This is a genomic window from Bifidobacteriaceae bacterium (assembly GCA_031281585.1).
GTDB lineage: Bacteria > Actinomycetota > Actinomycetes > Actinomycetales > WQXJ01 > JAIRTF01.
On sequence record JAITFE010000051.1, the window covers coordinates 1 to 53,853 of the forward strand.

Genomic DNA, 53,853 nt, shown 5'->3' on the forward strand with positions numbered 1-53,853 from the left:
CCCAAATCATCGTAAACCGTCAAGTAATACGGCCCGACGACCTTCTTAGACGGAACAACAGTCAACTCCACATACGGATCATTCGCGTCCACCTCAGAACGATCCGCGGACAACGTCAATTCTTGTGCGTTGTCTGCAGGTGAAGGTGCGGGTTTCGCCACTTAGGGCAGCCTCAGCGCGAAAGTCGATATCAGCGCCGTCCTTGTCAACCCCGCCAGCACCGCCATCGCCTGGTCGCGCATTTTCATTGTGGCCTCCAAATCCGTCAAAGCGCCTGCGCGCCGCAACCGAAAACGTCAATCTGGACTCTAGCCGAAGTCAGCCGCAAGTCAAAAGCACGACATGCGGTATCGGCACTGGCCTGTGGCGCGGAGCCACACCCTTTGGGACTACTTGCGGGCGTCCCCCAAAACCTCCCCTTTCACAATCCATGACGCGTGTTCAGTTCTCGACTGGCTACGGCTGACGAATCCGAGGCTGTTCCCACCCAGGGTGAGCGCAAAGTCGGTGGTTGTCGGCGTGTCGCGCGTGGATGCGGGGCGTGACCTGCCTCCCCCGGTGCACAAGCCTGAAGCGATCACGGCCACGATCGCGCTACAGTTCCTCAACACCGATTTCCCCAAATCCTCTCTTTGCTCGGAAACGCACTCGGAAACGCTCTTCATATGGGTCCACATGCTGGCAAGAACCTCGCCATTGACACTTCGGCCATTGAACACACCGTGAGGGTTTGCGTGTTCGGCACCAGCTTCGCCGGGCTCGAGAATGGCGGCTCGGCTCAAGCCGAGTTGACTGCGGCCCGGACCAGTTTGGTCGCCGCCACCAGGTTGGCCAGGGCGGCCTCGACCTCCTCGGGGCGGCGGGTTTTCAGGCCGCAGTCCGGGTTGACCCAGGCGCGGGCGCCGAACGCCGCGCGCAGAGCCCGCACCTTGCCCGCCAACTCCTCCACCGGGGGAATGCGCGGCGAGTGGATGTCCCACACGCCCGGACCGACCGCCCCTGCCAGTCCCGAACCGGCCAACTCCCGGATCACGCCGGCCCCGGACCGGGCCGCCTCCAGCGAGATCACGTCCGGGTCCATGGCGACGATCGCCTCCATAATGTCCCCGAACTCCGCGTAGCACATGTGCGTGTGAATCTGCGTCGCGTCCGCCACGCCCGCTGTGGCCAGCCAGAACGCGCCGACCGCCCACTCCAGATAGGCCGGCCGGTCCGCACGGCGAAGGGGCAGCAGTTCCCGCAAGGCCGGCTCGTCCACCTGGATCACAGCCGTGCCCGCCCGTTCCAAGTCCAAGACCTCGTCCCGCAACGCCAGCGCCACCTGCGCGGCCGTCTCCCCCAGCGGCTGGTCGTCCCGCACGAACGACCACGCCAGCATGGTCACCGGCCCCGTCAGCATCCCCTTGACCGGCCGGTCCGTCAGGCTCTGCGCGTACGTGATCCACGGCACCGTGATGGGCGCCGGCCGCGACACGTCCCCGAACAAGATGGGCGGCCGCACGTAACGACTGCCGTACGACTGCACCCACCCGAACTCGCTGGCCCAGTACCCGTCCAATTGCTCCGCGAAGTACTGGACCATGTCGTTGCGCTCCGGCTCGCCGTGCACCAGCACGTCCAGGCCCGCCCGCTCCTGCTCCGCGACCACGGCCGCGATCTCAGCCCGCATTGCCGCCTCGTAGTCTGCCTGCGACAGCGCGCCCCGCCGCCACGCCGCCCGCGCCGCCCGCAGTTCCCGAGTCTGCGGGAACGACCCGATCGTGGTGGTCGGCAACTCCGGCAACCCCAGCGCGCAGGCCTGCTCCCGCGCCCGCTCCGCGTATGGCGTCGCCCTGGGCGCCCCGCGCTCTCCCACCCGGTCGCGCACCGCCGCCACGTGTGTCAACGGCGAGTTCGCCCGCCGTTCCAGCGCCGCCCGGCTTCGTTCCAATTCTCGCCCGATGCCGTCCCGGCCGTCCGCCAATCCCCGCGCCACGGTCACAGCCTCCGCCAGCTTTTGCCGCGCGAACGCCAGCCAGCCGTCCAGTTGCGGCGGCACCGTTTCCATTTCCACGTCCAGCGGCACATGCAACAAGGAGCACGATGCCGCCACGTCCACCCGGCCGGCCAACGGCGCCAACCGCTCGGCCAGGGCCAGAGCCTTACCCAGGTCCGCCGCCCAGACGTTGCGCCCGTCGATCAGTCCGGCGACCAGCCGCTTGCCGGGCAGGCCGCCAAGTCGTTCCAGTTGCTCCAGGTTGGCCGCGGCCGGGCCGGTGAAGTCGACTGCCAGGCCTTCGACGGGCGCCGAGGCGAGCACCGGCCAGGCCTCGCCAAGCCGGTCGAAGTAGGTGGCGACCAAAATGGACGGCCTGTTCGCGGCGCCACCCAGCACGGCGTAGGCGTGGTCGACCCGCTCAAGCACCTCGCCGGGCTGGTCGAGCACCAAACAGGGCTCGTCCAATTGGACCCATTCGGCGCCATGCTCGCGCAACTGCGCCAGCAGAGACACGTAGAGCGGCAGGATCCGGTCCAGCAACTCAAGCGGCCGGAAACCGGCCTCGACGCTTTTCGCCAGCAAAAGGAAGCTGACGGGGCCAGGCACCACGGGGCGGGTCACCACCCCCGCCGCCGTCGCCTCGTCGAACTCGCCCAGCACCTTGGCCGGGTCCAAAGCGAACTCCGTGTCGGGGCCGAGTTCCGGAACCAGATAGTGGTAGTTCGTGTCGAACCACTTCGTCATTTCGAGCGGCTCCAACCCCTCCGTGCCGCGGGCGAGCGCGAAGTAGAGGTCCAGGCGAGACACGGCATGGTCGAACCGCTCGGGGATGGCGCCGAGCAGCATGACGGCGTCCAACACGTGGTCATACAGCGAGAAGTCGTTGCCGGGGATCTCCCCCAGGCCGGCGGCGGCCAACTCGGCCAGGCGGGCGAGCCTGAGTTCGCGGGCGGCCGCCAGAAGCTGGTCGGCCGAGCTCCGCCCGGCCCAGTAGGCCTCGACTGCGGTCTTGAGTTCGCGGCGCGGCCCCTGTCGGGGGTAGCCGAGCACGGTTGCGATCGTTTGAGTGGTCACGGGGCTCTCCTTCGCGAGTCCGGATCTGCCGGCCCATCGGCGACGGGCCGCACGTTTGGCAGGTCTTCGGACTCGGAGGCGTTTTGCGGTCCCTACTGGCCGTCGCTTCCCAGGTGTTTCACCCAGTGCTGAATGACGGCGGTCGTTCCTCCTCACCGCTGCGGGGCAGTCCCGGATTCGCACCGGGTTCCCTCTTGCCTCGCGCCCGCCCAAAAACCGCGCGGGCGCGAACCAAACGCGGACACAGCCTAAACGCCGCCGGTGGCGACGGCAAACCTCAGGCACGTCCGCGCGTTGGCCGACTGGCGTGACAGCGCCTCCCAAGGGCGGCCTGGGCCATTCACCATATCCTGCGGAATCACCCCTGGTCCCCATGATTCCGCTGGTTATAAGCGCAAATCTGGACACTTTACCTGGGCATTTGCGATCTATGTGCTGCGGAATCTGCCTCAATAGCTTGGATTCCGCACGATATAGCGGTAGTTTAGAGCCGTGGCAGACCTCCTGATTGGACGTGAGCGCGAGCAGAAGGTCCTCGAGAGGGCTCTGGCGTCTCCCGAGTCCGAGTTCGTTGCCGTCTACGGGCGGCGGCGGGTCGGCAAGACCTTCCTCATCCGTCATTTCTTCCGGGGCTCGTTCACGTTCTACGCCTCCGGGCTCGAGCGCGGCGGGACATCCGCGCAATTGGAGGCTTTCCACGAGGGGCTCATGACCTACGGCAGCCCCGAGACGAAACCACCGGCCACGTGGATGGAAGCGTTCCGCCGCTTGACCGCGCTGATCGACCGGTCCCCTGGGCCTGGCAAGAAGATCATCTTCTTGGACGAGCTGCCTTGGTTTCAGACCCCCCGGTCGGGGTTCCTGACCGCGTTGGAGCACTTCTGGAACGCGCGCGCTTCCGCCCGTGGCGACGTCATCCTGATCGCGTGCGGATCTGCCACAAGCTGGATGGTCAAGAACCTTTTGCGAAACAAGGGCGGCCTGCACAACCGAGTCGCGTTGCGTCTGCCGCTGCGCCCCTTCTCCCTGGCCGAATCGGAGGCCTTCTACGTGAGCCGAGGGATCGTGTTGACCCGCTACCAGATGGCTGAGGCCCACATGGTATTCGGCGGGGTGCCGTACTACCTCAGACAGTTCGACCGCACCGAAGGGCTGGCCCAAAACATCGACCGTTTGTGCTTCGCGCCCGACGCGCCCCTCAAAGGCGAGTACGGCGTTCTCCTCGCGTCGCTGTTCGGGGAGTCAGGCCGCCACCGGCAAGTCATTGAAGCCCTCGCCAAGCAGACGCGCGGCCTGACGCGCGAGGAACTCGGCCGGGTGCCCGGCGTGGCGAACGGTGGTGGTTTGACGGCCGTCTTGGAGGAACTGGAGCTCGCCGGATTCGTGCGCCGCTCGGCGCCGTTCGGCGCCGCCAAGAAGGGAGCCGTCTTCAAGTTGGCTGACTTCTTCAGCCTGTTCCACCTCGCGTTCATGACGGGTGCTCCCGACGAGGCATTCTGGAGCCGGTTCATTGTCACTCCCCGCCACAGCGCCTGGGCCGGATACGCCTTCGAGCAGGTGACTGCCGCCCACATCCAGCAGCTCAAACACGCCCTGGGCATTCCGGCGGTCCGCACCGTCCAGTCAGGCTGGCGCGTGGCGGCGACAGCGGATGGACCGGGCGCCCAGATCGACCTCGTGATCGACCGCGACGACGGCGTCATCAACCTGTGCGAATTCAAATACGCATCGGCCGAATACGCGCTCACAGCCGCATATGCCGCCCAGCTCCGGCGCCGTCGGGAACTGTTCCGGGAACACACCGGCACAAGAAAGGCTCTCCACCTGACGATGTGCACCCCCTATGGGCTGGTCCGCAACCAGTACGCCGAGACGGTTCAGCAGGACCTGTCGATCGACGCGCTGTTCACTTTGCCGTAGACCCACGCCCATCGCCGGCGCCGTCAGCGGCTGACGCCCACTCCGGCTTGTTGGGCCCTGGTGTCGCGAGGCGCCGGGCCTTGCTGCCGGCCGACCCGCTTGGGGATCACCTGGTTGGGGGCGACGAACTCGACGTAAATCGGCGAGCCCGCTTTCAGATACCGCCGCGAGATCGCCCAGTCGTCCCGGCCCCGGCTTTGGAGCGCCTGGCGGACCACGCAGGACGAGCCGATGGCCTGGTCCTTCTCGTCGTCCTCGTCCGTCAGCGAATACCTTGACTTGACCAAACGGTAGAACCACGGTCCGGCGGCTGTCACCATGAGGCCCAGCACAATGATCCCGCCTGAGATGCGGTCGTCCGAATCGGCCGCCAGGACCTCCGGCGCCGCCATCCCGGCGCTCGCCAGACCCGCGAACACCACGGCAGCCGCCAAGAGCACGCGCCTGAGCATCAGAACCCCGCCAACATGGCGGCCAGTCCCGCGAGCACCACCAGCCCGCCGGCCGCCGAGATCAGGAACGCGTCCCGTTTCAGCTTGCCCTCGTTGATCGGCAGCCGGCCCGCCGCCTCGCCAGTTTGGCCGTTGATCCCGAAGTAATACAACTCGCCGCCGGGGGCGGTGTAAAAGAGCACCCAGGCCGGCAGCAGGGTGTAGCGGTGGCGCCAGCGCCGAATCTTGGTCACACCCCACAGTTTCATGTCCCTCAGGCGCTTGTCGCCCTGGAACACGTCCGTCGCCATGAGGCGGCGGCTGGCCAAGTCGAGATGATGGCCAACCTCCACCGCCACCTGCCCGAAGTCCAAGTCGCGGCGCTCGGTTTGGAACCCGGCCAGGTATTGCGGGGCGAAGGGCACCTGTTTGGTCATGTCCCAGGGCAGGAGGCGATTGATCATCTTGTCGGCCCGATTGGCGCGGAGCGCCTCCTGCGGCAGATTCTCAATCTGGACCTCGCCCTCCCGCAGGACGTGGAAATAGTGGTCGCGCTGGTACTTGCCGGCGCCAGTCGTGAAATGGGCTGTGCCCTCCACTTGGACGTCGGCTTGGGCGTCCACCGCGAAATACGGGAAATACACGCCGTCCAGCTTGTCTATCCGGCGCCGCGAGTAGAACCCGGCTTGCACGTAGCGCTTCTTCGAGATCCAGCGGTCGAAGATCTCCCGCGCCTGGTCAGCGCGGATCGAGAAAGGCACCACCGTGTCCGGCGCCAGGCCCCCCGACAACTGCCCCACCAGCACCACCGGGCTGTGGCAGTAGGCGCAGGTGGTGGAGGCCTCCGTCTGGGTGGCCACCACGATCTGCGCGCCGCAAGAACGGCATTCGACCTGCGACAGGCCGGTGGGCGCCGCCGCCTCAGCCGCGCGGGCCGCGACCGCCGCCTTGGCCCCGCCGGAGATGGCCGGGCCCAAGGGTTCGACCGGCGCGGCGGGCGGGTCGAACGTCGAGCCGCACCCCTGACAGCGCACGCGGCCCAGCCCCGGGTCGAAGACCAGCGCCGACCCGCAGTTGGGACACTTGTAGTCGACCGCCTGGCTCATGAACTAGTACAGCTGGCGTCCGCAGTTGCCGCAGAACTTGGTTCCCGTGGTGGGGGTCCCGCAGTCGGGGCAGAACCGTGGTCCCGATGCCGTCTGGGCGCCCGCCGCCGCAGGGGCCGCCGCCGCAGGGGCCACAGGCGCCACAGGTGCCACCGGAGTGCCGGGCGGCGGCTGGTTTGGCGGCACGGCCGGAGCCCCGGGCGCCGGCGGCACAATGGGGCCCCCGAACAGTCCGCCGGCCGCCCCGCCCGCGAAGCCGATGCCGAGCATTCCGCCAGCCCCGCCCTCCGGGTTGGCACCCGCCTCATGCAGGGCGTCCGCCACCGTCCCGGCCACGTAGCCGCGCTGGATGGCCGGATCCGAGAGCATGGCGCCCCGGTTGCGCAGGTTGATCAACTCGCGCGACTCGTCGGTGTAGCTGATCGACTCAACGGCGACCTGCAGGATCTCAATACCCCGGCCCTGCGTCCAATCCGCGTCCAGCAACTGCGACATGACCTGCGAGAGCAGGCCCTGGTGTTGTTGAACTGAGCTGACCCGCACGCCCTGACCGCTCAATTGCGCTATCGCGGTGGTCAGCTTGGCCATGAATTCGGTCAGGAACTGTTCGTGGATGTCGGAGAAATTGACTCTGGGCGACGCCTTGTCGTAAACGTTGGCGAAGAACAGCACGGGGTTGTTGATCAGGATGGTGAAGGAGCCGAAAGTACGCAGGAACAATTCGGAGTTGTAGAAGGTGTCGAAGTACTGGATCGCCTGCTTTGTGCCGAACTTGATGTCCCTGATCTCGCGCTGCGTGATGAACAGCGCCACCTGCTGTTGCGGGGTAGTCCCGCCGAATTTGAAACGCTCCCAGGCTTGGCGCACCGAGTCGCCCCATTGGCCCACGAACACCGACGGCTGCGCCGCGTTGTCCACGGTGTAATAACCCGGCTCGGTGCTCACGTCCACCACCTGGCCGCCGTCCACCAGCAGCAGCGCGGTGTTGGTTGGGACCACGATCCGCGATCCGTTCGTGATCACGTCCGCCGTGCCCTTGACGTTGGAGCTCCGCCCGTCTTGCCTCAGCGCCTGGCCCCGGATCAGCAACGTGTCTTGCTTGACCAGGTCCCCCGGCACGCCGATCGCGTCTATCCACTGATCAGCCAGTGCCCCGCCCACGGCGCCCATGGCCGCCCGGATCAATCCCATTGTCTTCGCCCTTCTCGAATTCGGGTTTTGCCGCCTAAAAGCCTATCCGCCCAGCCATTCGGCCAGCCAGGCTTTCAGCATGGCGGCGTCGTTCGGCAGGTCCCAGACATGGCGGGGGGCGTCCAGCAGGCCGGCGAACCGCGCCGGGACCGGCGGCGGCTCTCCGATCGCCTCCTCGATGGTCTGGGCGAATTTCACCGGCAACGCCGTCTCGGTCACAATGACGGGCCCCGGGACCCGGAGGGCCAAGGCGACGTGCACGGCATCGGCGGTGTGGGGGTCCACCAAAACCTGGTGTTCGCGCCACAGCCGGCGGATGGCGGCCAGGCGGTCGGCGTGGCCGGACGTGCCGGAGACGAATCCGAAGCGCTCCCCGGCGGCCGCGAACTCCGGCGTGCCCGCCAGGTCGAAGAAGCCCTGCGCGGGCAGGACCTGGCCAAACAGGTGGGCTAGGCGCGCGCCGTCGCGCCCGAGCAAATCCGCGACGAAGCGCTCGAAGTTGGACGCCTTGGAGATGTCCATCGAGGGGCTGGAGGTTTCGAAGGAGGCGCGCGGGCGGTACACCCCGGTGGCGAAGAAGTCGTGGAGGACGTTGTTCTCGTTGGTGGCCAGGATCAGGCGGTCGACCGGCAGACCCATTTCCCGGGCCACATGGCCCGCCAGGATGTTCCCGAAGTTGCCCGTGGGAACGGCGAAGGAGACCCGCTCCTGGCCGCTCCTGAAATAGGCCGCGAAGTAGTAGACCACCTGGGCCGCGACCCGCGCCCAGTTGATCGAGTTGACCGCGCCGATCCGCCACCGGGCCTTGAAGCCCGCGTCCAGGTTGACCGCTTTGACCAGGTCCTGGCAGTCGTCGAAGGCGCCGTCGATCGCCAGGTTGGCCACCGCCGGGTCGTTGATGGAGAACATTTGCGCTTGTTGGAACGGGGTCATCCGCCCGCGTGGGGTGAGCATGGCGACGCGGATGCGCTCGCGGCCCAGGAGGGCGTGTTCGGCGGCGCTGCCCGTGTCCCCGGAAGTCGCCCCGAGCACGGTCATCCAGGTGTCGCGCCGCTCCAGTTCGCACTCGAACAACTGCCCGATCAACTGCATGGCCATGTCTTTGAAGGCGGCGGTGGGGCCGTTCGAGAGGTGGGCCAGCCAGAGCGGCGTTCCCCCCAAGTGGGTTACGGGAACGATCTCCGGGTCCCCGAACGCCTCTGGCGTGTACGCGGCTTTAGTCAGCCGCGCGATCTCCTCCGGCTGGTAATCCGGCGCGAACAACGCCAGGATTTCGGCGGCCAGCGCGGCGTAGCCTTGGGCGTCCAACACCTCCCGCCACCGGTCCAGCGTCTGGTCGCCAACCCGCGGGTAGCGCTCCGGCAGGTAAAGGCCGCCGTCCGGCGCCAGGCCGGAGAGCAGAATGTCGCGAAAGCCCAGGCCGTCGCCTGCGGCAGAGCGGGTGGAGACGTAGCGCACGGTCCCAAGGCTAGTAGAATCGACGCCTACCTTGGGGAGGGATGACAATGGCCAGGATCACAGTCTTGGGCGGGACGGGTTACGCCGGCGCGGCGGTGGTCGCGGAGGCGGCCCGCCGGGGCCACCAGGTCCGCTCGATTTCGCGCAAGGTGCCCGATGCCGTCCGCCACGTCCCCGAAGTCGCCTACCTTGCCGGTTCGGTCACGGATCCGGTTTTCCTGGAGTCGGTGGCCGGGGAAAGCGATGTGGTGATCTCCGCGTTGTCGCCGCGCGGCCCCATGCTGGGCCAGGTGCGCCTGGTGGACGGCGACCTGATCGCGCTGGCCGACACACTCGGCTTCCGCCTCGGCGTCATCTTGGGCGCGGGCTCCTTGTTCACCGAGCCGGGCGGCCCCCGCCTGGCCGACCTGCCCGGCTTCCCGCCGGCGTTCAAGGCGGAGGCGGATGAGATGGCCCAGGTCCTGGCCGATCTTGAGGCCTCCCCGGTGGGCGTGGACTGGTTCGGGGTGTCCCCCGCGCCGGGCTTCGGCTCGTCCGCCCCCGGCGAGCGGACGGGCCGCTACCGCACCGGCGGCGACGTGGTCCTGGCCGACGAGTCCGGCAACAGCAACATCTCCGCGGACGACCTGGCGATCGCGATTTTGGACGAGGTCGACCGCCCGGCGCACCGCCGCCAGCGCTTCACGGTGGCCCACTGACCGCCAAACCGGCGGTTTGGCCAGGATTCCCCAAACGCGAATGAAGGGGCAAACCCCATGAGCGGCGAGGTTCCCGAGGGCAAGAAGACCGGCTGGGCGAAGGTAACCCCCTTCCTGACGGATCCGCCTACGTCGGCGACTGGGTAGACGGCAAGCGTCAAAGCTGGGAACGGCTACGCCAGGGCCGACCTGACCAGGGCGGCGGCAAGCGGGAGCGCTTGGCCGAGCTCAATAAGCTGCGCGCTGAACTGCAAAAGCAAATCGATTGGTGCATGCAACAAGTCAGCCGCAACAACGACCTTGCGAATGACGCGCGCTCAAATTCGCCGTCTCGTTACGCCAACGAAGCGGCGAGGCCCTACGAGGCAGAAATACGGCGCCTCAAGGAGCAGGCTCAGAGCTACGCGAACCGCCTCAATGACTGCATGATCGAGATACGAAGCCTCGAATAGGGGAGGCCGGGCCGCTGCTATCTCTGCCAATAGCCGCCATGGCCGGGGCAGACCAGTCCTGCGTTCTTGCAGTTCGAGCACGACAAGCTGCCGCGATGCCCCTTGCAGATTTCGCAGGTGAACAGACTGCGGTGGCACCTCTAGCAGGTCATCGGGACGCCGCCTTCTTCCGTCGACAAGAACCGGACCATTCGAGTGTATGGCGTCCAACCGGCCAGTTCGGACCAGGCCGCGCCCAAGCCCTCACGGTGTACGATTTGAGTGACACCAAGCCCGGTGTCGCATGATTCGTACTTCTTCGGAGGGCACCGTGTGGGCGTATCGACCGGCTGACTGGGGGAATCTGGCACGCGACCGCCGCGCGCAACGGGGCTGGACACAGGCGCAACTGGGGGCCAAGGCGGGCGTCACCCGCCAGTGGGTTAACCGCTTCGAGAACGGCAAGGGCACGGGCGCGGCCCGGTTGGACGCCGCGCTCAGGGTGATGGACTTGCTGGGATTCGTGATCGACCTGCGCCCCGAAGACACCGAGGCCGCTCGGTGAGGCGGCTGACCGCCTACCTCGACGGGATCCGGACCGGCTGGTTCACCCAGTTGGACACCGGTCGAGTCATATTCGAGGTCGACATGCAGTGGGCCGAGGGTAGCGGCGCGATGGAACTGTCGCTCAGCCTGCCGAAGTCCAAAGGACGCCATGACGGCCCCGCCCCCGTCAACTACTTGGCCGGTCTGCTGCCGGACGACCCGGACGTGGTGCGCCGTTGGGCGGGGCGATTTGGGGTCAGCGCGGCCAGTCCGATGGCGCTGCTGGAGAACGTCGGCTTGGACGCGGCCGGCGGCGTTCAACTCAGCACCGAAGACGGCGCCGTCCTTGACGCACCCCGGGATTGGGCGCCCTTGACTGAGGAAGAGATCGGCCGGCATCTGGCGGAATTGCGCGGTGACCGGACCGGTTGGATGTTCCCGCGGCAACAGCCCCAGAGCTTCTCGTTGGCGGGCGCGCAAGGCAAGTTCGCGCTCACCGACGCTCATGGCGGCTGGGCGCTGCCACTGGGCGCCGAGCCGACCACCCACATCCTCAAACCGGGCGCGACCGGATTTTCCAGCCAGGCGCTCACCGAGCACCTGACAATGCGGGCGGCTGGCCTTATGGGCCTGCGGGTGGCTGATACCCGGATGGCTTGGTTCGCCGGAGAGCCGGCGATCGTGGCCGCACGGTACGACCGCGCGCAAGCAAACGGCATGGTGCGGCGCCTGCATCAGGAGGACTTCGTGCAAGCGTTCGGCCTGCCGCCCGATTTGAAGTACCAGAGCGACGGCGGCCCTGGCATGACCCGGGTCGTCGACATCTTGCGCGCGAGCCTTCGCGCGGGCGACGCCGACGCCGCCGTCTGGGAGTTCACGCTCCTGTGCGCGTTCAACTGGGTTGCGCTCGCGACCGATGGCCACGCCAAGAACTTCTCTCTTCTGCACTCGCCCGATGGACCCTCGCTCGCCCCGGGATACGACATGGCTTCGGCGCTGCCATACCCGGACCTGGCCGACCAGTGGACGGCCCGTCTGGCGATGAGCGTTGGCGGCAACTACCGCGACCGGGATATCGCGGCCCGCCATTGGCGGCGCGAAGCAACCGCCGCCGGAATCGATCCCGACAGTTTCGCGGAACGGCTGCGGGGGCTGGTAGCCACCTTCCCGGACGCCGCGTCGCAGGCGGCCAGGGAGACCGGTCTTGCGGGCGGGGAGGCGTTGTTCGCGGGCGAGTTTGTAGACCTCGCCGCCCGGCGAAGCCGGACGCTCCAGGACCGCTTGTCGGTGCCCTGACGCCGCGTCAGACGAGCCGAAACGTGAAGATTGACGCGCATTATTTTTCTGGCTATTGGGTTCACAGGGCAACGGTTGTATGATTGGTTTATGAACCCGGACAACCCCCGACAAGAGATCCGGGCGCTGCTTCGACAAGCGGCGGAGCAGACCCGCCTGGCGCGGATCGCGGAGGCCCGGGCGGCACGGTCGTTGGCCCAGGCGGCCCGGGTCGCGGACCAGTCCGGGCTGGCCGGGTGGGCGGTCGTCGAAGAGCACGCCCTTTCGAACGCCATGACCCGGGCGGAGGCCAGACAACTCGCCGCCGCCGGGGAGTCAGGCCTGGACCACCCCGCCTTCCTTGCCGCCCAAGAGCGCGGCCAGCTGACGACCAGGGCCTGCGCGGCCATCCGAACCGCCGCCGGCCGCAGCCAGAACCCCGAAGTCCGCTCCCAGGTGGCGTCGTTCGGGCTGGCCCTCGCGAAAAGCTTCCCCGCCGGGAAGGTCCGGGCCGGGGCCGAAAAGCTCGCCGCCCTGCTCGACCCGGCCGCGTTCGCCAACGGCCACGAACAACAAGCCGCCAAACGCGGCGTCCGGCTGATCCCCCGCCCCTACGGGATGGCCGAACTGCGCGCCTACGGGCCCGCCCACGACCTCGCCGCGGTCGTCGCCGGCGTCGAAGCGGCCGCCCGCAAGACCCAGGCCTTCTGTCGGCAGGCCGGCGTGACGTGCGACGCCCGCCAGGCCGGATTCGACGCGTTCTGCGCCATCTGGAAACCCTGCGACGACCCGGCCGACCGCGCCAAGTCCGTCAACCAGGTCATGGCCCGCCCCCACCTGCTCATCCACGTCAACGCCACCGCCCTGCTCGGCGCCATCGACACACCCGCCCTGCTCGGCGGGCAAACCCCAATTCCCGCCGGCATCGCCCGCCAAATCGCCGAAGACGCCACTTGGCAGGCCCTGGTCGAAGACGCCGGCAGGATCATCGGGCTCGGCGACCGCGTCCACCCGCCCGGGACAATCCCCCGCCCTGGGGACTGGCCCGCCAACACCTTGGCGGACAACACCTACCAGGCCGGCCCCAAGCTCCGGGCGTTGCTAGAGGCCCGCGACCAAGGCTGTTGCGTCCCGAACTGCTCCGCCCCGCCCGGACGATGCGAAACCGACCACCGCGTCCCCTTCGACCCGGCCAGACCCGCCAACACCCAAACCACCGGCGCCAACACCCAACTCCTCTGCAAGGCCCACCACCAATTGAAAACCCACCACGGCTGGCGCCACCAACACGACCCCAACACCGGTCAAGCCACCATCACCACACCGCACACCTGATTGATTTCGCGCACTCTGCCGTGGCGCCAGAGGCGGCCGGTCTCTAGCTGCGGGTCGGCAAGAAGGGGTTGATCGACGCGGCGAAGGTTTCCAGGTTGAGGCTCTGGATCAGGATCTTGCCCGTGCCCCGGAACACGTTGACCAGGCCCTCGCCCGTGCCGATCGACCCGAAGAAGCCGCTCTGCAACTCGATGTGGTAATCGAGGTTCCGGTCCCACGCCACCACATGGCGGTTGTCCACCACGAAGCCGTTCGCGTTGTTCAGTGGAATCTCGGTGATCGACCCGAACGCGTTGACCAGCAGCGCCCCCTGGCCGTCCGTCGCCATCACGAAGAAACCGCCCTGGCCGCCGAACAGCGCCTTTCCGACGCTTTGGCGCTCCATGGTGTACGCGACTGTGGAATCCATCGCCAAGAACGCGCTGTCGTTCAGCCGGTACTGGTTCGCGCCCACGTCAAGCTGGGCGATGGTCCCGGGATAAGTCGGCGCGATGGCGACCTCGCCCATCGGCGCCTGGCAGACCGCCTCCGTTATGAACGTCGACTCGCCGGAGACCGCGCTGCGGGCAACCGCCCGCACGAATTTCCCGATGCCGTCACCGGACGCGTTCAACCGGGCGTTCAGCTCCACGCCGGGCGACCGGTAGATCATGGAGCCGCGCTGAATGCGCGCCACCTCTCCCTGGTTCATCAAGACGCGGGCCATTGGGAACTGCATGTGGGTTTCAATCTGGAATCGCATGGGTGCTCTCCAATCGGGGTTTTGGCTAACCCTATCCTGCCTCACCGGGTCTGGCCGGGAGCGCGTGTCGGGAAGGCGCGCAGAACGAAAGTGGGCCCAGAGGGACTCGAACCCCCGGCCCCCACGGTGTAAACGTGGTGCTCTAACCAACTGAGCTATGGGCCCCTAGCGAACGGCGCCCAAGTTTACCCGAGCCCGGCTTTACTGGCAGTCCCAGCAGTAGAGGACGCGCGAGAAGTCGAGGGCCGCGAGCCTTTCCGGCTCGATGAAGAAACCGCAGGTCCCGCCGTCGCCCCAAACAAGGCCGGCGGATTCGTCGGAGTCGAGTTGGAGCAGCAGGGTGGAAAAGCCGGCCAGGTCGCCCCGCATCCTGCGGTCGGTGTGCGCGAAGCGGGGGTAGCCGCCAAGGCGGTGCCCGGCGGAGGAGAAGGCCCGTTTGAGGTCGAATGACTCCGCCCGCCGCAGCCGTTCGGCCAACCCCAGATTCGCCGGGGCCGCCAGGAACTCCGCGAAGGCGGCTTCGAACCGGAAGTCGTCCGGCGGCATGGGCCGGTTCGCCAGCCTGCCCGCCAGGCAAACCCCGTCCGCGTTCGTGAAGGGAACGTCCATGTACTCGACCGCGCGCTCCACGTCCGGGCCCACGCTGCCCGCCTCCCAGCCGCCGGCCGGCGGGTCGGGATGGAAAACGACCCGGTGCCCGATGCCGTGTGCCGGCTCCCGGTAGTCCATCCCGTGGGTGTCGTCCCCGGCGATGAAGAACTGGAGCAGGCCCCGCGCCGGGAAGCCCGGCAAAGCCGGCAATTGGGCCAGATTGATTTGGGCCAGCAAGAACAGCGCCGGGCCGCCGTCAGTGGCGCGGGGCCACGATTGACCCGGCGCCAGATACGGCTGGCCGCCGATCTTCGAGTCCACCGGGCCGGGCCGGCCGGGTACCGGCGCCAGCTCAATCGACGCTTTGGCGGTCGCGGCCACCCAAGCGGCCCGCAAATCGACGCTCAGTTCCCGCGCTGATTCGGGGGCTGGCAACACTGTGGCCGAAACCGTCACGCTTGGCGCCTCAGCCGGTTGGGTTGTGAAGCTGGAAGTGGCGCTGCCCTCAACGGGCAGGCCTCTCACGGGCGAGGGCGTCCCGCCCGCGCCGAACAACCGGTCAAGAAAACTCACTCTGCCGTTCCTTCGGTCCCGTCCTGGTCCCCGCCGGGCTCGCGGTCCAGCCATTTGTGCTCCGGCAAGGCTAGTCCGGCCCCCGTGCTCACGGCTACTCGATTTCGAAGTTATTAACGTGTCAACACCCACGTGCGGTCAGCGAGTGATCAGCTCGCGGGTGACCAGATCCGCCAGGAGGCGGCCCCGCCTGGTCAGCGCCAACCGGTCAGGCGGGACCACTTGGATCAAACCGTCCGCCTCCAAGGTGGGAACCGCCAAGCGGGCCGCGTGTGAAAGGGAGGCCAGCTCCAGGCCGCGAGCCGTTCTGAGCCGCAGCATCACCCGTTCCAGCGCCTCAGCGGCCTGATCAAGGCGTTCCCCGCCGGCTTTGGGCGGTTGGCCGGCCGCCAGCGCGCGGCCGTAGGCCGAAGGGGCTTTCAGGTTCCACCATCGTTCGCCGCCCACGCTCGAATGCGCGCCCGGCCCAACGCCCCACCAGTCCGCGCCCGTCCAGTAGCCCAGATTGTGCCGGGATTCGTGGCCGGGGCGGCTCCAGTTCGAAATCTCATACCAGCGCAGGCCAGCGGCCTCGAAAAGACCGTCTGCCAGTTCGTACTTGTCGGCCTGCTCATCCGGGTCGACTCCCGCCATTTGGCCGGCGCGGATCCGCCGGGCCATGGGTGTGTGCGGTTCCAGGGTCAGCGCGTAGGCGCTGATGTGGTCCACGCCCAGGTCCAAAGCGGCCCGCACGGAGGCCTCCCAGTCCGCGAGGCTTTCGCCGGGCGTGCCGTAGATCAAGTCCACGGAGGGGTCCAGCCCCGCCCGCCGGGCCGCCGCGACGGCCAGGGCCACTCCGGCCGGGTCATGGGTTCGGTCCAAGGTCGCCAGGATCCCCGGCACCGCCGACTGCATACCCAACGACAAGCGCGTGAACCCGGCCGCCGCCAACCGGTCCAGGTAGGCCGGGCCAACCGTGTCCGGGTTCGCCTCGGCGGTGATTTCGGCGCCGGGCGCCACTCCAAAAGCCTCCCGCACCGCGCCCAGCAGTTCGGCCAGTTCGGCGGCCGGCAGCAAAGTCGGCGTGCCGCCGCCAAAGAACACCGCCGCCGCCTCTCGCGCCGCCGGGCCTAGTTCCCTCCGGGCGAACTCCAACTCCGCCATGGCCTGCCGGACAAAAGCCCGTTGCGCCTCCGGCCCGGCCACATAGGTGTTGAAGTCGCAATAGCCGCAGCGCCGGGCGCAAAACGGCACGTGGATGTAAACGTGGAAAGGCGGGGCGCCGGTCACTTCGGCGAATCGGAGTCAGAGGCGAGCGCCGCGATGAAGGCCTCCTGCGGGATTTCGACCCGCCCGACCATCTTCATCCGCTTCTTGCCCTCCTTTTGCTTCTCCAGCAGTTTCCGCTTGCGGGTGATGTCGCCACCGTAGCATTTGGCCAGCACGTCTTTGCGCAACGCGCGGACGTTCTCCCGCGCTATCACTCTGGCCCCGATCGCCGCCTGGATGGGCACTTCGAATTGCTGGCGGGGAATCAGCTTGCGCAGCCGGCCCACCATCATCACGCCGTAGGCGTAGGCCTTGTCCTTGTGGACAATCGCCGAGAACGCGTCCACCTGCTCGCCTTGAAGCAGGATGTCCACCTTGACCAGGTCCGCCTCCGCGGTGCCGTCCGGCTCGTAGTCAAGCGAGGCGTAACCTTTGGTGCGGGACTTCAATTGGTCGAAGAAGTCGAAGACGATTTCCGCCAACGGCAGGATGTAGCGCAGTTCCAACCGGTCCTGCGACAGATAGTCCATCCCCAGCATGGTGCCGCGCCGCGATTGGCACAGGTCCATGATCGCGCCGGTGAAGTCGCTCGGCGAAAGAATGGTGGCGCGCACAATCGGCTCGCGCACCGCTGCGACCTTCCCGGTGGGGAACTCCGAAGGGTTGGTGACTTGGTGGACGGACCCGTCGTCCAGGGTCACCTCGTAAACCACGTTCGGAGCGGTTGAAATCAGGTCCAGCCCGAATTCGCGCTCCAGGCGCTCCCGGATGATTTCCAAATGGAGCAGCCCCAAAAAGCCGCAACGAAAACCGAAGCCGAGCGCGGCGGAAGTCTCCGGCTCAAAGGTCAAAGCGGCATCGTTCAATTTCAGTTTGTCCAAAGCGTCGCGCAAAGCCGGGTAATCCGACCCGTCAATTGGGTAAAGCCCGGAGAAGACCATCGGCTTGGGGTCGCGGTAGCCGGCCAACGCCTGGGTGGCCGGCCGGGTCGAACCGGTGACGGTGTCCCCGACCCGCGACTGGCGCACGTCTTTGACCCCGGTTATGAGGTAGCCGACATCCCCCACGCCCAGCCCGGTGGTCGGGGTCGGCTCCGGGGCGATCACGCCGATCTCCAACAACTCGTGACTGGCTTTGGTAGACATCATGGCGATCCGCTCGCGCGCGCTCAGATGGCCGTCCACGACCCGCACGTAGGTCACCACGCCCCGGTACGTGTCGTACACCGAGTCGAAGATCAGCGCGCGCGCCGGGGCGTCCGCGTCCCCCGCCGGCGGGGTGATTTGGCGCACGATGCCGTCCAGCAGCTCCTCCACGCCCTCCCCCGTTTTGCCGGACACCCGCAGGCAGTCGTCCGGACTGCCCCCGATCAGGTGCGCCAGCTCCTCCGCGTACTTGTCCGGCTGGGCGGCGGGCAGGTCGATCTTGTTCAGGACCGGGATGATGTCGAGGTCGCCCTCCAACGCCATGTAAAGGTTGGCGAGCGTCTGCGCCTCAATGCCCTGGGCGGCGTCGACCAACAAGACGGCGCCCTCGCAGGCGGCCAGCGACCGCGAGACCTCGTAGGAGAAGTCCACGTGGCCGGGCGTGTCGATCATGTTGAGCGTGTACTCCTGGCCCCCCACCGTCCAGGGCATCCGCACGGCCTGCGACTTGATGGTGATGCCGCGCTCGCGCTCAATGTCCATGCGGTCCAGGTACTGGTCCCGCATGACCCGCTGGTCCACAACTCCCGTTTTCAGGAGCATGCGGTCCGCCAGCGTCGATTTGCCGTGGTCGATGTGCGCGATTATGCAGAAGTTGCGGATCAGCTTGGCACTCGACACAAGGCGCAATCCTAGCGGGCGGCCATTGACCCCAAAGCCTCGGCGATTGGCCGCGTCCCGTCCCACTGGAAGGTCTTTTGATGATGCCCGCCCAGCAGCACCGTCGGCGTGCCCTGCAGGCCCAAGTCGATCGCCGCCTGCGTGTTCGCGGTCGCCATGGTCAAGAACTGCTTGTCGGCGAACGTGCGGGTCACCTTCGGCTCAATCCCGATCGAGTGACCCAGGTTCTCCAACTCCGGCTCGGACAGGCCCTGACTGCCCTCGGCCGGCTGGTGGGTGAACAAGGCGGTGTTGAAGTCGCCGAACTTGTCGGGGGCGCCAGCCGCCACCGCGTAGGCGGCGGCCGCCGCGCGGGTGGAGTACAACGCGCCGTGCGAAAGGCGATCCAGGATCGAGATCGGATGCATCACCAGGGCGGTGACGTCATGGTCGACCAACTCCTGGATGGCCTCCCCGTTGTCGCGCTCGAAGCGGCGGCAATAAGGGCACATGTAGTCGACGAACACGTCGATTTGAGTGGGCGGGCGCATCGCCTCATCGTCGATGCTGGCCAGAGCCTTGCCGCCGGGTCCAACAACGATTCCCGGAATTGAGATCACGCTTCATGCCTCCTGTTTGACGGTTCACCCGTGTGCGGGCCGGATTCCCAGACAGGTTAGCCACCAGGTTACCGGGAACGAGCGACGCGGGCGGGCGTCCCACCATCTGGGAGCCTGGTACCATAACCGGTTGGCTATAGCTAGACAACAAGGAAGACACCAAACGTGGCAAACATCAAGTCCCAGATCAAGCGCATCCGCACCAACGAGAAGCGGCGGCTGCGCAACAAGGCCGTCAAGTCCGAACTGAAGACCTACGTCCGCCGCACCCGTGAGGCGATCACCGAAGGCGACAAGGAAAAGGCGGCCGAGGCGCTCCGCGTGGCCTCCCGCAAGCTGGACAAGGCGGTCTCCAAGGGCGTGATCCACAAGAACCAAGCCGCGAACCGCAAGTCGGCGCTGGCGCTCCAAGTCGGCGCGATGAGCTAACGGCCGGCCGCGCCAGCCACCGCGATGATGGCGCGCTCGACCGCGTAGTACCGGGCGGTTTTCGAACTCGCCCCGCCCAGCCCTTTGACCTGGGCGTCTGCTTGCGCCACCGCCAGGATGGCGCGCCCCAGGCCGGCCCCGTCCCAGTTCCGCAGCACCCTCTTGGCCTGGTCCACCTGCCAGCTGTTCATGCCCAGGTCCTTGACCGGGTTCAGGCCGGAGGCCAGCGCGCCGCCCACCTTCGCCATGGTTCTCAGTTTGCCGGCCAACGCCCCGATCATGGGGACCGGGTCAACCCCGGCTCCCAACGCGTAACGGGCCAAACGCAACGCCTCTCCCACCTGGCCCGCCACGGCGGCATCGGCGACTTTGAAAACCGTGGTCTCCAAGCGTCCCCCGTAATAGCGGTCCACCAACTGGGCTGTGATGGGCCCCGTCGAGTCGGCCATCATCTGGTCCACCGCCGAGGCCAGTTCGCGCAGGTCTGATCCCACCGCCTCCACCAGGGCCCTGACGGCGCGTTCGTCCGCGCCTCGGCCGCCCCGGCGGAACTCGGCCTTCACAAAAGCCTCCTTGTCGCGGTCGGAACGGATGGGGCTCGCGTCCACCTCGGCGGCTTTGGCGCCCCGCAGAGCGTCGATCAGCTTCTTGGCGGAACGTCCGCCTGCATGGCGGAAAACCACCATCGCCTCCGGACTGGGCGCGCGGAGGTAGGCCAGCGCGCCGTCCAAGAAATCGCCGTTGGCCTTTTCTCCCCGCTCCACCACGACAACGGTGTAGTCCGCGAACAAAGAGCCGCTGGCGGCCCCCACTAGCGCGTCACGGGACGCCTCGGCCGCGTCGATGGTGGCGAAGTCGAGTTCGGGATGCTCCTCCCGGGCCAGACGTCCAAGCCGCTGAACGGCCCGGTCCGCCAGCAGATCCTCCGGACCGAGGACCAGCACCAGGCGGTCGGGTTCGATCCGGTCCCACGGGACGGCGCGTCGGGTCTCAGCCATGGCAACTAGCTTCTCACGTCCCTCCGACACCGGGCCCGGAGCAGCGTTTGCCAAACCCGTCACAGGAGGAACGCAGATTATTCACATAACAGTGTCCTCGTCGTGATCGAAAAGCCGCAGAATTGTGACGCAATAGCCGCCGGATCGTGATCGGAATAACGCCTTGTAGGCGGAGCGCCCGGTTAGGATAATGGTGGCGGGGCAGAGTCCCGCATTCGCCATGAAAGCAATGGAATGTAACAATTCGACAACGGAGGCTGCCCATAATGAATAGTCCCAGACGTTTCGCGGCGACCGCGATCGCCGCCCTTTCCGCCGCCACGCTGATCGCGGGATGCGCGGGAAGCGACCAGGGTTCCACCGGGGCCGGACTCGCCTCGGGCCGCGGCGACAACTACTACAGCACCGGCCAGGATTCCGGGGCCATCCCTGGAGCGGAATACCCCGAACCGGTGACCGGACAAGAACTTGTGGAAAACGATTGGGTCGACGTCGCCGAACAACCGGTCTCCACGTTCTCCTCCGACGTGGACACCGCCTCTTACACCATGATCCGCAGCCTGCTCAACTCCGGGGACTGGAATGAGGGCATGAGAGACCAGGTGCGCATCGAGGAGATGCTGAACTACTTCGACTACGCCTATGAGGCGCCCGGCCAGGACTCGGAACGGCCTTTCAACGTGGACGTGAAACTCGGCGCCGCGCCATGGGACGCCGGCCACATGCTCGCGCGGATCGGCGTCAAAGCCAAGGAGGCGTGGCCGACCACCGAGGGCAACAACCTGGTGCTGCTGCTCGACACGTCCGGGTCCATGGACCAGGCGGACAAGCTGCCGCTGCTGGTCAAGTCGTTCAAGCTGCTGACCGAGCGGCTGACCGACCGGGACAGGATCTCGGTGGTCACCTATGCCGGAACCTACACGGTCGCCCTTGAGGGCGTCCGTGGAACCGAAACGGACCTGATCGTTGAGACCTTGGAGTCCCTCCACTCGGCCGGGTCGACCGCCGGTTCGGACGCACTGGCCCAGGCCTACAGGCTGGCCGAGGACCACTTCATTGAGGGCGGCAACAACCGCATTCTGTTGGCGACCGATGGCGATTTCAACGTTGGCCCCTCAAGCACGGACGCCCTTAAGGAACAGATCACCCAGGCCCGGGACAACGGCGTCTTCATTTCCGTCTTCGGCTTCGGCATGCACAACCACGACGCTCTCATGGAGACCATCGCGGACAACGGCAACGGCAACTACTTCTACATCGACAACCTGAACGAAGCCGAACGGGCGTTGGTGCGCCAATTCGACGCCACCATGTTCACGGTGGCCAAAGACCTGAAATTGCAGGTGGCCTTCAACCCCGCGCGGGTGGCGCGCTACCGGCTGGTCGGCTATGAGAACCGGGTCCTCCAAAACGAGGACTTTGAGGATGATTCGGTCGACGCGGGAGACGTGGGCGCCGGTGCCACGGTCACCGCCTTATACGAGCTGATCCCCGCTGACGGGCCCAAGGACGGCGACGACTGGATGACGGTGTCGACCCGCTACAAGGATCCGGCCGGAACCGAATCCAAGCAGGACGACTTCCCCGTGCCCCAAAGCGGGGCGGACGGCGCCCGTGACAAGGATTGGCGCTGGGCGGCGGCCGTGGCCGAGTTCGGAATGATCCTGCGGGACTCGCCTTTCAAGGCGGACGCCAGCCTGGGAGAGGTCAAGGCGCTGGCGGAGGACTCTCTGGGCGAGGATCTCTTCGGCCTGCGCGCCGAGTTCCTGGCGCTGGTCGACCGGTATGAGCGGACTCTGTGACGGGGTAGTCTGGCTAGGCAGTAGGTAGATGCGGGCTGTGCTGCATCCCAGGTAGGAAGAAGAACACCGGCGTTTACCGCGAGCCCACGCGAGAAAGGGTAACTTCCTAACCATGGCTACACCCCGAGTTTTGGCGATCGTTTTGGCGGGCGGCGAGGGAAAGCGGCTGATGCCGTTGACCCGGGACCGGGCCAAGCCGGCCGTCCCCTTCGGCGGCATCTACCGCCTGATCGATTTCCCGCTGTCGAACCTGGTCAACTCCGGCTACCACCAGATCGTGGTGCTGACGCAGTACAAGTCGCATTCGCTGGACCGCCACATCGCCTCCGCCTGGAACCTCTCCTCCCTGCTGCATCAGTACGTGGCCCCGGTGCCCGCGCAGCAGCGCAAGGGCAAGAACTGGTTCTTGGGTTCGGCGGACGCGATCTACCAGTCCCTGAACCTGCTGGACGACGAGAAACCGGACATTGTGGTGGTGGTCGGCGCGGACCACGTTTACCGGATGGATTTCTCGCAGATGGTGGACCAGCACGTCGAGTCGGGCGCGGAGTTGACCGTGGCGGGCATCCGCCAGCCGATCGACTTGGCCGACCAGTTCGGCGTGCTGGAGACCGACCCGAGCCATCCCGGCTTCATCAAGCAGTTCCGGGAGAAGCCCAAGGACGCCCAGGGCTTGGAGGACGACCCGAGCGCGATCCTCGCCTCGATGGGCAACTATGTGTTCAACGCGGACGCCCTGATTGACGCGGTGCTGACGGACGCCACCAAGGTGTCCTCCCGGCATGACATGGGCGGGGACATTGTGCCCGCCTTCGTGGCACGGGGCGCCGCGGGGTTTTACGACTTCAAGTTCAACCAGGTGCCGGGTTCAAACGATCGCGACCGCGCGTACTGGCGGGACGTGGGGACGCTGGACGTGTACTACGAGGCCCACCGCGACCTCATCTCGACGGTGCCGGTGTTCAACCTTTACAACTGGCGGTGGCCTTTGATCACGGGCAACACCGGCCAGCCGCCGGCCAAGTTCACGCACGCGGAGCCCGGCCGGATTGGCCACGCGGTGCGGTCGCTGGTGTCCCCGGGGGTGATCGTGTCAGGCGCTTCCATCTCCGGCTCCGTGGTCTCTCCGGGCGCGCACCTGCATTCCTGGGCGGAGGTGTCAGACTCCGTCATCTTGGACGATGTCGAGATTGGCCGCCACGCCCGCGTCAACCGCGCGATCATCGACAAGTCCGTGTTCATCGAACCGCAGGCGACCGTCGGCATTGACCATGAGTTGGACCGCGCGCGGGGCTACGCCGTCACCGCCGGCGGGATCACGGTGGTTCCCAAAGGCGCGCGGGTCGAGCCGTGACCTTCACCCGCCTGCTGGTGATGGACGTGGATTCGACGCTCACCACCACCGAGGGCATTGACCTGTTGGCGGAGTTGGCCGGCGTTGGCCCCGAGGTCGCGGCGGTGACGGACCGCGCCATGCGCGGGGAACTGGATTTCGCGGAGTCGCTGCGCGCGCGCGTGGCCCTTTTGGCCGGCCTGCCCGAATCGGCTATCGGCCAGGCGTTCAGCCTGGTCCGCCTCAGTCCCGGCGCGCGCGAGCTGGTCGCCGCCTTGCACGCGGAGGGTTGGGCGGTCGGCGCCGTCTCAGGCGGCTTTGTGCCGATGGTCGCGCCGCTGGCGGCCGACCTGGGTTTGGACTTTTACCGCGCCAACGCCCTCGAGGTGTCCGATGCCGTCTTGACCGGCCGCGTCGTCGGTTCCGTTGTCGACCGGGCGGCCAAGGCGGCTGCTTTGCGCGAGTGGGCGGCGGAATTGGGCGTGCCCCTGGAGCGGACCGCCGCCATGGGGGACGGGGCCAACGACCTGGACATGATGGCAGCGGCGGGCCTGTCGATTGCCTATGGGGGCAAACCGGCGGTGGTGGCGGCGGCGGACCATGCCGTCGAGGGTTCGCTTCTGGCGGCGCTCCCGCACTTGCTCGGGCCGCGCGCGTAATGTAATAACACTCGCGTCTACCAGCGAGTATGCTTGGGCCAACATCAGCGTGACCTGGATGACGGCTGTGGGGGCTGCTTTGGCTGTCAGAGTGCCCCCGTAGGTTGGTTGGCGACAGATCACCCCCGACTAGATTGGTGCAACGAATGTTCCATCGCCCTCCCGCTTCCTTCCATTTTGAGTCCCGTCGAACAGGACGCCGCAACGCCGCGGTCGCGGCTGCCCTGGCGTTCTCGGTCGTGGCCGCGGCGGTCACAATCAACGCGGCCGGCTCGCAGGAGCCGGCCGCCGCGAACGGCGGAGCCGCCGCCACCGTCCTCCCGGCAGGGCCCGCCGCACAGGCGGGCAAGGTCAGCCAGGTGCGGCTGATCACCGGTGACGTGGTGCGCCTCAGCCCGGAGGGCAAAGTCCTCGGAATTGAGCCCGGCCCGAGGGCCGACGGCTCTCGGCCGCAGTTCCTGACCCGGACCGCCGACTCCCACACTTTGGTGGTGCCGTCGGACGTGGTCTCCTTGATCGGCGACTCGCTGGATTTGGCGCTCTTCGACGTGACCGAGCTCGCCTCCTACGAGCTCGGCCCGGACGCCAGCGTGCCGGTTATCATCCAGTCCACGGGCGGCCGGCCCGACTTGTCGGAGCTGGGCTTCGAGGCCAAAGGGAGCCTGGCGGCGTTGCCGGCCCAGTTCGGCGTGCTGGACGCGGTGCCGGACGCGGGTCCGGCACCCAGCTGGAGTTTGATCGAGGCGGTGGCGGACCCGGACACGGCGGGCGCCGCGAATTCGGGCGAGCCGGCGGTTGAGAAGGTCTGGCTCGACCGGGTGGTTCAAGTCGAGTTGCCGGTGGGCGGCTCGGTTTCCCCAACGGGCACGGGGACCACCCCCCTATGGATGCAGCTGGTCGGGGCGGATGTCGCCAAGGCCGGCGGTTTGAGCGGCACCGGGATCAAGGTCGCGGTTGTCGACACCGGCGTCGACTCCAGCCACCCGGACCTCGTCGGCCAAGTGGTGGCGGCGGAGGACTTCACCGGCCTGGGCTCTCCGCTTGACGAGGTCGGCCACGGCACGTTTGTGGCCTCGGAGATCGCCGGCACGGGCGTCGCCTCGGACGGCACGTACCAGGGCGTGGCCCCGGGCGCCAAGATCCTCAACGCGCGCGTGCTGGACGAGGGCGGCTACGGCCCCGACTCCGCCATCCTGGCGGGCATCGAGTGGGCGGCCCAGCAGGGCGCGGACGTGATCAACTTGTCGCTGGGCGACCCGGGCGCGTATGGCGACGGCGAGTCGTATTTCGACCAGTTCGTCAATCAAATCGTTGAAGACTACGGGACGCTGGTCGTGGTGGCGGCAGGCAACGACGGCGGGGCTCAGACCGTCTCCACCCCGGCGGTGGCGGACAAGGCTCTGGCGGTGGGCGCCACGAGCGAGACCGGCAATCTGGCCTGGTTCTCCTCAATGGGCCCCAGGCGCGGCGACGGCGCGGTCAAACCGGAGGTCGTGGCGCCCGGCGCCGGGGCCGACGGCTACGACGAGGACGGCAACCTGGATCCCTGGTTGCTCGAGGAAATGACCGGCGCCGCGATGGGGACCGACGGCTACACAACCATGTTCGGCACATCTATGGCCGCGCCCATCGTGGCGGGCGCTGCGGCGTTGCTGCTGCAGGCCGATCCGACCCTTGGCCCGGACGACCTGCGGGCCAAGCTGATGGCCTCGGCGGCGCCCATGCCGGACGACTCGACAGTTTTCCAGCAAGGCGCCGGCCTGATCAACATCCCGGACGCGATCGACCAGACCGTGACCACCTCGCCCACGCAGCTGAACCTGGGCATGGTCGCCTTCCCCCAGACGGCGCCCGTCACCCAGACCCTGACCTACGTCAACCAGGGGACCTTTGCGGAGTCGCTGAGCCTTGACGCCGGGTTGACCTACTCCCGCTACTTCGGGGCGCCCGTCAACGTGACCCCGGAAGACGAGTTGCCGCTCGACGGCGGCGACGGCGGCTACCCGGACGGCAGCGGAGTCGATCCTTTGAGCCCGGATCACGTGACACTGTCCGCCACCACTCTGACCGTGCCGGCGGGCGGAACCGCCACAGTCGACGTAACCGTGGACCCGACCGCCTTCGGGGCCGGCTATGTGGGCGGCTACGTCACCGCCACCAGTGCCTCCGGCCTGACGGTCCGCACCCCCATCGGACTGGCCAACGAGCCCGAGAAGCTTGAACTGACGATCATCGCCACCGACAAGGACGGCGAGCCGATCGACCACGCTGACATTGATTTCAGCCTGGAGGTGCTGGCCTCGGACTTCAGCGACTCCGCCACGCTGGATCCTGTGGACGGCCGCGCCAGCGTGGAACTGATCGCGGGCGACTACTTCATCATGGCGTATTCGACCAAGACGAACGCTGAGGGCGGCACCGACGACACCGTGGCATTGTCCGCAGTGATCGGCTTGGACGAGGCGACCACGGTGACTCTTGACGGCACGACGGCCCGGCCGCTGACTCTGCGGCTGCCGGACACACCGCTTGAGGGGTCTCTGCAGGTTATCAACGATCTGACAATCGGCGAAGAAGGAGGAGACGAGTGGAGCGACGTAGGGCTTTTCAGCTCCATCCCCGTCAATTCGTTGGCACCAAACAACCTCTACGTGGTGCCCGGCGCCGTGGACGGCACCGAGGCGGCCTCTGCGGGGTCCGCTTCGCTCAGCCAACCCCTAGTTGAGGCCTCGCTTGACGCCTGCGGCCTTGAGCCTTTGCCCATCTTGGACGTCAGCGGCCGGGTGGCCGCCGGTCACTCGGCGTTCACGCTGGTGGATGCCGCAGACGGGGAGATTCCATCCAGCGGCGAAGCCGACCAGGCCGTGTTGGTGAGCCTGCCCGGCCGCGACTATTCCGACGAGTCCATCAACGACACGATGGACCTTGTGGCCGCTGCCGAGGGGGCCGGGTACGGCGCCGTGATCTTCGAGTCAGATCGCTCGACAGTGGCAGCGCTTGTCGCGGAGGCGGCGGCGGCCTACGCCGGATGGGAATACGGCGCCGACCAAATCGCTGTCTTGGTCACAAATGACAACGGCGGCGGGCGGTTGGCCGCAGCGGCCGGGGGCAGCGTCTACCTCCTCGGCCGGGGCACCCTTGAGTACGCTTATGTCGTCGGCCAAGAGATCGATTTGGAGGCCGAGGCGATCACGCTGACCATTGACGAATCAGAACTGGCGAACGTCACGGTCCAACACCGTGCGATCGGCGAGGGTGGGACCATCTACGACTGGTTCGGCGGCGAGTTCGGCAGCGGCGGGTTTTCGGCTCAGCCCGGCTCGACCTACAACCTGCACCTGAGCCCCGGTTTGTTGTGGGGCGACAGCACTCTGGAGTACCAGGGCGGGCTGGTGAACAACTTCAACCTGATCGAGAGGGAATACGCGGCGGGCGAGGAGAGCGTGCTCACCCTCGGCAGCCAGGTGCATTCGGCGTGGATCGACAACAACTATGTCCGCGTCACCCGGTTGGGGGATGATTTGTATGCTGGGGTGCCTCTGTTCGTTGACGGACAGGGCAACCCCGAGTGGCTGCGCGATTTCGGGGATTCCATGGGGTACGGCGCGACCGACTTGACGCTGACCGATCTAACGACCGGGGACGTGTTGTTCTCCAACGCTGCGGATCCCGCAGTTTACGATTTCCGGGTTGAGGGGTTGGATCCGTCGGCGCATCGGTACCGTTTGGACGAGCTCACCACGACCGACACGGATTTGTGGGCATGGTCGACTGACGTGACCGCAAGTTGGGAGTGGGAGTCGGCCACGCCCACCGAGCCGGACGAGTGGGGAGACCTGATTCGTTACGAGCCTTTGGTTCAGGCCTGGTTCGAGTTGCCGTCGCTGGACGCCTACAACGCCGGTTCGACCAGCCAGTTGATCTTCGCGCATGTCAGCCAGTTGGCCGGCTCGGAGCCCATTCCGCTCGAATCGGCCGCTTTGGAGGCTTCGACCGACGGCGGCGCCACCTGGACGCCGGTGCCCTGGCAATCCCTGGTCCCGCTGACGGACTCGGACACGCCGCCAGAGGGTTCGATCGGCATAGCCGACGGCGAGGCGGTCTACATGGCGACTATCGAGGCCGCCGTCGGCGACGTGGTCTCGCTGCGTTTCGCGGCGACGGCTGGCTCTTCCAGCTTCGAGGAAACGGTCCTGAACGCCTACCCGGTGACGGACAGCCCCCGGGGCTACCTGGAGCCGGTGTCGTGGAACTCGTGCGGGGTCGAGGCCCCGTTGCCGTTGCAAGTGTCCACCCAGGTTCCGGCCGGGTTCCAGGCCAAGGGCCAGTCGCCTGATGACGCCGTGACCCTGAGCTTGGCCGGTCAGGACGCCGAATGGCGGGCGGACGCGAACGGCGACCCGGCGGTCGTCAAGGTCGAGGGCACGTTCTACGGCGGCTCCAAGTCGGCGTTCACGGTCAAAGATTCGGCGCCTGCGGGAACGCCCGTGTTGGGAACGGCCAACGTGAACGTGACGCTGCCGACTTCCGGCTCCAGCCCCGTGACAGTCCCGGCCCCGGCCGGGTTCACGGTGCCCACTTCGCAGTACGGGACCTGGGTGTGGAAAGTCACTCCAGACGGGCAACTCCCAGCGGTCAGGCCGCTCATCCCCGCCGGGGTGGCGGACAAGTTTGGACAAGCGGGCGAGACGGTGGTCACCCAAATGGGCCCGACCATCCAGTCGCGGATCGTCTCCAGCGCGCAGTCACGGGAGGTTTGCGACAAGGTCTGGTTGGAGCCCGGCACGGCTGGCGACCTTTGGTTGGACCGCCAAGACGGAGCACCGGTGAAGGTGGCCGTCAACGGGGCCCTTTACAAGGCGGCCACGGCCGGAACCCCGGGAACATCCACTGCCGGCGCCACCGCCGTCAAGGACTTCGAGTTGACCTTCACCGCCGCGGGGCAAGACCACGCGCAGACGGTCTGCCACACGGTCCCGGCCGGTCAGGCGGCGTACAGCTTCCAGTTCCGGATCGACCTGAACCGGCAGGCAGCGGCGGACGCCCGGTACTTGTCGCAGGGGACCGTGTCGGAGCTGTGGAAGCCCCAGTCGACCGTGGTTTTGGGCGCCGACGGCGAGTTGTCCATCACCGGCTCGAACGATCTGGTTCCAATGGTGGTGTTCAGCCTGGTCATGCTTGGGCTTGGCGCCGCCCTGCTGGGGCGGTCCCGGCGGCGGGCGCTGTAGGGACGGTCGGCGCCCGCTTTCGACGGCGGAGGCGGGCGCCTTCCGTGCCACCGGTTAGGCTTGTCCCGTGCGGCCCAACGCCGCGCCGACTTCGCCGAGCATGGAACTACAGACGGGTTTGAAGTGAACAAGGTACTGCTCAGCGCGGGTCTGGCCGCAGCTTTAACGTTGGTTTTGACAGGTTGCGGCGACTCAAACGACGTGGCCAGCCTCAACGGCGGCGGCCCCAAGAACACCGAGGCCGCTTCCCCGGAGGAGGAGCAAGCCCGCGCGGCTGACGCCATGGCAGAGTGCCTGCAAAAGGCCGGCATTCCGGCCAAGGCCACAAGCTGGGACGGGATGAAAGGCCAAAAGCAGCTGGAACTGGACACCGACCAGACCTACGCCCTGGCGTACGCGGACGGGAGCGGCGCGTCCTCGGCCGGGGGTGCGAACACCGAGGCGGAGTGGGACGCGTTCTACGCGCACATCGACGAGTTGGCAGCCGAGTACCGTCCATCCGAAGAGGAGCTGGAAGCGTACTACGCGGCGGTCGAACAGGCCGAGGCGGACGGCAAGGACATCGCATCGATCCCCGAGCCGGAGTACCAGCCCTATCTGTTCATCGGCAACGTCGACCACTCTGCCGCGTTCGCCGAATGCCTGAAGCAGAGCGGGTACACCGAGCCTGTGTACCAGAACGACCCGGTTGACGAAGTCAAACAGAAGGAGGCCATGCTTGAGGCCACCACCGGATGGATCAAGTGCGCCCGCGACAACGGCTTCCCCGATCTCAAGGACCCCGCCCCGGCCAAAGCCGACGACTGGGAAACGCAGCCGATGGCCGTCCTGCCCGGCGACATCACCGTCCCAGAGCTGGAGGCCCTGCTCGTCAAGTGCCCCAACTTCGACAGCGAAAGTTTCGACAGATTGATCGACGCGATGATCAAGCTCGGCCCGGACGCGAGCGAGGAAGACCAGCAAAAGCTGGTCGAAGAGATGTACTCCGACTACACCGACCCATCGATCGGGTTCGACCTGCCCGGCTGGAACGGTCAGCCGTACACCTTCGAGGGCGAAGGCGAAGATCCCGATTACGCAAAGGGCCAGGCGCTTTCAGAGGTCTTGTACCAAGAGCAAACGCAGTTCTGGGAAGAAGCGCAAAAGCGTCTCGAAGAAGCGGGCTTCACCAACCTCGGCTAGCAGGGTCTCGGCGCAGGGCCCAGCGGGTCGAGGCTAGCATCAGCGATCGCTTGCGTGTTTGCCTGGAATGGGGGGATGAGCGCGCGGCTGACGGAGCCAATCACTTACGTCCGGACCGGGCAAGCGGCGAGGATCCTAGGGGTCTCGAGGGACACCGTGGTGCGCTTGGTCGCCAACGGAACCTTTTCGGCGTATCGACCGGCCGGGTCGCACCGGTACCTGAGTGAGCGGGAAGTGTCGGCGTACAAAGCCGAGAAGGAGCAAAGATCGACTTTCTTGCGCACGATGACCGAGGGGGCGGAGGCGTCCGGTGTTTACGACATCGATGAGGCCCTGGCGGCATAGGGCCGACGGCAATGAGGGCGTTGCTGGACGTCAACGTGGTGTTCGGCATCTGGTCGACCGACCTGCTGATGACGGCCTTCGCCGCGTACCTGTACCAGGTCCTGTGGTCGGAGCACACCTTGGCGCCCACCCCAGAAAGAGTGAGCCAGCGGTACGGGTTGGCGGGACAAAGATCCCAAGCCGTGCACCGACGGGTGCAAGCCATGCGCTATGCACGCGCCGCCCCCACCCACGCCCGCTCAAATGGCTGAGAGGCTTGCTAGCGTCGGCTTCGGCCAGTTTGTCCAGCGCGGTGCCATTCCCGGCGGCAACGCCGAACAGGCACCCGAGCAAGCGGCAATCCGGGGCCCGTGATAACCGCGGTCCAACCAGGTGCCGCAGACCATCGGCTGCGCACCGACGGAAAGAGCCTGAGGGGTTCAACGGCGAGTTGTCACATGCCGGCAGGTCGGTCAAGTGATCCGATAAATCCTCAATCCGACCGCATCCAGCAGGTGAATAATCTGCTCGGCATCGTGGCGGTAGCGGTCCTGTACATCAGATCCCAATCCCTCCCACGGCACCATTTCGATGCTTGTCAGGGCTTTCGCAACAGGATCCATGTCGCCCTCTTCAAGGGGCCAGCCGGAGTCGCTTCTTTCCCTGCGCCGACGCTCATGTTCCATTCTGGCGAGGCGAGCGATCTCTTCCTCGCTGAACGCATTCACGGTCGGAAAAGAAGTGTCAGGGTCAGCGCACCACTGGCGCACATCAAAGCCGCACTCGACTTCTGCGAGTTGCATTGGAATGTGGCGAGCCCGCGCGAGGAAGAAATCCCTGTGCTCCTGAGCCAACTCGGCCCATGGTCGGGCAAGTCGCCGCATCAACACGCTTTCCGGGTACGACTCCTGCTCATAGATCTCCTGCGCGATGTCCTCTGCCACGCTGCCAAACAGGGTCTCAACCAGCAAGAGCCGGAAGAACGCTTGAGCGTCGACATGAAGTCTGAGCTGCGCTTCGGACGGTAGATCAGCCGGTTCCAACGACGACCCGCGAATGCGGCTCATGTCAAGCACGGCCTCCATTGACCGCGCGCCGTGCTTGTACGCCGGCACAAGCAACATGGCGCGGACAATGTCATCGTTCACTGGCAAAACCGGTTCCCGGTGGTCCCAAGTCGTCAACCTGCGCCGACAAATGCTGCGCAGGAGCACAGCCCGTCGTAAGAGGTATGCGGTGTCTTGAGCACCCTGGCGGTTCGGGCCAACAACGTCAACCGTGCCACGCAGCCGCGACACGAAATCTGGCGCCTTGGCACTCCGGAATTCCTGGACACTGCTCCGGGTCTCTTCTTCAGTCGACCTTGGATCGAGTCCCAACGGCCAGACGAACTCCTGGAGGGTCGCCTTCGTTCCTCCGCCGAACACCAGCACACACCGCCCGATGGGGTGGTAGTCGGTGGCGTCGCGGTACAGTCCGTCCTGCATCGGCATGAGAAAGCTCTTGAGCCAACCCAGCGGCCGACCGTCGCGGTCAGAATCGAACTCATCGAAAAACACCAGCGGCAGTTTCCCAGTAAGCGCAGAATCCCGGATCTTCTGAAACGCTGCCGTAAGGTCATTGACCCCACTGAACTGTGAGACATTGAACGCCAACCTGTCCACCCCGCCAGGCAGGACAGATTGCGCGATTTCTGTGACCCCAAAGGACTTGCCGGAGCCGGGCGCGCCGAAGACGGCCAAACACAACGGCCGCGTGGTCGTGCTGGCGACGTATTCGAGGATCAGGTTCTTGACGTTTTGAAACGCCTCTATTTCTTGGCGGTCCACGGTGGTCAGACCGCCGAGGGTCAGACGCGGTAGTTCGAGGACCGCCCCGACACCGAACTTGGCGTACTCGAACGCAGCGCCGAAGACTGATGTCCAAGCGAAATCCGCCAAGCGCCAATAGTTGGGGTCAGCTTCCCCGCCTTGCCGAGAAACAGGCACCTCTTCGACGCTGCCAGCGCCGGGTGGCCAGCCGTCCCCGAGTAGCCCTCTGAGATCGCCGCCCCGCAAGACCTCGAGGTCATAGCCATGACGGGCCAGCTGTTGTGCGCCAAAGACCATCTGGGGAACGGAGGCGGCCATGGAGTAGGAGAAGTCGGGACGCCCCGCCAACTCATGGAACGCCGTAGCCGCCCTGGCAACCATGACCGCCCACACGTCAGGCACCTCCCCGTTGTCGCGCAGAGAGCCCTCCTCTTCGCCATGAGACAAACAGAGCGTGGGAGTGCCGTCAACGTCAAAGCAAATGGCGCCGTCTTCCGCGAATGTCACCAATAGGAACCTGGCATCGCGCAAGTGAGCGATGGTTGAGTTATTTGCCACCTGCCAGACGAAGTCTGTCGCTGTCCGCTCCCATGACACCTGGCGCGAAATCATCACCCCGGCCCGGCGCAAGACATCCGCGTCCAGCATGATAAAGGCTCGGTCCCTGATGGCTCCGATGATCTTTGCGTTTGGGATCACTTGATTGGACGCCCAGAGGATGGGCCGCTGATCGTCGGGTACCTCAATCCCCCCGAACCCCTCGTCCCAGAGCACAACGGTGTCCCCTTCGGTTGGCGGGGCGATGAGGGTGTCGCCACGCGTCCAGCCGTCGTGCCGGTCCACGAACCAGCCGGACCCATCGGCCTTGCCTCGTTTCAGACGGGTGTGCCTAACTGCGGGCTTCTTGAGGCTTCTCGCCGGAAGTGCGTCGCCCGACAAGATCGCCGCCACCATCGCCGCCCCGCCGGGCAAGTCATACTCGATGTACTCACCGTTCTCGGCGTGGGACAAGCAGTGCCGCCAAGCATGGCCAGCCACCGCGATGCCTGCAGTCATTGCCCAAGTCTAGGGCTTCGCCTCGCTGCCCCAACGCGAAGGAGATGCCTGGCTCCGGCCGCAGGGCCCTTCGCGGCACCAACTACTGCGGTTGGACTGTCGCTAGGCGAGGGGGGTTAGCACCCAGCGCAGGATGGTCGGCTCGAAGCCGAACGAGTCCCACGGCCCGTCGGATTGGATGACGGCCACCCCGGCGGTCGGGAGGCCTCTGCGGACGCGGGTGACGGCATCGGGCGTGGAACCCCCTCCCGCCAATTTGTACGCGGTGGCGGACATGGTCGGCTCGTGGCCCACCACCATCAACGTGGCGCAGTCCGGCGGGGCCGTCCTGATCGCCTCCAAGACCTCTTCGACGTAGCCGCTGTAAAGATCGCGGAGCAACGTCGGCGCGATCTGCCAGTCGGCCGCGGCGGCCATGGCGTTGAACGTCTGTTTGGCCCGGCGAGCGGTCGAGACAAGCGCCACCTCGGGGTTCAAACCGATTCCGCACATCTCGCGGGCCACGATCCGGCATTGCTCATAGCCCAACTCGGTCAAGGGGCGGTCGGCGTCCCCGCCGCCATCGCCGCCGCCGGCTTTGGCGTGGCGCACCAACATCAGTGTCCGGTCCATGAGCCGATTCTAGTTACTGGCCCATTGCGTGCACGCCGCCGTCCACGTGAACCACCTCGCCGGTCGTGGCCGGGAACAGGTCTGACACCAGGGCGATGACGGCGCGGGCCGCCGGCGCCGGGTCGGCCGAATCCCAGCCCAACGGCGCGCGTTCCGGCCACAGCCCCTCCATCTGCTCAAAACCGGGAATGGAGGTCGCCGCCACCGTCTTGAGTGGTCCGGCGCTGACCAGGTTGACGCGGATGCCCTGCGGCCCCAAGTCCCGGGCCAGGTAGCGCGCGGTCGCCTCCAGGGCCGCCTTCGACACGCCCATCCAGTCGTAGACCGGCCACGCGTAGCGGGCGTCGAACGTCAGGCCGACAATGCCGCCGCCCCGGCCGAGCAGCGGCAAGGCCGCAGTGGCCAGCGACTTCAGCGAGTAGGCCGAGGTCTTGATCGAAGTGGCCACGTCCTCCCAATCCCCGTCCAGGAAATGGCCCCCCATGATCCGGCCGGAGGCGAAGCCGATCGAGTGGACCACGCCGTCAAGACGTTCGGCGTGGACCCGGACCCGGTCGGCGAGCGAGTCGAGGTCGGCTTGGTCGGTCACGTCGAGTTGCTCGACGGGCGCGGGACGGGGCAGACGTTTGGCCGTGGCGGCGGTCAGCCGGGCCCCCTTGCCGAACGCGGTCAGGACCACGTTGGCGCCCTCCGTCTGCGCGATCCGCGCCACCTCGAAGGCGATCGAGTGGTCGGTCAGCACGCCCGTGACCAGCAGGTTCCTTCCCTCTAGCAATCCCATTGAGTTTCTCCTCTAGTGACCCATTCCCAGGCCGCCGTCAACCGGGATGACGGCGCCGTTGACGTACGGGGCGCCTGCCAAGAAGACGGCCGCTTGGGCGACGTCGTGCGCCGTGCCGAACCGGCCGGCGGGAATCCGCTCCTGGTAGGCGGCGCGGGTGGCCTCCGGAAGACCTGCGGTCATGTCCGTCTCGATGAAACCGGGCGCGATCACGTTGGCGGTGACGCCCCGGCCGCCCAGTTCGCGGGCCACCGAGCGGGCCAGGCCCACCAGGGCGGCTTTGGAGGCGGCGTAGTTCGTCTGGCCCGTTCCGCCGATCGCGCCCACCACGGAGCCGACCAGGATGATCGCCCCCCGCCTGCGCGGCGCCATTGAGAGCGCGGCCCGTTTGACGCAGCGCCAAGCGCCGCCGAGGTTCGTGTCCAGCACTCGGGCGAAGTCCTCTTCGGTCATGCGGATCAACAAGCGGTCCTTGACGATCCCGGCGTTGGCGACCAGTACGTCGACCTTCCCGAAGCGCTCTTCGGCCTGGTCGAAGGCGGCTCCGACCTGCCGAGCCGAGGCGACGTCGGCGGCGAACGCGGCCAGATTGGGCGCGCCGCCCGCCTTGGGGCCTTTGCCACCCCGGTCGATGGTCGAAACGTTGTCGCCCTCCTCCAGGAAGGCCTCGGCGATCGCCTGCCCAATCCCCCGGCTGGCGCCGGTGATCAGCACGTGTCTTGTCACTACTGGAGGTTATCTCCTATAGCGGCGCGCGTCCGGGCTGGTTGCGAACCAGGCCCGCGCCCAATCTTTGTGGGCCCTCTACTAATCGATAGCCGCGTTCATCGCCACCCACCAGGCGGCGTCGATCGCCAGCGGCGCCGCCACCGCAAAGGCGATCGCGGCCCAGACCGGCCAGCCGAACAGCCGGTAGGCGATCACCCCGCAGGCGACAAGCATCGCGAGCAAGATGGTCAGCCCGACCAGCCACTTCCCCGTCCAAGCCACCACGCCTCCGGCGGCGAGCGCCGCTCCGGGCCGCCCCAGCGCGGCCGCGAAACTCGCCAGCGGGATCGCGTACGCCAGGGGGATCATCAAGACCGCCCCGATCAGCGGATACTTCCAATTGTTTGTGCCGCCCTCCCGCGCCCGCGCCAGCGCGCTGGAGGTCCCCGTCAGCCACTCCATCCGACAAGTCTACGTTCCGCCTCAGAAGTCGCGCCGCCGGTAGGAGGCGAGCGCCAGCCAGAACGCCCCCGCGCCGATCAACGCGACCAGCACGCAGGCCGCCGCCAACGCGAGGCCGGGCTCCACCGTGAGGCGGACGGCAGCCTCGTAGAACCAGTCGGCCAGGTCGCGGTTGAGGGACGCGTAGTAGAGGGCCGCGATCAGGCCGAACACCACCCCCACCGCGGCCGTCGCCGCGAAGCGGCCCTTTGCGTAGCCGAACTTGAAGTAGATCCCCAACTCGATGAACGTGATCAGGCAGGCGGCCAGGTAGGCGGCCAGCGCGGCGGCGCCCAGACTTTCCCAGGACAGCCCCTTCCAGAAGGTCGCGGCGGCGGCGAACGACACGACCACCACCACCGAGGCGGCCGCGAACAGGGCGAAGAACGCGAACCGGCCCACGACCACCACCCGCCGGGGGATCCCCAGCGTGGCGTAGAGCCCGTCCAGGTTGTTCCGCGCCGTCAGGCCGAACGGCGTCCCGGCGAAGGACGCCGGCAGGAGGGCCCCCACGGCGACGGTGGCCGCGGGCGCGTCCGTGGCGACCGCCACCAGGATCGCCATGGCGGGCCCAATCCACAGGTTGGCGCCTTTGAAGACGGCCCGCACGGTGGCCGCCTCCAGCCGCATAAACCGGCCCAGCCCGCTCATCGCGCCGCCTCCTTTTCCCGTCCGGCCCTGACCAGGCCCACCACGATCTGCTCCAACGTGGCCGGCTCGCAGATCACCCCGGCCGGCAGCGCGGGGGCGGCGCCCGCCTCGATCAGCCCCTCGAACCCGGTGGGGTGCTCCCTGGCGCCGATCACGCCCTCATGCCCGATGCCGTCCGGGCCGCCGGCGACCCTCCGGTACCGTTCCAGCAACTCGTCTTTGGTTCCCGAGTACGTGGTGCGGCCGCCATCGATCAGGGTGATGAAGTCCGCTATCCGCTCGAGATCCTGGGTGATGTGGGTGGAGAGAAGGACGGACTTGCGCTCGTCCCCCACGAAGCCCAAGAGCAGGTCGCAGACGTCCTCACGAACCAGGGGGTCCAGGCCGGAGGTCGGCTCGTCCAGAATCAGCAGGTCGGCGCCCTGAGACAACGCCAGGGCAAGTTGCAGTTTGACCTTCATGCCCCGGGAGAGCGCTTTGACCCGGCGGGCGCCGTCCAGTCCGAACCGCTCCAAGTGGCCCAGGAACGCCGCCTGGTCCCAACGCGGGTAGGACGGGGCCAGGACACGTCCCACCTGCCCCACCCGCCACTCGTCCAAGAACAGCGGCGCGTCCATGACCACGCCGACTCGGGTCAAATCCCCGCGCGCCCCGTCGCCGAACAGTTTCACAGTTCCTGAGTCCGGATGGATAAAGCCCAAGATCGCATTTATGGTGGTGGTCTTGCCGGCGCCGTTGGGGCCCACCAGGCCCATGATGTAGCCCGGCGGCAACGCGAAGCTGACGTCGCGGAGCGCGGGCTCCCCGTAACGCTTGGCGAGGCCCCGGACCTCCAGCATTTCGTTCATTGGCCTTCCTTTCTCCAAATTGCTTCAAGCGCCCTCGCGAGGTCCTGCCTGCCCAGGCCCTGCGCCCGGGCCGCCCGAACGGCATCGCGCAACGCCTTTTCGAGGTGTTCGGCCGGCGCCGGTTCCGCCGGCCGGCCGTCTTGCGGCAGCGCGTAACAGCCCTTGCCCTGGACGTTCACCACAAAGCCCTCTTCCTCCAAGTCGCGGTAGGCGCGCGTGGTGGTGATGACGCTGACCCGAAGGTCGCGCGCAAGCTGGCGGACCGAGGGCAGCAAGTCGTCCGCTTTGAGCTCGCCGGCCAGAATCTGCTCCTTGACCTGCTGCTTCAACTGCTCATACAGCGGCACGCTGGAGCGCGTCGAGACGACCAGCCTCACGGCCGCGCCCGCCTATATGAACACATATATACAGTATACACACCTATGCGCAGTGTGGCGCCAGGCCCATTGGGCCGTCCTAAGCCAGTTCGATCAGGTCCTCGTAGTCGTCGGACCACAGGTCCTCGTCGCCGTCCGGCAGCAGCAGCACGCGCTCCGGGCCCAGGGCGCGGACCGCGCCCGCGTCGTGGGTGACCAGGACCACGGCCGCCTTCACCTTGGCGAGCGCGCCCAGAATCTCGACGCGGGACGCCGGGTCCAAGTTGTTCGTCGGCTCGTCCAGGAGTAGCACGTTGGCTGCGGAGACCACCAAGATGGCCAGCGCCAGCCGGGTTTTCTCGCCGCCGGAGAGCACGCGGGCGGGTTTGAGGACGGTGTCGCCGGAGAAAAGGAACGAGCCCAGAATCTTGCGCACCTCGGTGGTCTCCATGTCCGGGGCGGCGGCCGACATGTTCTCCAGCACTGTCCGCTCCAGGTCGAGGGTCTCATGCTCCTGGGCGTAATAGCCCAGCTTCAGCCCATGGCCCGGCTGGACCCGGCCCGAGTCGGGCTCCTCCAGGCCCCCGAGCAGCCTGAGCAGCGTGGTCTTGCCAGCGCCGTTCAATCCGAGCACCACCACCCGCGAGCCCCGGTCGATCGCGAGGTCCACGTCCGTGAACACCTCCAGGGAGCCGTAGGACTTCGACAGCCCCTCGGCGGTCAGGGGCACACGCCCTGACGGCGCGGGCTCCGGGAAGCGGAGCGCGGCGACCTTGTCCCGCCGCCCCTCCGCCTCGGTCTGGTCCAGCAGCCGCTCCGCCCGCTTGGCCATGTTCTGGGCCGCGACCGCCTTGGTGGCCTTCGCCCGCATCTTGTTGGCCTGGGCCATCAGGGCGGCGGCCTTCTTCTCCGCGCCCGCCCGTTCACGCTTCCGGCGGCGCTCGTCGACCTCCCGTTGGGCTAGGTAGTCCGCCCAGCCCAGGTTGTACTGGTCCAGTTGCTGGCGGTTCGCGTCCAAATGCATAACCTTGTTGACCGTGGTGGCCAGCAGGGCGGCATCGTGCGAAATGACCACGAACCCGCCCGCGAAGGACTTCAAGAAGTCGCGCAGCCAGACGACCGAGTCCTGGTCCAGGTGGTTGGTGGGCTCGTCCAGCAGCAGCACATCCGCGCCCTGGAAGAGAATCCGCGCCAGTTCGACCCGGCGGCGCTGGCCGCCGGACAAGGTGCCGAGCGGCTGACCCATGACACGGTCCTCCAGGCCCAGGTTGGCGGCGAACTTGGCCGCGTCGGCTTTGGCAGCGTAACCGCCGGCGGCCAGGAAACGCGCCTCCTGTTTGGCGTACAGGTCAATCCCGCGCGTCATCTGGTCCACGTCCGCGCTGGCCATCAGCGTCTGGGCCTGGTCCATGCGGGCCAGGATGCGGTCCAGCCCCCGCGACGAGAGGATCCGGTCGATCGCCGTCATGGTCAAATCGCCCTCGGCCGGGTCCTGCGGCAGATAGCCCACCGAGCCGGTCGAGCCGACCGTCCCGGCCGCCGGCGGCCGCTCCCCCGCCAACGCCCGCATCAACGTGGTCTTGCCAGCGCCGTTGCGTCCCACCAGGCCGATCCGGTCGCCCGGGCCGACCCGAAAGCTGGCGTCGGCCAGCAGCAGTTCGGCGCCGGCGCGCAACTCAATCCCGGAAGCGGCAATCACGGGGGCCAATGGTACTGCGCCAACCCCGGCTGCTACGCTGGGCCGAGCCGGGGCGGGCAAAGCGGTTCGCCCCTTCCGACCTTCGCTAAGGAGCGGTCGATGAGCCCCGCCAGCGGCGCCGAAGACGCGGACACGTCGCGCATCCGAAACCAGACGTGGCCGCACAAACTCGCCAGCGTCTATCTCCGGTTTGGTCTGGCCCTGCCCGCGCTCGCGCTGGGCGCGCTCGCAGTCAGGGCGGTCACCCGAATCCAGTTTGACGAGGTCACCCAGCGCTGGGTCTACATCAGCGGCGGCTGGAAGGGACACACGTTCACCACGACCGAGGGCTGGGGGCCCAAGGACATGCTGCTCTGGGCGCTCTTGGTCGCGGGCGGAACGCTGATCGCGCTGGTCGCCACCGGATCGCGGAAATACGACTTCGCGCGCGACGGCGCTCCCCTCAAGAGCGCGTCACCGCGCCGCCGGACGATTTTCTGGGTGTCCGTGCTGTTGGGGTGGACCGGCCTGGACCGCCTGGCGATGCGCCGCCTGGGACTGGGGGCGGCCAAGTTCGCCGCGGCGGTCGCCTTCTACGCCTGCTTCCGCATCATGGCGTCCTGGCTGGGCCAGGGCGGCTCCGCCCTCGACACGAGTACCGCGTTCGCTGGGACCACCGGCATGGCCGTGTTCTACTGGTGGACCGCCGACCTCATCCTGGTCGGCACGGGCCTGGCCCGGCAAAAGGGCAAGACGCGCCTTCGGTGACCGGACGGCATCGTGCGCGGCGGCCCAAGGCGACACGCCCAAACGGGGCTAGACACGGGACCAAAGTCCCCTTATGGTTTTCACATAGCCCACACAAGGGCGGCGGTTGCCAAGTCAAACGGGGGGAAGACAATGGCGCAAACTCTCAAACCGGCCAAACACGCGGCCGGGGAACAACCGAACCAGATTGTCCGCAACAGTCGCGGCGTGCCTGTCGGAATCAACTTCCGGGAGAACTGGACCTGGCCCAAGATTCTGCTCTGGGTTGCGATCGCGCTGGTCGGGGCAGCGGGATGGGCCGTGCTGGCGGTGATGCGCGGCGAGCAGGTCAACGCGATCTGGTTCGTGGTGACGGCGGTGGCGACCTACATGATCGGGTACCGCTTCTACGCCCTGTACATTCAGCGCCGAATCCTGCGCCCGGACGACACGCGCGCCACGCCCGCTGAGCGAATTAACAACGGCGTCGACTTCGACCCGACCGACCGGCGGGTGCTCTACGGGCACCACTTCGCGGCCATCGCGGGGGCGGGCCCGCTGGTGGGGCCGGTCTTGTCGGCCCAGATGGGCTACCTGCCCGGAACGCTGTGGATCATCTTCGGCGTGCTGGCCGCCGGGGCGGTGCAGGACATGGTGATCCTCTTCTTCTCAATGCGGCGTGGCGGCCGCTCGCTGGGGCAGATGGCGCGTGACGAGATAGGGCGCTTCGGCGGCACCGTCGCCACCGTGATCGTGTGGGTGATGCTCATGATTGTGCTCGCGGTGCTGGCGTTGGTCTGCGTAAACGCCCTCGCCGAGAGCCCATGGGCGGTCTTCTCGGTCGGCTGCACCATCCCGATCGCGCTGCTCATGGGCCTCTACCTGCGTTACATCCGGCCCGGCCGGGTGGCCGAGGTGTCGCTGATCGGCTTCGCGCTGCTCCTCGCCGCGATCATCGGCGGCCGCTGGGTGGCCGCGAGCGACTGGGGCGGGCAGTTCTTCCACCTCTCCCCCGTGCAACTCACCTGGGCGATGGTGGTCTACGGGTTCTGCGCGGCGGTGCTGCCGGTCTGGCTGCTGCTGACGCCGCGCGACTACCTGTCCACCTTCATGAAGGTCGGCACCATTGTGGTGCTCGCGGTCGGCATTGTGCTGGTCCGGCCCGTTGTGCAGATGCCCGCCGTGACCGAGTTCGCCTCCAACACCAAGGGCCCGGTCTTCGCCGGCGCGCTTTTCCCGTTCCTGTTCATCACGATCGCCTGCGGCGCCCTGTCCGGCATGCACGCCACCGTCGCCTCCGGCACCACCCCCAAGATGATCCAAAAGGAGTCGCAGGTCCGCATGATCGGCTACGGCGGCATGCTGATGGAGTCCTTCGTCGCCATCATGGCGTTGGCCGCCGCCGTGTCGCTGAACGTGGGGGTCTACTTCTCCATGAATATGTCCGCCGCCACGATCGAGAAGCTGGCCGCGCCCGTCATAGCAGCCGAGTATTCGGCGTCCGAGGCCGCCCGGTTGAGCGCGGCCGACAAGGCCGCCATCGCGGTGGGGCAGTTGGGCGTCACCGCCGAAGGCGGGCCGGGGCCGGAAGTCGAATGGTCCCAGGATGGCGCGGACGGATCGGTGACGCTGCGGGGCGGCGAGGCGCTGGAGGCCATCGCGGCGGACGTGGGCGAACAGAACATAGTCTCCCGCACCGGCGGCGCCCCGACGCTGGCTGTCGGCATGGCCAACATTCTGCACGGCGTCTTTGGCGGCCGGGACATGATGGCGTTCTGGTACCACTTCGCCATCATGTTCGAGGCCTTGTTCATCTTGTCCGCCGTGGACGCCGTCACCCGGGTGGCGCGGTTCCAGTTGCAGGATCTGTTCGGCAACTGGGCGCCGCGTCTGAGGGACCCCTCCTACCGGCCCGCCGCGTGGGGCGCGACAGCGCTGGTGGTGGCGGGCTGGGGGTCGTTGCTCCTGATGGGGGTGACCGACCCGCTGGGCGGCATTCAGACCCTCTATCCGCTGTTCGGGATAGCCAACCAACTGATCGCGGCCTCCGCCCTGGCCGTGGCGACCGTGATCGTGGCGAACAAGGGCCACTTCAGGTGGCTCTGGATCACCCTGGTCCCGTTGGCCTGGGATGTGGCGGTCACTTTCACCGCCTCCTATCAGAAGATCTTCAGCCCGAAGCCGGAGTTGGGCTATTGGGCCATGTGGCGGGCCAAACGGGCGGAGATCGCCGCCGGCGGCCTGGATCCGCAGGCGCTGGCGGCGGCGCGGGCGGTGGTGCGGAACTCGTTCGTCCAAGGCGCCTTGTCGATTGTGTTCGTGGTGATGGTCGGCACCTTGCTCATCTGCGCTTGCCGCCAGGTGGTGTTGGCGGCGCGCGGCCGAACCCGCGCCAGCGAGGACCCATACCAGGAGTCGAACTTCTTCGCGCCCACGCGTTTCATCGCGGGGAAGCTAGAACGCGCCGCCGAGTCGGAGTACGCGCAGGTGGGCGACCCGGCTCTGATCCCGGACCGGTCACGCCGGTGACCGGCTCACGCGAATCGTGGTGGCGCCGCGCCTGGCGGGCCGCCAAATGGTATGTCGCCGAATTCTTCGGCGACAACGCTTACGAGAAGTACTTGGTCCGCCATGAGTTGGCCCACGCCCGCCTGGGCGGGGCCGAACCCGCCGCCCACCGGCCCATGTCCCGCCGGGAGTTCTACCGCCGTCTCACGGATTCCACGCCGCCGAAGGGCTGCTGCTAACGGGAGTTCAGATGCGTTCGGCCAGGGCCATGACCTCGACGTGGTGGGTGCCCGGGAACAGGTCGAAAGCCCGCAGGTCGGCCAGGCGGTAGCCGCGGCCTGACAGGACGGCCAGGTCGCGGGCGAGGGCCGCCGGCTCGCACGCCAGATACAAGACGCGGGCGGGACCGGCCGCCGCCACCGATTCCATCACGGCCCGTCCCGCGCCGGCGCGCGGCGGGTCGAGGAGCACGGCCGCCGGCTGGTCTGGTGCCAGGCCAGCCCGCAGGGCGTTGCCGACGGAGTTGGCCTCGGCGCGCTCAAGCTCCAGACCAGCCCGCCGGATGTTGCCGCGCAGGTCTTTGACCGCCCGGCGGGACCCCTCCACGGCGCCGACCCGCGCCCCGGCGGCGGCCAGCGGGAGCGTGAACAGGCCCGCGCCCGCGTACAGGTCCCACACGGCCTGGCCCGGCTCGGGTCGCAGAGCCTTCAGAACCGCGCCTGCCAGAGTCTCCGGCGCCAGGCGATGCACCTGCCAGAACCCGCCCGCCGCCAACTCGTAGCGGAACTCCGACCCGGCGACTCGCACAACCTCGCGCCTGGCCTTGGCGGACTGTTCGGCCCCGGTCAGGCAGAAGGCCGCGCCCGCGGATGGAGCCACCGCGGACAGCCGCGATCCTTCGGGCCACCGCCTGGAAAACAGGTCGAGCGCCTCAATGGCGGGCACGGCCAACGGCATGGCCGACAGCGGCGAAAAGCGGTGAGACCCGGCCGCGAACATGCCGGCGCGGCCGTCCTCCCCCACGGACAGTTCGATCTTGGTCCGCCAGCCCAGGGGCGACCCGTCGCCGAGCGGCTCCACCGTCAGCTCGAAATCGCCGCCAAGCGCGTGGCCGAGCAGGCCCGCCACGACTTCCCCCTTGGCCCTCCTGGCCGCCGCCGGCGCCAGATACAGCCAGTCGGCGGCACCCACGTCCAGGCCCTCCGGCCAAGGCGGTTCGACCCGGTCCGGCGAGGGCTCCAGCACTTTGACAACGCGGGCCCGCCAATAGGACCGCGTCATGGCTGTGACTTCGGCAATCACCCGCTCGCCGGGGACGGCGCCGGACAGCAGCACAACCGGGCTCTCTTCCTGGCGGCAGGCGCAAATGCCGCCGTTGCCCCAGGCGCCCGCCGCCAACTCGAGCCGGCGCCCGGGCCGGGCATGGTCATCTTCTGCGAACTGGCGCGAAGCCTCAGTGCCGGACGTCATTAGACGCCACCTCCTCCAGGTTGGTCCAACTGCCAAGGCACGGTCGCCACGACCACTCCGGGCAGGTGCCGCAGGCGCGCGGTCAGACGGGCGGCCGAACGGTTGTGGAGCCAGCGTTCCCACCAGTGCCGCACCACTTTCTCGGGTATGTACAAAACCACCATGTCGCGGGGGGCGCGTCGGCGCAAGGCGGTGATGTGGTCAATCAGGGGGCGCGTGATCTCGCGGCTGGGCGAGTCGAGGATGCGCAGCGTCACGGGCACGTTCGCGCGGTCCCAGGCGCGGCGCAGTTCCCAAACGTGGGCGTTGTCGACGGCCACCGTCAGGGCCTCAAGAGACGACGGGCGGGTGGCGCGCGCGTACGCCAAAGCCCGCGCGGTGGCCCGGTTCATCGCGCTGACCAGCACAATCCCATGCACCCTGCTGGGCGGGCCCAGGTCGGTGCGAGCGCCGCGGGGCAGTTTGAGCTCGGCGTCGACTTGGCGGTAGTGGTGCCGGATGGAGACCATCATCCAGAACGCCAGGCCGACCAGGCCCAGTGAGATCCAGGCGCCGTGGCTGAACTTGGTGACCACCACGATCACCAGCGCCACCGCGGTCAGAGCCAGGCCGACCGCGTTGACCGCGCGGGAGAAGACCATGCGGCGGCGTTCGACCGGGGTCTTGGCCAGCGGCAGTTTGGCGTTCCAGTGCCGCAACATGCCCAACTGGGAGATGGTGAAGGACAGGAAGACGCCCACAATGTAAAGCTGGATCAGGCGGGTGACGGAGGCGCCCATCAGCCAAATCAGCGCCGCGGAGCCCACCCCCAGGGTGACGGTCCCGTGGGCCGCCACTCTCCGGTCGGAACGCCGGTAGAACTGTTTGGGGAGGAACTCGTCTTGGGCCAGCATCGACATGAGAGCCGGGACCCAGCGGAACGCGCTTGAGGCCGCGAGGATCAGCAACAGGCCGACCAATGCGATCACCATCACATAGACGGGTCGGGCACCCGCGAACACGGTGTCAGCGATCTGAGCCCACAGCGGGTCTTGGTGGAAATCGGCTGGCACCGGCCGTCCGTCCGGGTAGCGCAGTTGAGCCGCCGGATTGGCGACAAAGACCGCCCCGACGCGATCCGCCAGAACCAGGGTGCCGATCAGCAATCCGGCGCAGGCCACCCCCAGGAACGCCAGCGACCGAGCGGCGTTGCGGGCTTTGGGATCCCGAAAGCGCTGGACGCCGGTGGAGATGGTTTGCACGCCGGCCAGCGCCACGGCGCCGGAGGAGAAGGCCCGCAGGGCCAGGAAGGCGCCGCCCAGGGCCGTCAAGCCGTTGGCAAAGCCGCTGGCGGGGACCAGTTCCAAGCCGTCGGCGGGGGCTGGGCCCAACGATCCGGCCAGCGCCTCGATCCCCCCCACCAACGCCGTCAGAGCCAGCGCGCCAATGAACCCGTAGACGGCCAAAATAACGGTGTTGTCGAGGGCTTTCAGCCCCCGCAGAGAGGCCAGCATGATGAGCGCCACCAGGCCCACGGCGACCAGTCTGGTGTGGTCCTCGATCGCGGGGAGGACCGCGGCCAGGTACTGGGCGCCGCAAGACACGGACACGGCCACCGTCAGGAGCGAGTCGACCATGGCGGCGCCGCCCACCAGGCCGCCGGCCGCCAAACCCAGGTTCTGTTTGGCGACGGCGTAGTCTCCACCGCCTTCCGGATATTCCTTGATGGTTTGCCGGTAGGAGGCGATCACCACGGCCATGATCACCCCGATCGCCAATCCGACCCATGGCGACAGCGAAACGCCGGCCAGTCCGGCGGCGGCCAGGGTGAGCAGGATCTCATCTGGGGCGTAGGCCACCGAACTGAGCGCGTCGGGCGCCAGCAGCGGCAGGGCGTAACGTATGCGCAGCGGCCGCGGCTTCGCCCGGGGCGCGAACTCGCGGGTGGGGCGCCCCATGACCAACCGGCCCAGGGCCCCCATCACGTCTGGCATACCGCCAGCCTATTACGGCCGCCGGCCGGCCGCCGTGCCAGAATCGAACTGTGCATTTCATTGTCATGGGCTGCGGGCGGGTCGGGGCCGCCGCCGCGACCGCGCTGGAAGCCCACGGGCACACCGTGGCCGTGATCGACCAAGAACCCGCCGCCTTCCGCCGTTTGCCGCCCGACTTCGCCGGCCAGCGGGTCACCGGGGTCGGCTTCGACCGCGAGATCTTGCGCCAGGCCGGGATCGCCGAGGCGTACGGCTTCGCCGCCGTCTCCTCCGGGGACAATTCCAACGTGTTGGCTGCCCGCGTGGTCCGCGAGACCTTCGGGGTGGACAACGTTGTGGCCCGCATTTACGACCCGGACCGGGCGGAGGTCTACCAGCGCCTCGGCATTGCGACGGTGGCGACGGTCCCCTGGGCCGCTGACCAGGTGCTCCGCGCGGTCCTGCCGTCCGGCGCGGCCGGCGAATACCAGGACCCGAGCGGCCATCTCACGTTGGCCCGGTTCGACCTGCACCCCGATTGGGTGGGCGCGGATCTCGCCGCCGTGGAGCGCGCCGCGGGCGGCCGCACCGCCTTCCTGTCCCGCTTCGGCCAGGCGATCCTCCCCACCAAGGAAACCGTCTACCAGGCCGGGGACGTGGTCTACCTGATGGTTCCAACGGACCGCCTGCTCGCCGCCGAACGAACGCTGGCCCGGCCGCCGGAGCCCGAGTCATGATGAAAATCCTGGTCGCGGGCGCCGGCTCAGTGGGCCGGTCGATCGCCCGCGAGTTGTTGGCGAACGGCCACGAGGTCATCATCATTGACAAGAATCCCGCCGCCATGAAGGTCGCCTCGGTCCCGGACGCGGACTGGATTCTGGCGGACGCCAACGAGTTGCGCACCCTGACCGAGGCCAAGTTGGAGGAGGTCGACGTGGTGGTAGCCGCCACCGGCGACGACAAGGCCAACTTGGTGCTCGCGCTCCTCGCCAAGTCCGAGTTCGGCGTCCCCAGGGTGGTCGGCCGCGTCAACAACCCGAAGAACGAGTGGATGTTCGACCAGCTTTGGGGGGTCGACGTGGCCGTTTCGACCCCCCGCATCATGACGGCTTTGGTCGAGGAGGCCGTCTCGGTGGGCGATGCCGTCCGGATCTTCACGTTCCGCCAGTCCGACACCGACCTGATCGAGACCACTTTGGCGGAGGACTCGCCTTTGGTCGGCCAGCAGTTGGGCCAGTGCGCTTGGCCCGACGATGCCGTGTTGGTCGCCGTTGTCCGCGACGGCCGCCCCCTCACGCCGGACCCGGACGGCTTCCTGGAAGGCCGCGACCAGTTGCTGTTCTTGGCCTCCCGCGACGCCGCCGACGGGCTCCAGCGCATCCTGGACGCCCGCTGACTACTCGGGGGCCGACGACCCGCCTTCAGCGCTGGCCGACGGTTCGGGGTTGACCTCGCCGCCTTCCTCGGCCTTGTCGGGCGGCTCCGAGGAGCCCACGTCCACTTGCTCCGGCTTGCCCCCGAACGGCGGGACTGCGGCCGGCTGGCCCGCGTCGACTTGGCGCCAGCCGCCGGCCTCATTGTCAAAGCGCCATTGGTGCGCGGCCAGCGGGAAGACGTTCCACAGCAGGTCGCCGTTCTTGCTCCTGGCTGGCAACGCCGCGTAGAAGTCCCCGTTGGGCGCCTTGTAGGTGGACCACAACTCGGGGTTGTCGAGCGGACTGTCGGGGTCGAACCACATGACGACCAACCCGTCCTCGGCCTGCTCTATTCCGGGTCCGTCGGTCCAGCCAAGGTCGGTCGAGATGTTCAGGGGCTTGCCGTTCTGGTCAAACAATTGGACGTGCTCAAGGGGCCTGCCCTCCGCGTCGAACGCGAAGATGTTCCGCACCGGAACGCCCCCGAAACAGAGTTGTTCTGAACAGTAGTCCGCCTCAGCCGTTTTCCCATACGGTTCTTGGGCGTAGGCTCCACCCGAGGCCGGAAAACTCCAATTGCCCACGAATAACATAAGCGCCGCCCACACAGTGACGATCACCGCCACGGTGTTGAATGCCGCCAACAGCACTCTGGTCCGCCGCGGGCGCTCCCCCCAAGGGACCTGACCAAGCGCCATGCTCGCGGCAATGACGACGCAAAATACGATCACCTTGACCAAGTCGTCGGTGCCTTGGCCGTCAAGAGCCTCATATCCTAAGACCAGGACAGCCAGCGCTCTGATCACCCACCAAACCGGCCGCATCTTCCGACCGACCCAAACGGCACCCCGCCACCAGCGAGTCCGGCCCCAACGCAGGGCTGCCGCTCGTAGCTCTTCGAAAGAACGCTGCACAACTGAAGGCGGGCTCGGCACGGGATCCCCGCCTGCCGCCGGCGCCGACCCGCCGGCCCGCGGCGGCAGGTCCGCCGCCGCCCGCAGCTCGTCGGCGTAGAGCCGGGGATCTCCGAACCGCTCCGCGATGCGCTTTAGGGTGAGGGCGTCGCTGGCGCCGGAGTTTTGGTCGCCCGAATCGGCCAGGGCGTCCGTCAAGTCCATTTCGAGATCGTCGGTCAGGTCCCGCACCTGTTCGGGGCTGAGCCCGGCGAGTTCGCGCCGAACCGCCTCCGCATAGTCCCGCACGGCGGGAACGAAGATCACGCTGTTCACTGGGCCACCTCCTGATCGGCCAGGATGTTGTTCATGGTTTCCGCCAATTTGCGCCAGTCGCGGGTCTGGGCCTGGGCAACGGCGCGGCCATGCGCGGTGATTCCGTAATACTTGCGATGCGGCCCCTCGTCAGAGGGCACAACGTAGCTGGTCAGCGTGCCCGCGCCGTAGAGGCGCCGCAAGGTGCCGTAGACCGAGGCCTCGGCCACTTCGCTGAGCCCGGCCCGGCGCAGGCGCCGGACAATGTCGTAGCCGTAACCGTCTTCTCGGCGCACTTCCGCCAGCACAGCCAAGTCCAGCACCCCTTTCAACAATTGCGTGGTGTCCATTGGACCTCCTCGTCGTTATCTTGAAACCAAGGTACCATGCATTGCGCGGTACTAATGCATGCGGGCACCGCGTGTCGCGTCAACGGAAACCGGCCCCTTTGATCGGGCGGAAAAAGGTACCGTCCCCGTTTTGGCTTTGGGAGCGGCTGAACGTGGCCTGAGCATTTCTGCCTGATCTGCCTCCCTCTGCCCCGTTCTGGCCTGTAGCGTGCCATCTGAGTACGTCCCCGTCCATGAGCCCGGCATCGACCGCCGGCGACCCCCTAGTGAGGCCGACAAAATGACGATTCCGCCACGTTTCAGCCGCCGCACCCTTCTAAACCCACCAGATGGCGCCAAGCGGACGCCCGTTCGCCTGGTCGCCATGGCGTCCGCCGGCGCCATCGCGCTGACCGGCGCCCTTGTCGCGGGCACGCTGTTCGGCGTTTCTCCGGCGGCGGCGGTGACCTATCAGAACGGCTGGAACGGCCGGTTCGAAGCGGGGCAGCTCTGGGCTGTGGGAGGGACCGCCAGCGCCTACGCGCTGCCGCAGTGGTTGCCGGACGCGGCCTCCGCCACCCCGGCGGACTTCGCCACCCGCTTGCGGGCCGCCTACGACCAGGCGGGCGACCGGGCGGGCCAACCCTGCCCGGGCGGCTGGGACGTCTTGGCCACAGGACCCGTCGAAATGGCGCAGGGTTCCGCCCGCCCGGTGCAGATCGGCTGGGACACCGCGACCGGCCGGGCTGGACTGGTGCAGGACGGGACCGGGGCCTGCCACGCCGTCAAGGACCAGGACGGCATTCTGAAGGGAATGAACGGCGGCGAGGTCGATCCGATCAGCGGAGTGCTGTTCTACGTGGGCGAGGCGCCCCAACCCGTCTTGGGAACTGATAACTACTTCCCGCTCGGGATTGGCGCCGCCGTGGTCGAAAACCGCCGCCACCCGAACGAGCCCGACTTCCAACTGCGCGAGTGGCTCACCGTGGAGGACGGTTGGTCTGAGGCGGAGGATTACGTAACCACGTTGGCGGCGGCGGCCGCGGGCGCGGGCAGAACGGGCAACCTCGACGGCGAGTGGTCCCTCAGCGCCGACCTCGCCGTGGACGCCACGGGCGCGGTCTACCGGCTGGCGCGCTTCGACGTGCCCGCCACCCAGTTGGACCATTGGGCGCTGCTTCGGTTCGAAGTGGAACGTGACAGGTCGAGCGGGTATCCCGAGACCGATTGGTCGCACAACGTGGTCAGGGTATTCGAAGACGTCGCCGCCAATGACGCCACTGGCCTGGCCCTCATCGGCGCCGACCTTTACTCTTCCCACGCCGACGGCTCCATCCGGCGCTGGAACATCAGCGCCGGAACCAGCCAACTGCTGGGCCAGGCGCCGGGAGTGGCCGACCTGACCACCGTGGCGGCGCACAGCGCGATCACCGGCCGCGTTCAGGTCGTGGACCAGGGCGGCGATTTGGCCAACACTCTGGGCGGAGAGCGGGTTGAACTCTGGCGAGAGGTGAACGGCACACGGTCTCTGGCCGGAGTGACTGCAACCGCGCCCGTCAGCGGCTTCTACTGGTTGCCGCTTCCGGAGGATGCGGCCGGGACGTACTACGTCCGGGTTCGCACGCCCAGGCGGTCGGACGGCCTGCCCACCATACAGGTAAGGGCCAGCGGGCGGGAGATCACGCCGCCCGGCTATTCCTACTACTACGCCCGAGCGAAGAATGAAGGCACGCCGCTTTGCGCCACCGCCGAGGGCGACTACCAGGATTCGGAGGGCGGAGGCTACTACTACTACGAATGGGAAGACCGGGAGTGTTACGGGGCCAGGGGGGACGCGGTCGATCCCGCCCAGGTCACCGATCCGCTGGCCGCTGCGGGAGGCGCCAACCACGTCACCCGCATAGCCCTCAACGACCCCACCGAGCCGGTCAACGTCGACTTCACCTTCGAGGCTCACCTGGGGTGGGGCGACGCTCCGGCGCCCTACCCGACTCTGGAAGAGGACGGCGGCCCCTACGCCAACCCGGAGCTGCTGACGTCCGGCGCCGGATCACACGGCTTCTACGCCCAACCGAATCCCAAAGGCCTCGGCAACTCAACCCACCTCACGTTCTCACCGGCGGGGACCGCCTCCGGCTCCCCGGTCTCCATGCAAGGAGGCCTGCTGGCGGCTGGCCAGACCTACACCCTCAGCGCCGACGTTTGGGGGGAACTGACCAACCGGTCGACCGCCAAGCTGTGGCTCGACCCGCTGACCGCGAACGGCACGCCGTCCGGGCAGTTCAGCCAGTTGGTTCTGAGCGGCCGGCCGGTTCTGTATGCCGACGACGATTCCTACGCCTACATCGCAGACACGTACACGGCGCCGACCACCGAGCCGGCAGGCGGGTTCCAGCTAACCTACGGCCGCATGCGAGCCAGCGTTGATCCGGCTGTGACACCCACATCAAGGGCCCTGACCGGCCACGAGGCCGATTCGGGCGTGGTGCCGGGCTCGGTGGACGACATAGGTTACGGGATCGCCTCGCACGTGGTGCGGGTTAGGCCGCGTCTGGTCGATGTGCCCACCCTCTACCCCCGTTGGCGTTTCTGGTACACCTTCACCAACACGTCTGACCGGTGGCCCTCAAGCTCTCAAACGGTGGTCGACCCCGGTTATTGGGTCAAGACGGTTGATCCGGTCGCCGTCGCGGTGACGAACGCCTCCCAACCCGTGGGCATCACGCTCACCGGCGTGCTGCCCGAGGCAGACGGCAACCTGGACGGCTGGGAGCTGGACGCGGCTCGCACGAAATGCTCCGACACCTTCACCGGCCAGCCGATAGCCTTCACCACCAACGGCAACACCGTGCAAGTGTCGGCCCCCGCCGCCACCGGTTGGCGAGACGTCACCTGCGTGCCCGCCTATCAGCGCACGGGCTATGGTTACGGCGTCACCACGGCGATTCGACCCTCGCCGTTGGCGTCCAGCCCCCGGCCCGTTGGTCAGCGGGACGCCTACCGGGTCCAGCCGACTCTGAAAACGCAATACACCGACAGCACGGGCAGCGGGCTGGAGGTTTTCATGACTCTGACCCCGGCGGGCGGCGGCGCCACCGCCGACGGGGCGAAGTTTCAGGCGACTGACGCAGCCAACATGACCTGCAGCACTTGGTTGGCCACCGGCGGCCTGTCGGTGTGCGACGCGGCCGGAATAACCGCCACCCAGGCCGGCGAATACACCTTGACCGTTTGGGAGGCGGACACCGCCGACTCCCCCGAGACTTTCACCCTCTACTTCGCCGGCGAGATCACACCGCCGGGGCCCAGGACCTGGGGCGAGATGTGGATTGAGGACACCGAACCGGTGGTGGCCGACTACGGCCTTGAGGACGGCGCCCCCGGCTATGTGGCGCCTTGGGACTATTTCACCATCCACCTGCGGGCTTGGATGGCGGCGGGAACACTGGAGCTCCCGTACGAAGGGCTCGAGTCCAGGATTCGGCCCAGCAGCACGTACGTCAACTACCCCTGCGGGTACTCAGAATTGCACTTTACCGACGCCGTGGCAGTCCAGGGCGACCCGGGGCACTACACGTTCACCGTCGCCTCAAGTTGCGCGGGAGAAGTCGCCCTCTACCCGTACGTGTCGATCCCGAACAACAGCGGCCACCTGATCGACTTCACGTGGCGAACCGGTTCGCCCCGGTTGGAGTTCGCCAACCTTGGCGTCCCAGACTGGTCCCAGTCCTATCTGGGGACTTGGGGAGGCGAGGCCAAGATTGGTTACACGGGCACGGAGATCCAGCAGGCGTACGACTACGTGGTGGACGCTGAGGTTGTGCTAATCGACGCCAACGGTTCGTGGCTCGAATGGCCCACCGTCTTGGACGAGGACGATGATGAGATCCTTGATCCGGCGTGGCGCGATCAGGTGACCTGGTCAGCGAGCAACCCCGCAAGCATCAGGGTGGTGCCTATTACCGAAGACCAGACTTGGTATGACGATGCGCCGCGATTCTGGGTTGTCGGCGACAAGCCCGGCGAGTACTGCCCGGCAGTTGACGTGACTTGGAAAGGCGTGACGCGCGAGCTGGTATGCGACGAGCCCATCAGATTCACCGGCGATTATGTAGATCTGAGCACGGCCTCGGCGCGGGTCACCCAGACTCCGGGCCAACCGGCCAACATGGACACGGGCGCCCCCGAGGCGGAATGGGGCCGCCAAACCGTGATCATCGAGGCCACCGACGCCTTTGGCTACCC

At 67.3% G+C, this 53,853-nt stretch carries 44 protein-coding genes, 1 tRNA gene and 1 riboswitch; of the genes, 20 read left to right on the forward strand and 25 right to left on the reverse strand.

Annotated features, from left to right (window positions below):
• Positions 1–778: 778 nt before the first annotated feature.
• Positions 779–3,052, reverse strand: a complete 2,274-nt coding sequence (gene metE / locus LBC97_05430) for a 5-methyltetrahydropteroyltriglutamate--homocysteine S-methyltransferase (protein MDR2565494.1) — start codon at positions 3,050–3,052, stop codon at positions 779–781.
• Between the two features lie 39 nt (positions 3,053–3,091).
• Positions 3,092–3,303: riboswitch (cobalamin riboswitch) on the reverse strand.
• A 241-nt stretch (positions 3,304–3,544) separates the two neighbouring features.
• Here metE and LBC97_05435 point away from each other — a divergent pair.
• Positions 3,545–4,972, forward strand: coding sequence for a hypothetical protein (locus tag LBC97_05435; GenBank protein MDR2565495.1), 1,428 nt, complete (start codon positions 3,545–3,547; stop codon positions 4,970–4,972).
• A gap of 23 nt (positions 4,973–4,995) precedes the next feature.
• On the opposite strand, the gene LBC97_05440 is transcribed toward LBC97_05435, so the two are convergent.
• Genes LBC97_05440 through thrC form a run of 4 tightly spaced genes read right to left on the reverse strand, consistent with a single transcriptional unit; the run spans position 4,996 to position 9,158 of the window.
• Positions 4,996–5,424 carry a hypothetical protein gene (locus LBC97_05440; GenBank protein MDR2565496.1) on the reverse strand — a complete coding sequence of 143 codons (429 nt, stop codon included), beginning with the start codon at positions 5,422–5,424 and terminating at the stop codon, positions 4,996–4,998.
• A complete protein-coding gene (locus LBC97_05445) occupies positions 5,424–6,509 on the reverse strand; it encodes a TFIIB-type zinc ribbon-containing protein (protein MDR2565497.1) in 1,086 nt (361 codons plus the stop codon). The genes LBC97_05440 and LBC97_05445 overlap by 1 nt, the downstream gene beginning before the upstream one ends.
• A gap of 3 nt (positions 6,510–6,512) precedes the next feature.
• Complete coding sequence (locus tag LBC97_05450) at positions 6,513–7,700, reverse strand: SPFH domain-containing protein (protein ID MDR2565498.1); 1,188 nt, start codon at positions 7,698–7,700, stop codon at positions 6,513–6,515.
• Positions 7,701–7,742: 42 nt separating this feature from the next.
• Positions 7,743–9,158, reverse strand: a complete 1,416-nt coding sequence (gene thrC, locus LBC97_05455; GenBank protein MDR2565499.1) for a threonine synthase — start codon at positions 9,156–9,158, stop codon at positions 7,743–7,745.
• A 47-nt stretch (positions 9,159–9,205) separates the two neighbouring features.
• On the opposite strand from thrC, the gene LBC97_05460 reads away from it, so the two are divergent.
• The 5 genes from LBC97_05460 (at position 9,206) to LBC97_05480 (ending at position 13,443) form a co-directional block, all read left to right on the forward strand.
• On the forward strand, positions 9,206–9,856 hold the full coding sequence (locus LBC97_05460; GenBank protein ID MDR2565500.1) for an NAD(P)H-binding protein: 651 nt from the start codon (positions 9,206–9,208) through the stop codon (positions 9,854–9,856).
• Between the two features lie 218 nt (positions 9,857–10,074).
• A complete protein-coding gene (locus LBC97_05465) occupies positions 10,075–10,308 on the forward strand; it encodes a hypothetical protein (GenBank protein MDR2565501.1) in 234 nt (77 codons plus the stop codon).
• Positions 10,309–10,591: 283 nt separating this feature from the next.
• Positions 10,592–10,852: a helix-turn-helix domain-containing protein gene (locus LBC97_05470; GenBank protein ID MDR2565502.1), complete on the forward strand. Its 261-nt coding sequence runs from the start codon at positions 10,592–10,594 to the stop codon at positions 10,850–10,852.
• The gene (locus LBC97_05475; protein MDR2565503.1) at positions 10,849–12,129 is read left to right on the forward strand and encodes a type II toxin-antitoxin system HipA family toxin; all 1,281 of its coding nucleotides are present in this window, start codon (positions 10,849–10,851) and stop codon (positions 12,127–12,129) included. The genes LBC97_05470 and LBC97_05475 overlap by 4 nt, the downstream gene beginning before the upstream one ends.
• A gap of 90 nt (positions 12,130–12,219) precedes the next feature.
• Positions 12,220–13,443, forward strand: coding sequence for an HNH endonuclease (locus LBC97_05480; protein ID MDR2565504.1), 1,224 nt, complete (start codon positions 12,220–12,222; stop codon positions 13,441–13,443).
• A 43-nt stretch (positions 13,444–13,486) separates the two neighbouring features.
• Here LBC97_05480 and LBC97_05485 read toward each other — a convergent pair whose 3' ends face one another.
• The 6 genes from LBC97_05485 to LBC97_05510 all read right to left on the reverse strand — a co-directional run bounded on the left by LBC97_05485 (position 13,487) and on the right by LBC97_05510 (position 19,022).
• The gene (locus LBC97_05485) at positions 13,487–14,185 is read right to left on the reverse strand and encodes a TIGR00266 family protein (GenBank protein ID MDR2565505.1); all 699 of its coding nucleotides are present in this window, start codon (positions 14,183–14,185) and stop codon (positions 13,487–13,489) included.
• A 91-nt stretch (positions 14,186–14,276) separates the two neighbouring features.
• Positions 14,277–14,350: transfer RNA gene (locus LBC97_05490), tRNA-Val, on the reverse strand.
• 36 nt (positions 14,351–14,386) lie between these two features.
• On the reverse strand, positions 14,387–15,349 hold the full coding sequence (locus LBC97_05495; protein ID MDR2565506.1) for a DUF1963 domain-containing protein: 963 nt from the start codon (positions 15,347–15,349) through the stop codon (positions 14,387–14,389).
• Positions 15,350–15,487: 138 nt separating this feature from the next.
• On the reverse strand, positions 15,488–16,618 hold the full coding sequence (gene hemW, locus LBC97_05500) for a radical SAM family heme chaperone HemW (protein ID MDR2565507.1): 1,131 nt from the start codon (positions 16,616–16,618) through the stop codon (positions 15,488–15,490).
• On the reverse strand, positions 16,615–18,432 hold the full coding sequence (lepA, locus tag LBC97_05505; GenBank protein ID MDR2565508.1) for a translation elongation factor 4: 1,818 nt from the start codon (positions 18,430–18,432) through the stop codon (positions 16,615–16,617). Before lepA ends, hemW begins: the two co-directional genes overlap by 4 nt.
• A 2-nt stretch (positions 18,433–18,434) precedes the next feature.
• Positions 18,435–19,022: a thioredoxin domain-containing protein gene (locus tag LBC97_05510; GenBank protein ID MDR2565509.1), complete on the reverse strand. Its 588-nt coding sequence runs from the start codon at positions 19,020–19,022 to the stop codon at positions 18,435–18,437.
• 165 nt (positions 19,023–19,187) lie between these two features.
• Here LBC97_05510 and rpsT point away from each other — a divergent pair, with 165 nt between their 5' ends.
• Positions 19,188–19,451, forward strand: a complete 264-nt coding sequence (gene rpsT / locus LBC97_05515) for a 30S ribosomal protein S20 (GenBank protein MDR2565510.1) — start codon at positions 19,188–19,190, stop codon at positions 19,449–19,451.
• On the opposite strand, the gene holA is transcribed toward rpsT, so the two are convergent.
• The gene (holA, locus tag LBC97_05520) at positions 19,448–20,449 is read right to left on the reverse strand and encodes a DNA polymerase III subunit delta (GenBank protein MDR2565511.1); all 1,002 of its coding nucleotides are present in this window, start codon (positions 20,447–20,449) and stop codon (positions 19,448–19,450) included. The two genes, rpsT and holA, sit on opposite strands and share 4 nt — an antisense overlap.
• Before the next feature lie 266 nt (positions 20,450–20,715).
• On the opposite strand from holA, the gene LBC97_05525 reads away from it, so the two are divergent.
• The 7 genes from LBC97_05525 (at position 20,716) to LBC97_05555 (ending at position 31,249) form a co-directional block, all read left to right on the forward strand.
• Positions 20,716–22,251 carry a von Willebrand factor type A domain-containing protein gene (locus LBC97_05525; protein MDR2565512.1) on the forward strand — a complete coding sequence of 512 codons (1,536 nt, stop codon included), beginning with the start codon at positions 20,716–20,718 and terminating at the stop codon, positions 22,249–22,251.
• Between the two features lie 112 nt (positions 22,252–22,363).
• Complete coding sequence (glgC, locus tag LBC97_05530) at positions 22,364–23,605, forward strand: glucose-1-phosphate adenylyltransferase (GenBank protein ID MDR2565513.1); 1,242 nt, start codon at positions 22,364–22,366, stop codon at positions 23,603–23,605.
• Entirely contained in the window at positions 23,602–24,243 is a 642-nt protein-coding gene (gene serB / locus LBC97_05535) for a phosphoserine phosphatase SerB (GenBank protein MDR2565514.1), read from the forward strand. The genes glgC and serB overlap by 4 nt, the downstream gene beginning before the upstream one ends.
• Before the next feature lie 146 nt (positions 24,244–24,389).
• Positions 24,390–29,471: a S8 family serine peptidase gene (locus LBC97_05540; protein MDR2565515.1), complete on the forward strand. Its 5,082-nt coding sequence runs from the start codon at positions 24,390–24,392 to the stop codon at positions 29,469–29,471.
• Positions 29,472–29,594: 123 nt separating this feature from the next.
• Positions 29,595–30,653, forward strand: a complete 1,059-nt coding sequence (locus LBC97_05545) for a hypothetical protein (protein ID MDR2565516.1) — start codon at positions 29,595–29,597, stop codon at positions 30,651–30,653.
• A 75-nt stretch (positions 30,654–30,728) separates the two neighbouring features.
• A complete protein-coding gene (locus LBC97_05550) occupies positions 30,729–30,998 on the forward strand; it encodes a helix-turn-helix domain-containing protein (protein MDR2565517.1) in 270 nt (89 codons plus the stop codon).
• 11 nt (positions 30,999–31,009) lie between these two features.
• Positions 31,010–31,249 (forward strand): hypothetical protein, encoded by a 240-nt coding sequence (locus LBC97_05555; protein MDR2565518.1) that lies wholly within the window; start codon positions 31,010–31,012, stop codon positions 31,247–31,249.
• A gap of 201 nt (positions 31,250–31,450) precedes the next feature.
• On the opposite strand, the gene LBC97_05560 is transcribed toward LBC97_05555, so the two are convergent.
• The 9 genes from LBC97_05560 to LBC97_05600 form a co-directional block, all read right to left on the reverse strand.
• The gene (locus tag LBC97_05560; protein ID MDR2565519.1) at positions 31,451–33,844 is read right to left on the reverse strand and encodes a hypothetical protein; all 2,394 of its coding nucleotides are present in this window, start codon (positions 33,842–33,844) and stop codon (positions 31,451–31,453) included.
• Between the two features lie 102 nt (positions 33,845–33,946).
• Positions 33,947–34,456: a histidine phosphatase family protein gene (locus tag LBC97_05565; protein MDR2565520.1), complete on the reverse strand. Its 510-nt coding sequence runs from the start codon at positions 34,454–34,456 to the stop codon at positions 33,947–33,949.
• A gap of 13 nt (positions 34,457–34,469) precedes the next feature.
• Positions 34,470–35,237 (reverse strand): enoyl-ACP reductase FabI, encoded by a 768-nt coding sequence (gene fabI / locus LBC97_05570; protein MDR2565521.1) that lies wholly within the window; start codon positions 35,235–35,237, stop codon positions 34,470–34,472.
• Positions 35,238–35,249: 12 nt separating this feature from the next.
• Positions 35,250–35,963 carry an SDR family oxidoreductase gene (locus LBC97_05575; protein MDR2565522.1) on the reverse strand — a complete coding sequence of 238 codons (714 nt, stop codon included), beginning with the start codon at positions 35,961–35,963 and terminating at the stop codon, positions 35,250–35,252.
• 81 nt (positions 35,964–36,044) lie between these two features.
• The gene (locus tag LBC97_05580; GenBank protein MDR2565523.1) at positions 36,045–36,407 is read right to left on the reverse strand and encodes a hypothetical protein; all 363 of its coding nucleotides are present in this window, start codon (positions 36,405–36,407) and stop codon (positions 36,045–36,047) included.
• A gap of 21 nt (positions 36,408–36,428) precedes the next feature.
• Positions 36,429–37,097 carry an ABC-2 transporter permease gene (locus LBC97_05585; protein MDR2565524.1) on the reverse strand — a complete coding sequence of 223 codons (669 nt, stop codon included), beginning with the start codon at positions 37,095–37,097 and terminating at the stop codon, positions 36,429–36,431.
• The gene (locus tag LBC97_05590; protein ID MDR2565525.1) at positions 37,094–37,945 is read right to left on the reverse strand and encodes an ABC transporter ATP-binding protein; all 852 of its coding nucleotides are present in this window, start codon (positions 37,943–37,945) and stop codon (positions 37,094–37,096) included. Before LBC97_05590 ends, LBC97_05585 begins: the two co-directional genes overlap by 4 nt.
• Positions 37,942–38,322: a GntR family transcriptional regulator gene (locus tag LBC97_05595; GenBank protein MDR2565526.1), complete on the reverse strand. Its 381-nt coding sequence runs from the start codon at positions 38,320–38,322 to the stop codon at positions 37,942–37,944. The genes LBC97_05590 and LBC97_05595 overlap by 4 nt, the downstream gene beginning before the upstream one ends.
• Before the next feature lie 79 nt (positions 38,323–38,401).
• Complete coding sequence (locus LBC97_05600) at positions 38,402–40,000, reverse strand: ATP-binding cassette domain-containing protein (protein MDR2565527.1); 1,599 nt, start codon at positions 39,998–40,000, stop codon at positions 38,402–38,404.
• A 99-nt stretch (positions 40,001–40,099) separates the two neighbouring features.
• Here LBC97_05600 and LBC97_05605 point away from each other — a divergent pair, with 99 nt between their 5' ends.
• The 3 genes from LBC97_05605 (at position 40,100) to LBC97_05615 (ending at position 43,473) form a co-directional block, all read left to right on the forward strand.
• On the forward strand, positions 40,100–40,747 hold the full coding sequence (locus LBC97_05605) for a hypothetical protein (protein ID MDR2565528.1): 648 nt from the start codon (positions 40,100–40,102) through the stop codon (positions 40,745–40,747).
• Positions 40,748–40,954: 207 nt separating this feature from the next.
• Entirely contained in the window at positions 40,955–43,255 is a 2,301-nt protein-coding gene (locus tag LBC97_05610; protein MDR2565529.1) for a carbon starvation protein A, read from the forward strand.
• Complete coding sequence (locus tag LBC97_05615) at positions 43,252–43,473, forward strand: YbdD/YjiX family protein (protein MDR2565530.1); 222 nt, start codon at positions 43,252–43,254, stop codon at positions 43,471–43,473. The genes LBC97_05610 and LBC97_05615 overlap by 4 nt, the downstream gene beginning before the upstream one ends.
• A gap of 7 nt (positions 43,474–43,480) precedes the next feature.
• Here LBC97_05615 and LBC97_05620 read toward each other — a convergent pair whose 3' ends face one another.
• Positions 43,481–44,704 (reverse strand): RNA methyltransferase, encoded by a 1,224-nt coding sequence (locus LBC97_05620; protein ID MDR2565531.1) that lies wholly within the window; start codon positions 44,702–44,704, stop codon positions 43,481–43,483.
• The gene (locus tag LBC97_05625) at positions 44,704–46,677 is read right to left on the reverse strand and encodes an APC family permease (GenBank protein MDR2565532.1); all 1,974 of its coding nucleotides are present in this window, start codon (positions 46,675–46,677) and stop codon (positions 44,704–44,706) included. Before LBC97_05625 ends, LBC97_05620 begins: the two co-directional genes overlap by 1 nt.
• A gap of 50 nt (positions 46,678–46,727) precedes the next feature.
• Here LBC97_05625 and LBC97_05630 point away from each other — a divergent pair, with 50 nt between their 5' ends.
• On the forward strand, positions 46,728–47,393 hold the full coding sequence (locus LBC97_05630; GenBank protein MDR2565533.1) for a TrkA family potassium uptake protein: 666 nt from the start codon (positions 46,728–46,730) through the stop codon (positions 47,391–47,393).
• Positions 47,390–48,052 (forward strand): TrkA family potassium uptake protein, encoded by a 663-nt coding sequence (locus LBC97_05635; GenBank protein MDR2565534.1) that lies wholly within the window; start codon positions 47,390–47,392, stop codon positions 48,050–48,052. The genes LBC97_05630 and LBC97_05635 overlap by 4 nt, the downstream gene beginning before the upstream one ends.
• Here LBC97_05635 and LBC97_05640 read toward each other — a convergent pair whose 3' ends face one another.
• The gene (locus tag LBC97_05640; GenBank protein ID MDR2565535.1) at positions 48,053–49,300 is read right to left on the reverse strand and encodes a hypothetical protein; all 1,248 of its coding nucleotides are present in this window, start codon (positions 49,298–49,300) and stop codon (positions 48,053–48,055) included.
• On the reverse strand, positions 49,297–49,629 hold the full coding sequence (locus tag LBC97_05645) for a PadR family transcriptional regulator (GenBank protein MDR2565536.1): 333 nt from the start codon (positions 49,627–49,629) through the stop codon (positions 49,297–49,299). The genes LBC97_05640 and LBC97_05645 overlap by 4 nt, the downstream gene beginning before the upstream one ends.
• Positions 49,630–49,993: 364 nt before the next feature.
• On the opposite strand from LBC97_05645, the gene LBC97_05650 reads away from it, so the two are divergent.
• On the forward strand, positions 49,994–53,853 hold a 3,860-nt coding region (locus LBC97_05650), incomplete at its 3' end, for a hypothetical protein (protein ID MDR2565537.1).

Excerpts from the sequence above, each read along its gene's own strand:
- LBC97_05440 (MDR2565496.1), bottom strand. The coding sequence starts at position 5,424 with ATGCTCAGGCGCGTGCTCTTGGCGGCTGCCGTGGTGTTCGCGGGTCTG.
- LBC97_05445 (MDR2565497.1), bottom strand. The coding sequence starts at position 6,509 with ATGAGCCAGGCGGTCGACTACAAGTGTCCCAACTGCGGGTCGGCGCTG.
- LBC97_05450 (MDR2565498.1), bottom strand. The coding sequence starts at position 7,700 with ATGGGATTGATCCGGGCGGCCATGGGCGCCGTGGGCGGGGCACTGGCT.
- LBC97_05460 (MDR2565500.1), top strand. The coding sequence starts at position 9,206 with ATGGCCAGGATCACAGTCTTGGGCGGGACGGGTTACGCCGGCGCGGCG.
- LBC97_05470 (MDR2565502.1), top strand. The coding sequence starts at position 10,592 with ATGATTCGTACTTCTTCGGAGGGCACCGTGTGGGCGTATCGACCGGCT.
- LBC97_05480 (MDR2565504.1), top strand. The coding sequence starts at position 12,220 with ATGAACCCGGACAACCCCCGACAAGAGATCCGGGCGCTGCTTCGACAA.
- LBC97_05485 (MDR2565505.1), bottom strand. The coding sequence starts at position 14,185 with ATGCGATTCCAGATTGAAACCCACATGCAGTTCCCAATGGCCCGCGTC.
- holA (MDR2565511.1), bottom strand. The coding sequence starts at position 20,449 with ATGGCTGAGACCCGACGCGCCGTCCCGTGGGACCGGATCGAACCCGAC.
- LBC97_05525 (MDR2565512.1), top strand. The coding sequence starts at position 20,716 with ATGAATAGTCCCAGACGTTTCGCGGCGACCGCGATCGCCGCCCTTTCC.
- glgC (MDR2565513.1), top strand. The coding sequence starts at position 22,364 with ATGGCTACACCCCGAGTTTTGGCGATCGTTTTGGCGGGCGGCGAGGGA.
- LBC97_05540 (MDR2565515.1), top strand. The coding sequence starts at position 24,390 with ATGTTCCATCGCCCTCCCGCTTCCTTCCATTTTGAGTCCCGTCGAACA.
- LBC97_05550 (MDR2565517.1), top strand. The coding sequence starts at position 30,729 with ATGAGCGCGCGGCTGACGGAGCCAATCACTTACGTCCGGACCGGGCAA.
- LBC97_05555 (MDR2565518.1), top strand. The coding sequence starts at position 31,010 with ATGAGGGCGTTGCTGGACGTCAACGTGGTGTTCGGCATCTGGTCGACC.
- LBC97_05560 (MDR2565519.1), bottom strand. The coding sequence starts at position 33,844 with ATGACTGCAGGCATCGCGGTGGCTGGCCATGCTTGGCGGCACTGCTTG.
- LBC97_05565 (MDR2565520.1), bottom strand. The coding sequence starts at position 34,456 with ATGGACCGGACACTGATGTTGGTGCGCCACGCCAAAGCCGGCGGCGGC.
- fabI (MDR2565521.1), bottom strand. The coding sequence starts at position 35,237 with ATGGGATTGCTAGAGGGAAGGAACCTGCTGGTCACGGGCGTGCTGACC.
- LBC97_05580 (MDR2565523.1), bottom strand. The coding sequence starts at position 36,407 with ATGGAGTGGCTGACGGGGACCTCCAGCGCGCTGGCGCGGGCGCGGGAG.
- LBC97_05585 (MDR2565524.1), bottom strand. The coding sequence starts at position 37,097 with ATGAGCGGGCTGGGCCGGTTTATGCGGCTGGAGGCGGCCACCGTGCGG.
- LBC97_05590 (MDR2565525.1), bottom strand. The coding sequence starts at position 37,945 with ATGAACGAAATGCTGGAGGTCCGGGGCCTCGCCAAGCGTTACGGGGAG.
- LBC97_05605 (MDR2565528.1), top strand. The coding sequence starts at position 40,100 with ATGAGCCCCGCCAGCGGCGCCGAAGACGCGGACACGTCGCGCATCCGA.
- LBC97_05620 (MDR2565531.1), bottom strand. The coding sequence starts at position 44,704 with ATGACGTCCGGCACTGAGGCTTCGCGCCAGTTCGCAGAAGATGACCAT.
- LBC97_05625 (MDR2565532.1), bottom strand. The coding sequence starts at position 46,677 with ATGCCAGACGTGATGGGGGCCCTGGGCCGGTTGGTCATGGGGCGCCCC.
- LBC97_05635 (MDR2565534.1), top strand. The coding sequence starts at position 47,390 with ATGATGAAAATCCTGGTCGCGGGCGCCGGCTCAGTGGGCCGGTCGATC.
- LBC97_05645 (MDR2565536.1), bottom strand. The coding sequence starts at position 49,629 with ATGGACACCACGCAATTGTTGAAAGGGGTGCTGGACTTGGCTGTGCTG.